We start from the raw sequence: 56,176 nt of genomic DNA on the forward strand, positions 1-56,176 counted from the left end.
CTCGGTTGTGGGCCTGATTTCAGGTGCGGACATGGCGGCAAGATTAGAGCCTTCCCGCTGGCGCTGGAAGGGGCAACGATGTTGCCACACCGTCATTGTGAGCGCAGCGAAGCAATCCAGAAATGCATCCGCGGAGGGACTCTGGATTGCTTCGCTGCGCCCGCAATGACGAGGAGGAAGAGGCGGCACTCGTGGCCTTGTAGCCCGGATGGAGGGAAGCGTAATCCGGGGCCGCCTTATCCGCGGAAAGGACTTTCCCGGATTGCGCTGCGCTCCATCCGGGCTACAAGCGCCACCGCACCCCCAAACAAAAACCCCGGCCTTTCGGCCGGGGTTCCTATCCGTTCTCTCGTCGTTGCGCTTAGTCACGTTGACCGAGGAGCTGCAGCAGCAGCGTGAACAGGTTGATGAAGTTCAGGTACAGCGACAGCGCGCCGGTGATGGCCGCACGCTCTGCGATGTCGCCGCCGGCCGAGGCGTAGCCGTAGATGTAGTCGTTCTTCAGCCGCTGGGTGTCCCAGGCGGTGAGGCCCGCGAACACCAGCACGCCGACCACCGACACGATGAACTGCAGCATCGAGCTCGCCAGGAACAGGTTCACCAGGCTCGCGATGATGATGCCGATCAGGCCCATGAACAGGAACGAGCCCATGCCGGTCAGGTCACGCTTGGTGGTGTAGCCGTAGAGGCTCAGCGCACCGAAGGTGGCCGCAGTGATGAAGAACACCCGCACGATCGAGGTGTGCGTGAACACCAGGAAGATCGACGACAGCGAGATGCCCATCAGCGCCGCGAACACCCAGAACAGGATCTGGGCGGTCGAGGGAGCGAGACGGTTGATGCCCGCCGAGATCACGAACACCATGGCGAGCGGCGCGAGCATGAACAGCCATTTCAGCGGGCTGACGAACATCGCGTAGCCGAACGGGGTCAGGAACAGCTTGCCGACGCGGACGGATTCCGCCGTCGGAACGTCGGTCACGGCAGCCATGTAGACACCGAGCGCGGCAAGGCCGGTGATGGCGAGGCCAATGCTCATGTAGTTGTAGATGCGCAGCATATAGGCGCGCAGGCCGGCATCGACCGTCGCGGCGTCAACACGCCCGGCGGCCCTGCCGAAAGGAGAAGCGTAGTTACGGTCTAGGTCCGACATGGTCGAATTCCCGTTGGTTGGTCCGGTCCGGCACGAGGGTCGCCATGCCGCCGGTTCGTCAAACTCTATCTCGGATACCGACGCCAACCGACTAAATTTTGGCTAACAATCGGGGCTCCGAACCCATTCGATATGTGGGAAACTAACACATTAGCTGCAACCTTCCACGCGCGGCTGAATGTCGCCCTTGGCGGCAATCCTGACGCGAACCTGACGGGCAGTCGTGGTTAATCGCAGAAATCGTGCGATTCTGCTCTCGTGCAGCCATCCGCTACATTTTGTCACAAATTCCGCAACACCGTGGCGGGCTTTTTGTTCAACGCCAGCAGCGTGCCCGCGAGCCCGAGTCCGACCGTGACGACGAGCGCGGCCGCGACCACGCCGGCCGCGCTGCCGGCCTGCCAGACGAAGCTCAGCGTCATCAGCCGCGTCACGATCATCCAGGCCGCGATGCTGCCGGAGATCACCCCGAACACCGCGGTCGCGAGCCCGATCAGGAGGTATTCCAGCGCATAGGCCCCGAGCAGCCGCAGCCGGGTCGCGCCCCGCGTCTTCAGGATCACCGCATCGTAGACCCGGTGGCGATGCCCGGCGGCGAGCGCGCCGCCGAGCACCAGGATCGCCGAGATCAGGGTCACGGCGCTGGCGCCGCGGATCGCCAGCGCCAGATTGGTCACGACAGAGCCGACCGTCTCCATCACCTCGCGCACGCGCACGCTCGTCACCATCGGATAGGCGTCGGCGACCTGCTTGATGATCTTGCCGTCGCCTGCCGCAGTTCCGCCCGTTTCCGTCAGCGTCGCGATGTGGGTGTGGGGGGCGCCCTTGAAGGCGTTCGGCGAGAACACGAGAACGAAGTTGATGCCCATCCCCTGCCAGTCGATGGTGCGCAGATTGCCGATTTTGGCCGGGATGTCGCGGCCGAGCACGTTGACCACGACTTGGTCGCCGAGCTTGAGGCCGAGCCCGTCGGCGATCTTCTTCTCCATCGAGACCAGCGGCGGGCCGGAATAATCGGCGCTCCACCATTCGCCCTCGACCACCTTGGAGCCTTTCGGCAGCTCGCCGGTATAGGTCAGGCCGCGGTCGCTCTGCAGCACCCATTCGGAATCGGTGGTCGGCTTGAGCTCCTCGGCGCGCACGCCGCGCGCGGCGACGATGCGCCCGCGCAGCATCGGCACGTCTTCGACCGTCGCGCCCGGCGCAATCCGGCGCAGATAACCGTCGAACTGCTCGGCCTGCGTGCTCGGGATGTCGATGAAGAAGAAGGACGGCGCGCGGTCGGGCAGGGCTGCCAGGAACTGCCGGCGCAGATTGCCGTCGATCTGGGTGATGGTGACGAGCACGGCGAGCCCGAGCCCCAGCGACAGCACCACCGAGGGCGTCAGCGCGCCCGGCCGGTGGATGTTGGCGATCGCCAGCCGCAGCATCGGCAGCCGCGTCCGCGGCAGCCGCCGCGCGATGGCCATCAGCAGGGCGGCGATGCCGCGCAGCAGGGCGAACACGACGACCGAGGAGGCCACGAACACCGCCGCGATGCGTTTGTCGAACGACAGCCCGATCACGACCGCGATCAGCAGCGCAATCACGACGCCCATGAACACGAGATAGCTCGCGCGCGGCCGATGCCATTCCGAGCTGATGGTGTCGCGGAACAGCGCGGCCACCGGCACGTCGTGGACGCGCCCGAGCGGCCACAGGCCGAAGGCGAGCGCGGTCAGGAGGCCATAAATGAAGGACAGCGCGAGCTCGTCGGCATGCACGGCCGGCACCACCGGCAGCGGCAGCAGCTTGCCGAACAGGCCGACGATCGCGAACGGCATGGCGGCACCGAGCGCAAGGCCGATGATCGAGCCGATGCCTGCGAGCAGGAGGACCTGCGCCAGATAGATGCCGAACACGTCGCGGCCGGTGGCGCCGACGGCCTTGAGGGCCGCGATCACTTCGAGCCGGCGGTCGATATGGCTCTTCACGGCATTGGCGACGCCGACCCCGCCGACCAGCAGCGCGGCAAGGCCGACCAGCGTCAGGAATTGTGTGAATCGGTTGATGTTGCGTTCGAGTTGCGGCGAGGCGTTGGAGCGGCTGCGGATCTCCCAGCCGGCCTGCGGCGCAGCGCTCCGCGCGTCCGCGATGAAGGCTTCGGTGGCGCGCTCGTTGTTCGCCGTATCGGGCAGCTTCACCCGGTAGACCCAGCGCACCAGGCTGCCGGGCTGGATCAGGCCGGTGGCGCGCAGGCCGGCCTCGCTGATCAGGAAGCGCGGTCCGAAGCCGATGCCGCCTGCGAGCTTGTCGGGCTCGGCTTCGACTGTCGAGCGGATCTGGAAGGTCGCAGCGCCAATGGTGACGCGGTCGCCGGTCTTGAGCGAGAGCCGCGCCAGCAGCGTCGGATCGGCGGCCGCGCCGAACGCGCCGTCGCGTTCCGCAAGGACGTCGGACATCGGCAGCTGTGGCGCCAGCGTCAGCTGGCCCAGCATCGGATAGGTGTCGTCGACCGCCTTCATCTCGACCAGTGCGAGCTGGCCATCGGCCGCGCGCGCCATGCCGCGCAAGGTCGCGGCGGTCGAGACCGTGCCGCGCGAGCGCAGGAAGGCGACCTCTTCAGGTTTGGCTTCGCGCTGGAACAGCACGAAGGAGACGTCGCCGCCGAGCAGCGTGCGGCCCTCGCGGGCCAAGCCGTCGGAGAGGCTCGCCGACACCGAGCCGACGCCGGCGATCGCCATCACGCCGAGCGCGATGCAGGCGATGAAGACATAGAAACCGCGCAGGCCGCCGCGCAATTCGCGCAGCGCGTAACGCAGGGACAGCGCGATGCCGTTTGGCTTCGCGAACGGCTCGGCCGAGGCGCTCATGCCGGCGCAGACTGCGTGTCGATGCGGCCCGAGCGCAGCCGGATCACGCGGTCGCAGCGATGCGCGAGCGAGGAATCGTGCGTGACCAGTACCAGGGTCATGCCGCGCTCGGCGTGCTTGCTGAACAGGAGATCGACGATCTGCTTTCCGGTGGCCTCGTCGAGATTGCCGGTCGGCTCGTCGGCGACCAGGATGGCGGGATCGGGCGCCAGCGCGCGGGCGAGTGCGACGCGCTGCTGCTCGCCGCCGGAGAGCTGGGTCGGATAATGATGCAGGCGATCGCCGAGCCCGACCGATTGCAGCTCCTGCGCCGCGCGCGTTGCGGCATCGGGATTGCCGGCGAGCTCCAGCGGCACCGCGACGTTCTCCAGCGCCGTCATGGTCGGGATCAGATGAAAGGACTGGAAGACGATGCCGACCTGGCGGCCGCGGAAGCGGGCCAGCGCGTCCTCGTCGAGGGCATTGAAAGGCGTGCCCGATACCACCACCTCTCCACTATCAGGACGCTCCAGCCCCGCCATCACCATCAGCAGCGTGGATTTGCCCGAACCTGACGGGCCGATCAGGCCGATCGTCTCGCCCGAGGCGACCCGCAGGCTGATATCCTTGAGGATGTGAACGCGTGCCGCGCCCGTGCCCAATGAGAGATTGACGTTGGAGATGGCGATGGTGTCCGCGGCAGCGGTGAGCGACGAGGGTTCGATGCGAGTGTCCATGGTCCGGTCATATGGCAACTCCGATGGCGCGGTCGAGAGGCGTTACGGATTGTTCATGCACATAGCCGTGTTGATGCTCGGTTTGATGACGATCGCGACAACGCCGTCGTTGCAGGCCCAGCCGGCGGCCAAACCGATCAAGCTCGTGGTCCTCGGCGATTCCTTGAGTGCGGGCCTCGGCCTCTCGGCCCAGGATTCGTTCCCGGCCAAACTCAAAAAATCCTTGCAGGACAAAGGTATAGAGGTCGACATGACCAACGCCGGCGTGTCCGGCGACACCTCTTCGGGCGGCCGTGACCGGCTCGACTGGTCGGTCCCCGACGGAACCGACGGCGTCATCGTCGAGCTCGGCGCCAACGATGCCCTGCGCGGCGTCGATCCCGATTTGACGCGCGCCGCGCTCACCGACATCGTCCAGCGGCTGAAGGCGCGCAAGATTGCGGTGATGCTGTGCGGCATGCTGGCGCCGCCGAATTACGGCGCCGACTATGCCGCGCGCTTCAATTCGATTTATCCGGATCTGGCGAAGAAATTCGACGTGCCGCTTTATCCGTTCTTTCTCGAGGGCGTTGCGGCCGACGCCAAGCTCAACCAGGCCGACGGCATTCATCCGACTGCGGCCGGCGTCGACATCATCGTCGGCAACATCATGCCCACCGTGGAGGCATTCCTTGGCACCATCGCTGAGCAACGGCGTTGAAAAGCGGGCAGCGCCAACCGTCATACCCAGGGTTTTACCGGGGTGAGGCGCGCGATGCTTCGCAGAGTCACACAACTGCGATAGGAATCAGGGTACCGGTGATTCGTCACCGGCTCTAAAATTTGGATATGGTCTGTCCCACGGATCATGCCCAAGCATCGGGAGTGCGAAACGATGCCGCGTTTGTTCACTGGTCTGGAAATCCCGGCCGAAGTCAGCCAGACGCTTTCCAATTTGCGGGGTGGCCTTCCCGGCGCCCGCTGGATCGATCCCGAAAATTATCACGTCACCCTGCGCTTCATCGGCGATATCGACGGCCTGTCCGCCAACGAGATCGCATCGATGCTGTTTCGCGTCGACCGCAAGCCCTTCGAGGTGAAGGTGCAGGGGCTGACGAGTTTTGGCGGCCGCAAGCCGAGAGCGGTCGTTGCGACGATCGCACCGAGCAGGCCGCTGATGGAATTGCAGGCCGAGCTCGAGCGCATGATGCAGCGGATCGGTCTCAACCCTGAAGGCCGCAAGTTCATCCCGCATGTCACGCTCGCCCGGCTGCACGATGCCTCCGATCGCGACGTCGCCGACTATCTCTCGCTGCGTGGCTACTTCCCGAGCAAGGCGTTCATGGCGGAGCGGTTTGTGCTGTTCTCGTCGCGCGCCTCCACTGGCGGCGGGCCGTATGTGGTCGAGGACGCCTACGAGCTGTGTGAGTAGGCTCCCAAACTCGGCGGCGTTACCGCAGCGGCGCAGCGCCTGCTCGACTGATATCGGTCTTTGCGAAGTCTTCGCCTTTGAACAGCAAAGGTTCGCCGCGAGTCATAGCCAGCGCGTAAGAGAAGCAATCACCGTAGTTGAGCGACGCGGCGTGACGCCCCTTGCCGTAGCGCCGCCAGACGCGCCGTGCGGCATCGACTTGCACGGCATCGACCGCAACGATCTCTGCACCGAGCTTGACGAGCCAGAGATCGAACTCACGCCCGCCTGCGTCGCCCAGCCGGGTTTCGATCACCATCGTTGCTTCAAGCACTGTGGCTGCAGAGATCAGGCGGATCGGATCATCCACAATCAGTCGCTCAATATCGGCTGCATCGTCTTCGTTGAGCGCGATTGCCACGATCGCCGATGTGTCCATCACCATCAGCGTGGCAATCCATGCTCGTCGTATCCGAGAATTTCCTCGGGCGTGCGGTCGTCCACGACGCGCATTTCGCTCCAGCGACGCCTGATCTCCGCCATGTCTTCCAGTAGCGCGTCTTTGCGCGTTTGACCCCCGAGCCGACGCAGCCGCTCCTCGATGGCGCGCTTGGTCGCGGTCGTGATGTTCTCGCCAGTCAGTTGCGCGAGACTCCGTGCCAACCGCTCGGTTTCGGGGTCCTTGATGCTCAGGGCCATATGAGGATCCTTAGTTCCTAAATAGGTATATTCTACCTAAACGGGGCGTAGTAGGCTAGGAGGGCGTCCACGGTCGGCGATCTCCTCTGAAAATCAAGCGCATAAGCCGTTGCGCCAATACGCGGTTGCAATTTCCGCCGGTCTCTGGCGGTAAAGGGCCATGCTCTCGACCCCCAGTTCCCCCTTCAGCGAAGCCTATCAGGCCCAGATCGCCTCCGGCGCGATCGAGCCCGATGCTGCGCAAGCCGAGGTCGCCGAAGCCTATGCCGCGCTCGACCTGCGGCTCGCGGACTACAAGCCGCAGCGCAAGCAGGGCCTGCTTGCCCGCCTGTTCAGCAGTGACAAGGACGAGGCGCCGCGCGGGCTCTACATCCATGGCGAGGTCGGCCGCGGCAAGACCATGCTGATGGATCTGTTCTTCCAGCACGCCTCGGTCGAGCACAAGCGGCGGGCGCATTTCCACGAATTCATGGCCGACGTGCATGAGCGCATCTACGATTATCGCCAGAGCATCGCGCGCGGCGAGATCGCCGATAGCGACGTCATCGCGCTGACCGCGAACGCGATCTTCGAGGAGAGCTGGCTGCTCTGCTTCGACGAATTCCACGTCACCGACATCGCGGATGCGATGATCCTCGGACGCCTGTTCGCCAAATTGTTCGAGCTCGGCACCGTCGTGGTCGCGACCTCCAACGTCGCGCCTGATGATCTCTACAAGGGCGGCTTGAACCGGTCGCTGTTCCTGCCCTTCATCAAGCAGATCACCGATCACATGGACGTCGCGCGGCTCGATGCGCGCACCGACTTCCGGTTGGAAAAACTTCAGGGCGTGCCGATGTGGCTGACGCCGGCGGACGCTGATGCGGACGCGGCGCTCGACCGCGCCTGGTCGCGGATGTCGGGCAGCGCCAAATGCAAGTCGCGCGATATTTCGATCAAGGGCCGCATCCTGCACGTGCCGTGTTCGGCCCATGGCGTGGCGCGGTTCTCGTTTGCCGATCTCTGCGAGAAGCCGCTGGGGGCATCGGACTACCTCAGGCTCGCGCACGACTATCACACCATCCTGGTCGACCATATTCCAGTGATGGACCAGTCCCAGCGCAACGCCGCCAAGCGCTTCATCACGCTGATCGACGCGCTCTATGACAATGCCGTGAAGCTGATGGCCTCGGCCGATGCCAACCCGATCTCGCTCTACCTGGCCCATGAGGGCGTTGAGGCCATGGAGTTTAAGCGGACGGCGTCGCGCCTGATCGAGATGAGCTCGGAATCCTATCTGGCGCTGGCTCACGGCCGCAAGGATTCCACCGCAAGCGGCTCCACCAAGGGGCTGGTGGAGACTTAAGTCCTATTTGCCAGCGCTGTCATTCCGGGCTCGCGCTTCGCGCGCCCCGGAATGACGGACCTGTATGGCTGCTATTGCGCCAAGCCCGACAATTGGGCATCCGGCGACTTGAACGGGGGAGGCGAAAGGGATAACCACCCTCTCAGTTTTCCCCACCTTACGTGTCTAAAGGACAGGCTCACATGGCGCGCGACAAGATTGCTTTGATTGGCTCCGGTCAGATCGGCGGAACGCTGGCTCATCTCATCGGCCTGAAAGAGCTGGGCGACGTGGTGATGTTCGACATCGCCGAAGGCGTGCCGCAGGGCAAGGCGCTCGACATCGCGCAGTCCTCGCCGGTCGACGGTTTTGACGCCCACTACACCGGCGCGAACTCCTACGAGGCGCTCGACAACGCCAAGGTCTGCATCGTCACCGCCGGCGTGCCGCGCAAGCCCGGCATGAGCCGCGACGATCTTCTCTCCATCAACCTCAAGGTCATGGAGCAGGTCGGCGCTGGCATCAAGAAGTACGCCCCCGACGCCTTCGTCATCTGCATCACCAACCCGCTCGACGCGATGGTCTGGGCGCTGCAGAAGGCCTCGGGCCTGCCGCACAAGAAGGTCGTCGGCATGGCCGGCGTGCTGGATTCGGCCCGCTTCCGCTACTTCCTGGCCGACGAGTTCAACGTCTCGGTCGAGGACGTCACCGCCTTCGTGCTCGGTGGCCATGGCGACACCATGGTGCCGCTGGTGAAGTACTCCACCGTCGCCGGCATTCCGCTGCCCGACCTCGTCAAGATGGGCTGGACCTCGCAGGCGCGTCTTGACGAGATCGTCGACCGCACCCGCAACGGCGGCGCCGAGATCGTCAACCTGCTCAAGACCGGCTCGGCCTTCTATGCGCCTGCCGCGTCCGCGATCGCGATGGCCGAGAGCTATCTGCGTGACAAGAAGCGCGTGCTGCCCTCGGCTGCGTACCTGAACGGCGAATACGGCGTGAAGGACATGTATGTCGGCGTGCCCGTCGTGATCGGCTCCAAGGGCGTCGAGCGCGTCGTCGAGATCGAGCTCGCCGGCAAGGACCGCGAGGCCTTCGACAAGTCGGTCGGCGCGGTGCAGGGCCTGGTCGATGCCTGCAAGAAGATCGCCCCCGATCTTCTCGGCCGCTAAGAGCCAACACTTCCCGCCGAAGCCCGAAAACCGGTCTTCGGCGGTTTCATTTCCGGGGCCCGGCTGTCGGGACAGGTTCCGGGTCAGCAGTCCAAGAGATCGATGTCAAAGAATCCGGGTTGCAGTTCCTGTGGTATATGGTATGCCAGCCACAAGACTGAGGTGGGCCCTAGAGGTCACCGCCCGCGGGTTCAGGGAGCGACCATATGAATATCCATGAATATCAGGCCAAAGCGCTGCTGGGTGAGTTCGGCGTGCCGATCTCCAAGGGCGTGCCGGTGCTCAAGGCCACTGACGCGGAAGCCGCCGCCAAGGCGCTGCCCGGTCCGGTCTATGTGGTGAAGAGCCAGATCCACGCCGGTGGCCGCGGCAAGGGCAAGTTCAAGGAAGCCTCGGCCGGCGACAAGGGCGGCGTCCGCATCGCCAAGTCGGCCGCCGAGGTCACCGAGTTCGCCAAGCAGATGCTCGGCGCCACGCTGGTGACGATCCAGACCGGCCCCGCCGGCAAGCAGGTCAACCGCCTCTACATCGAGGACGGCTCCGACATCGACAAGGAATTCTACCTCTCGCTCCTGGTCGACCGCGAGACCTCGCGCGTCTCGTTCGTCGTCTCGACCGAGGGTGGCGTCAACATCGAGGACGTCGCGCACAACAATCCTGAGAAGATCGTGACCTTCTCGGTCGATCCCGCCACCGGCATCATGGGCCATCACGGCCGCACGGTTGCGAATGCGCTGAAGCTGTCCGGCGATCTCGCCAAGCAGGCCGAGAAGCTCACCGCACAGCTCTACGCGGCCTTCGTCGGCAAGGATATGGCCATGCTGGAGATCAACCCGCTGGTCGTGACCAAGCAGGGCCAGCTCCGCGTGCTCGACGCCAAGGTGTCGTTCGACGACAACGCGCTGTTCCGTCACCCCGAAGTGCTCGCGCTGCGCGACGAGACCGAGGAAGACGCCAAGGAAATCGAGGCGTCCAAGTACGACCTCAACTACGTCACCCTCGACGGCAACATCGGCTGCATGGTCAACGGCGCCGGTCTCGCCATGGCGACGATGGACATCATCAAGCTCTACGGCATGTCGCCGGCCAACTTCCTCGACGTCGGCGGCAGTGCCAGCAAGGAGAAGGTCGCGGCCGCCTTCAAGATCATCACCGCTGATCCCAATGTGAAGGGCATCCTGGTCAACATCTTCGGCGGCATCATGAAGTGCGACGTGATCGCCGAGGGCGTTACGGCTGCGGTTCGTGAAGTCGGCCTCAGCGTGCCGCTGGTGGTCCGCCTCGAAGGCACCAATGTCGAGCTCGGCAAGAAGATCATCCGAGAGTCCGGCCTGAACGTGGTGCCGGCCGACAATCTCGACGACGCCGCGCAGAAGATCGTGAAGGCCGTCAAGGGAGGCTAAGGCCATGGCCCAGGACCATCTCGCCGCATCATCTCCGCTTCCCGAGCACGCGCGTCTTGCCGCGTTCGCCGGCGAATGGAATGGCGAAGAGGTGGTCTTCCCGTCGCGCTGGACGGCGGGCGGCCCGGCAACTTCGCACGTCGTCGCGCGCATGGACCTCAATGGATTCTATCTGATCCAGGACGCGGTGCAGATGCGCGACGGCAAGCAGATCTTCGCCACCCACGGCATCTTCACCTACGACCGCGACGACCGGACCTACAAACTGTTCTGGTACGACTCGCTCGGCTACACGCCGCCTTCGCCCGCTTCCGGCGGGTGGGTCGGCAATACCCTGACGCTGGTGCGCGGCTCGCTCCGCGGCAATGCGCGCCACGTCTACGAAATTATCAACGAGGATTCCTACTCGTTGAAGATCCAGTTCTCGCCGGACGCGGAAGGCTGGGCCGACGTGCTCACTGGCGTCTACCGCCGCATCCACTGACCCTCTCACTCTGTTAGTTTCGCGAAAGCAGACCTCATGTCCATCCTGATCGACAAGAACACCAAGGTCATCTGCCAGGGCTTCACCGGCAAGAACGGCACCTTCCACTCGGAGGCCGCGATTGCCTACGGCACCAAGATGGTCGGCGGCACCTCGCCGGGCAAAGGCGGCGCGACGCATCTGGGCCTGCCGGTGTTCGACACCGTGCGCGATGCGCGTGAGAAGACCGGCGCCGATGCATCGGTGATCTACGTGCCGCCGCCGGGCGCGGCCGATGCGATCTGCGAAGCCATCGACGCCGAGATCCCGCTGATCGTCTGCATCACCGAGGGCATTCCGGTTGTCGACATGGTCCGCGTGAAGCGTTCGCTGGCCGGCTCCAAGTCGCGCCTGATCGGGCCGAACTGCCCGGGCGTCATGACCGCCGGCGAGTGCAAGATCGGCATCATGCCCGCCAACATCTTCAAGACCGGCTCGGTCGGCATCGTCTCCCGCTCGGGCACGCTGACCTATGAAGCCGTGTTCCAGACCTCCCAGGAAGGCCTCGGCCAGACCACCGCGGTCGGCATCGGCGGCGACCCGGTCAAGGGAACCGAGTTCATCGACGTCCTCGAAATGCTCCTGGCCGACCCCAAGACCGAGTCGATCATCATGATCGGCGAGATCGGCGGTTCCGCCGAGGAGGACGCTGCCCAGTTCCTCAAGGACGAGGCCAAGCGCGGCCGCAAGAAGCCGATGGTCGGCTTCATCGCCGGCGTCACCGCTCCTCCCGGCCGCCGCATGGGCCATGCCGGCGCGATCATCTCGGGCGGCAAGGGCGACGCCGGTTCCAAGACCGAAGCGATGAAATCGGCAGGAATTACAGTGTCCCCATCGCCCGCCCGCCTCGGCCATACGCTTGCCGAAAAGTTGAAGGGCTGATTCACTTCTTCGTGCTTTTCCGGGCGAAGTTTCGCAGCAAATAGGGTAAAGGGTGCCTGTCGCGCCGAGCCTCTGCCGGGGAGCTCGGTGCCAGCGCCGTTTATTATGCGCGAACCGAAATCGCCAGGAACTCCAGTATGTCTCGCCAGGACGCGAACGCAGCCTTTGCCCTGTCATCCTTTTTGCAGGGCACCAACGCCACCTACATCGACGAAATCTACGCCCGCTACGAGAAGGACCCGTCCTCGGTCGACGCCGAGTGGCAGGAGTTCTTCAAGAGCCTGAACGACCAGCCTTCCGACGTCCGGAAGAATGCCGAAGGGCCGTCCTGGGAGCGCGACCACTGGCCGCTGACCCCGCAGGATGACCTCACCTCCGCCCTCGACGGCAACTGGGCCGAGGTCGAGAAGGCGGTCGGTGCCAAGATCGCCGCCAAGGCGCAGGCCAAGGGGGGTGACAAGGGCGCCGGCCTCTCCTCCGCCGATCTGCTCCAGGCGACGCGCGACTCCGTCCGCGCCCTGATGCTGATCCGCTCCTACCGCATGCGCGGTCACTTCCATGCCAAGCTCGATCCGCTCGGCATCGAAGCCCAGCGCAACCGCGAAGAGCTCGATCCGCGTACCTACGGCTTCAGCGAAGCTGATTTCGACCGCAAGATCTTCCTCGATCACGTGCTCGGTCTCGAATACGGCAGCTTGCGCGAAATCACCGCGATCTGCGAGCGCACCTACTGCCAGACGCTCGGCGTCGAGTTCATGCATATCAGCAATGCCGCGCAGAAGGCCTGGATCCAGGAGCGCATCGAGGGTCCGGACAAGGAGATCTCGTTCACCCGCGAAGGTCGCCGCGCCATCCTGATGAAGCTGGTCGAGGCCGAGGGCTTCGAGAAATTCTGCGACACCAAGTTCACTGGCACCAAGCGCTTCGGTCTCGACGGCGCTGAATCGCTGATCCCGGCGCTCGAGCAGATCATCAAGCGCGGCGGCAATCTCGGCGTGAAGGAGATCGTGCTGGGCATGCCGCATCGCGGCCGCCTCAACGTGCTGACGCAGGTGATGGGCAAGGCGCACCGCGCCCTGTTCCACGAGTTCAAAGGCGGCTCGGCCAACCCCGACGCGGTCGAAGGCTCCGGCGACGTCAAATATCACCTCGGCGCGTCCTCGGACCGCGAGTTCGACGGCAACCGCATCCATCTGTCGCTGACCGCCAACCCCTCGCATCTCGAGATCGTCGATCCCGTCGTGCTCGGCAAGGTCCGCGCCAAGCAGGACCAGCACGGCGATCCGCCCGACATGCGCATCTCGGTGATGCCGCTCTTGATGCACGGCGACGCCGCGTTCGCCGGCCAGGGCGTGGTGGCCGAGTGCTTCGGCCTGTCCGACCTGAAGGGCTACCGCACCGGTGGCTCCGTGCACTTCATCGTCAACAACCAGATCGGCTTCACCACCTATCCGCGCTACTCGCGCTCCTCGCCCTATCCGTCGGATGTGGCGAAGATGATCGACGCGCCGATCTTCCACGTGAACGGCGACGATCCGGAAGCCGTGGTGTTCGCGGCCAAGGTCGCGATCGAATTCCGGCAGAAATTCCATAAGCCCGTCGTCATCGACATGTGGTGCTATCGCCGCTACGGCCACAATGAGGGTGACGAGCCGGCATTCACTCAGCCGGTGATGTACAAGCGGATCGCGGCCCATGCCTCGACCCTCACCCTCTACTCCAAGCGCCTGATTGCCGAAGGCGTGGTCACCGAGGGTGAAGTCGACAAGCTGAAAGCCGACTGGCGCGCGCGGCTCGACGCCGAGTTCGAGGCCGGCACCTCCTACAAGCCGAACAAGGCCGACTGGCTCGACGGCAAGTGGTCCGGCTTCAAGATCGCCGATCAGGAAGAGGATGCGCGGCGCGGCGTCACCGGCGTTGATCTGCCTGTTCTCAAGGACATCGGCCGCAAGATCACCAAGGTGCCGGATGGTTTCCGCGTCCACCGCGCCATCCAGCGCTTCCTGGAAAATCGCGCCAAGGCGATCGACGGCAACGCGGGCATCGACTGGGCGACCGGCGAGGCGCTGGCGTTCTGTACGCTGCTCCAGGAAAACCACCACGTCCGCCTGTCCGGACAGGATTCGGAGCGCGGCACCTTCTCGCAGCGCCACTCGGTCCTGATCGACCAGGAGGATGAGAGCCGCTACACGCCGTTCAACCATCTCGGCCACGAGCAGGGCCATTACGAGGTCATCAACTCGCTGCTGTCGGAAGAAGCCGTGCTCGGCTTCGAATACGGCTACTCGCTCGCCGAGCCGAACACGCTGACCCTCTGGGAAGCCCAGTTCGGCGACTTCGCCAACGGCGCGCAGGTCGTGTTCGACCAGTTCATCTCCTCGGGCGAGCGCAAATGGCTGCGCATGTCCGGCCTCGTCTGCCTGCTGCCGCACGGCTATGAGGGTCAGGGACCGGAGCACTCCTCGGCGCGCCTCGAGCGTTACCTGCAGATGTGCGCCGAAGACAACATGCAGGTGGTCTATCCGACCACGCCGGCGAACTACTTCCACGTGCTGCGTCGCCAGCTTCATCGCGAGATCCGCAAGCCGCTGATCGTGATGACGCCCAAGTCGCTGCTGCGTCACAAGCGGGCAGTGTCGCGCATCGAGGAACTGGCGAAGGACACGACCTTCCACCGCATCCTCTATGATGACGCCCAGATGCTGCCGAACGAAGCCGTCAAGCTCGTGCCGGACGAGAAGGTCCGCCGCATCGTGCTGTGCTCCGGCAAGGTCTATTACGACCTCTACGAGGAGCGCGAGAAGCGCGGCATCGACGACATCTATCTGATGCGCGTCGAGCAGCTCTATCCGGTGCCGCTGAAGGCGCTGGTGGCCGAGCTGTCGCGCTTCAAGAAGGCCGAAGTGGTGTGGTGCCAGGAAGAGCCCCGCAACATGGGTGCCTGGCACTTCATCGAGCCCTATCTGGAATGGGTGCTGAACCAGGTGAACGGCGCGAGCCGGCGTCCGCGTTATGTCGGCCGCGCCGCTTCCGCCGCGACCGCTACTGGTCTGATGTCCAAGCATCAGGCACAGCTGAAGGCGTTCCTGGACGAAGCACTGAGCTGAACTTTTTAAACTGCGTCATGCCCCGCCTCGTGCGCAACCAGCGCACCGGGGCGGGGCATCCGGTACGTCGCGATGTCCGTGCAGTGTACGAACGTCCGGCTTGCCGGATGGCTTGCTTTTCGCGGGCCATTGACGACCGACTTATGACCGCACCGGCGATCCCTTAAGGAAAAGACCATGACTGAAATTCGTGTGCCGACGCTCGGCGAATCCGTCACCGAGGCCACCATCGGCCGCTGGTTCAAGAAGGCCGGCGACCCCGTCGCCGTCGACGAGCCCTTGGTAGAGCTCGAGACCGACAAGGTCACCATCGAGGTCCCGGCGCCCTCCGCCGGCACGCTGAGCGAGATCATCGCGGCCGATGGCGCGACCGTCGCGGTCGGCGCGCTGCTCGGACAGATCACGGAAGGCGCCGCAGGCGCCGCCAAGCCCGCCGCCGCACCCGCCAAGCCCGCCGCTGCCGCTCCTGCCGGCGCCGCTGCTTCCGCGCCGGCGCCTAGCGCGCCGAAGGCGCCGCCGGCCGACGCGCCGCTCGCCCCCTCCGTGCGCAAGCTCTCGGCCGAGACCGGCGTCGATGCCTCTACCGTTCCGGGCTCCGGCAAGGACGGCCGCGTCACCAAGGGCGACATGCTCGCCGCGATCGAGCGTGCGGCCTCGGCGCCCACCCCGGTGAACCAGCCCGCCGCCGCCGTGCAGGTGCGTGCGCCGTCACCGGCAGACGATGCTGCCCGCGAAGAGCGCGTCAAGATGACCCGCCTGCGCCAGACCATCGCGCGCCGCCTCAAGGACGTGCAGAACACCGCGGCGATGCTGACGACCTTCAACGAGGTCGACATGACCAACGTGATGGCGCTGCGTGCCCACTACAAGGATGCGTTCGAGAAGAAGCACGGCTCCAAGCTCGGCTTCATGGGCTTCTTCACCAAGGCCGTCGTGCAGGCGCTGAAGGATATCCCGGCGGTCAACGCCGAGATCGACGGCACCGATTTGATCTACAAGAACTACTACCACATCGGCGTCGCCGTCGGCACCGACAAGGGTCTCGTCGTGCCCGTGGTGCGCGACTGCGACCACAAGTCGATCGCCGACATCGAGAAGGGCATCGCCGATTTCGGCCGCCGCGCCCGCGACGGCCAGCTCAAGATCGACGAGATGCAGGGCGGCACCTTCACCATCACCAATGGCGGCATCTACGGCTCGCTGATGTCGACCCCGATCCTGAACGCGCCGCAATCCGGCATCCTCGGAATGCACAAGATCCAGGAGCGGCCGATGGTCGTCGGCGGCAAGATCGAGGTCCGCCCGATGATGTATCTGGCGCTGTCCTATGATCACCGCGTCATCGACGGCAAGGAAGCCGTCACCTTCCTGGTTCGCGTCAAGGAGAGCCTGGAAGATCCGGCGCGCCTAGTGCTCGATCTCTGATCCCTGATGCTCTGCGAGCGCCGTCGCCATTGGCGGCGGCGCATGTCGAACCATGGAGGCGCGCATGACCGATAAAGTCGTTGTCATCACCGGCGGCAGCCGCGGCATCGGGCGGGCGACCGCGATCGCGGCGGCCGCGCGCGGCTTCCGCGTCGTGGTCGGCTATGCCAGCAACAAGAAGGCCGCCGACGAGGTGGTCGCGCAGATCGAGGCCAGCAACGGCAAGGCGATCGCGGTGAAATGCGATGTCGCCGAGGAAGGCGACATCCTCGAGCTGTTCAAGGCGGCCGACAAGTTCGGCACGTTAGGGGCGCTCGTCAACAATGGCGGCATCGTCGGCCAGAGCGGCGTGCGGGTCGACGAGATGTCGGCCGAGCGCATCCAGCGCGTGCTCGCGGTCAACGTCACCGGCTCCATTCTCTGCGCGCGCGAGGCCGTGAAGCGGATGTCCACCAAGCACGGCGGCAAGGGTGGCGTCATCGTCAACCTGTCTTCGGTCGCGGCGCGTCTCGGCGCGCCCAACACCTATGTCGACTATGCCGCGTCCAAGGGCGCGATCGATTCCTTCACCACCGGCCTCGGCTATGAGGTCGCGGGAGAAGGCATTCGTGTCGCGGGCATCCGGCCGGGCCTGATCGATACGGAAATTCACGCCGCCGGCGGCGAGCCCGACCGCGCCCATCGTCTGGCCCATATGGTGCCGATGAAGCGCGTCGGCACCGCCGATGAAATCGCCAATGCCATCGTCTGGCTGATGTCGGACGAGGCTTCCTACATCACCGCAGCAACTCTCGATGTGTCCGGCGGACGCTGACGCGCCGCGCGGACGCTGACACATCCCCATCACGCTAAACCTACGGGACTTTCTCTCATGGCTACCTACGATCTCGTCGTCATCGGCACCGGACCGGGCGGTTATGTCTGCGCGGTGCGCGCAGCCCAGCTCGGCATGAAAGTCGCCGTGGTCGAAAAGAACGCAACCCTCGGCGGCACCTGCCTCAATGTCGGCTGCATGCCGTCGAAGGCGCTGCTGCACGCGTCCGAGATGTTCGAGGAAGCCGGGCACTCCTTCGCCAAGATGGGCGTGTCGGTGTCCTCGCCGAAGCTCGATCTTCCCGCGATGATGAACTTCAAGCAGCAGGGCATCGACGGCAACGTCAAGGGCGTCGAGTTCCTGATGAAGAAGAACAAGATCGACGTGCTCAAGGGCACCGGCAAGATTTTGGGGACCGGCAAGGTCGCGGTCTCCGCCGACGGCAAGTCGCAGACGATCGAAACGAAGAACATCGTGATCGCGACCGGTTCGGACATCGCGCGCCTCAAGGGTATCGAGATCGACGAGAAGCGCATCGTGTCCTCGACCGGCGCGTTGTCGCTCGACAAGGTGCCCGGCAAGCTCTTGATCGTCGGCGCCGGCGTGATCGGCCTCGAGCTCGGCTCGGTCTGGCATCGTCTCGGTGCCGAAGTCGTCGTCGTCGAATTCCTCGATCGCATCCTGCCCGGCATGGACGGCGAGATCGCCAAGCAATTCCAGCGCATCCTGGAAAAGCAGGGCTTTGCGTTCAAGCTTGGCGCCAAGGTCACCGCCGTCGACAATTCAGGCAAGACGCTGAAGGCGACGATCGAGCCCGCCGCCGGCGGTGCCGCCGAGACGCTGGAAGCCGACGTCGTTCTGGTCTGCATCGGCCGCGTGCCCTACACCGACGCGCTTGGCCTGAAGGAGGCCGGCGTCGCGCTGGACAATCGCGGCCGCGTCCAGATCGATCCGCATTTCGCCACCAGCCTGAAGGGCGTCTATGCCATCGGCGACGTCGTCGCTGGGCCCATGCTCGCTCACAAGGCCGAGGACGAAGGCGTGGCGGTGGCCGAGATCATCGCCGGCCAGTCCGGCCACGTGAACTACGACGTGATCCCAGGCGTCGTGTATACCACCCCGGAAGTGTCCTGCGTCGGCAAGACCGAGGAGGAGCTGAAGCAGGCGGGCACAGCTTACACTGTCGGGAAGTTTCCCTTTACCGCCAACGGCCGCTCCAAGGTCAACCAGACCACTGACGGCTTTGTGAAGATTCTCGCAGATGCGAAGACCGATCGCGTGCTTGGCGTACACATTATCGGCCGCGAGGCCGGCGAAATGATCCATGAAGCGTGCGTTCTCATGGAATTCGGCGGCAGTGCGGAAGATCTCGCGCGCACCTGCCACGCGCATCCGACCCGCTCGGAGGCGATCAAGGAAGCCGCGCTTGCAGTCGGCAAGCGAGCCATCCATATGTAGCAACGCGCCCAGCGCCAAATCGGGCGGGGAACACATGCTGCGCCGCCTTCTTCAACCGGTCTGGGTCCTGCTTGCGATCATCTTCCTGATCGAAGCCTGGCTGTGGGACCATCTCGAACCGATCGTTGCAAAGGTCGTCGCGGCTGTCCCGCTCGCACGTTTCAAGCAATGGCTGACGGAGCGCGTCGATGCGCTGTCGCCGGCCATGACGCTGATCGTGTTCGCGGTCCCCATCGTCCCGCTGTTTCCGCTCAAGCTGGTCGGCCTGTGGCTGCTCACGCATGAATACTGGACCAGCGCGGTCTTCACGATCGTTTTCGCGAAGCTGCTCGGCGTCGGCGTCACCGCCTTCGTGTTCGACGTGACGCGCGACAAGCTTTTGGAGATGCACTGGTTCGAGCGGATCTACGATCTGGTGATGAAGGTCCGCGCCAAGGCGCACCTGCTGGTCGACCCGATCAAGCGCCGTATCCGCGAGCTGATCGCCGGCAACGGCGAGGGCTGGTCGTCACGTACGCTGCGTGTGATCCAGCGTTTCAGGAAGAGCGTGCACCAGGCGCGGTAGCTGCCCGCACATTCAGTCTCTCACCGTCACCCTGAGGTGGCCGCTTCTTCAGCGGCCCTCGAAGGGCGACGGCCCGTCTGCATCTCGGCCGTTCATCCTTCGAGGCTCCGGGCGCAGCGCTGATGCACTGCGCTCCTCGCACCTCAGGATGACGGAGTTGGTGCAACGCTGTTGCACCAATCAATGCAAATGCACCAGATGCGGCCACCACAGGCCGAGGCTGGTCATGAGCAGGCCGGCGAGCGTCAGGATGCCGGCGACATAGGCCAGCGCGAACATGCCGGTGATGATGGTGGCCGAGGCCAGCACGATGCCGATCTGGAAGGCGGCCGACGCCAGCTCGAAGTGATGGTATTTCGCGGTCGCCTCGTCGCGCTCGTGCTCGGCATGCTTGGCCTTCTCGGCGAGCTGCTCGGTGCCTTCGCCGGTCTCCGGCTCGGAGCGGTAGCGCTGCGCGGTCTTGGTCCAGTCGTCGACCTGCTTCTGCACCGCGGGCTTCTGCGCCTCGTCCGCGCCGGCGAGCGCGAGCTTGCCCTGCTCGGCGGCGGTGATCACCACGGTGCGGCGGATGCTCTTGGCCTGGAAGAACGCCCAGAGATTGGCGGCCTCGACGTTCTTGCTGATCGATTCGGTCTGGGCGCCCTTGCCGAGCGTCTCCGAGATCGCCAGGAACAGCGCCAGCACGGCAATCAGGAGCGCGATCTTCTTGTTCGAGCCGGACGCGTGCTCGGCGTGCTCGGCGTGCTCCATGCTTTCATGTGCGCTCATCAGTCTCTCCTGCCTCGGTTCCGCAACGATTGACCGAACCGCGCGGCCTGCGCAAGAGGCAAGGCAGTTATGACGTCAGTGTGTCAGCGCCAATTCGTCAGCGTCTTGGATGCGCGCTGGCATAGACTTCCAGCAGTCGCTCTGAATCGATGCCGGTATAGATCTGCGTGGTCGAGAGCGAGGAATGGCCGAGCAATTCCTGGATGGCGCGCAGGTCCCCGCCGCGTGACAGCAGATGCGTGGCAAAGGAATGGCGCAGCGCGTGCGGCGTGGCGCTGTCGGGCAGGCCGAGCGCGCCGCGCAGCCGCTCCATCGCGAGCTGGATGATGCGCGGGCTCAAGGGACCGCCGCGCGCGCCGACGAAGATCGGGCCCTCGGCGGGCAGCGGATACGGGCACATCGCGACATATTCCTGAACGAGCTCGAGCACGGTCTGCAGCACCGGCACCATGCGGGTCTTGTTGCCTTTGCCGGTCACGATCAGCACGTCGCCCTCGCCGGGACGCGGCACCTCGCGGCGCTTCAGGCCCAGCGCCTCGGAGATGCGCAGGCCGGAGCCGTACAAGAGCGCCATCACCGCGGCGTCGCGCGCCAGGATCCAGGTCTCGCGATCCTCGCCAGCCCGCTCGTCGGCATCGGCAAGGCGCTTGGCCGATGCCATCGGCAACGGCTTTGGCAAGGTCTTGGCCACCTTCGGCGCACGGATCGCCGAGAGTGCGCCGACCTTGCCCTTGCCTTCGCGCTCGAGGAAGCGGCCGAAGGAGCGCAGCCCGGCGAGCGCGCGCATCAGGCTGCGGCCGGCAATGTCGTCGGCGCGGCGCATCGCCATGAAGGCGCGGACGTCGGTGGCCTCCAACGCCGCGAAGCGCTTCAGCGTCACGCGTTCGCCCCAATGGCTGCAAAGGAAATCCAGGCACTGCCTCAAGTCGCGGCCATAGGCTTCCAGCGTCTTCGGCGACAACCGCCGCTCGGCGCCGAGATGCGACAGCCAGCGCGTCATCTCCTGCGCGATCGAGGGATCGGCGCTGGCGAGCTCGATTTGTGGGGCGACGGCTTTGCTCATGCGCACTGGACGTGGTGATTCCACCCAGTATATCGCATCACATCCGTTTATCGTTCGCTAAGGCCGCCGCAGGGCGCTAGCCTTGAGGCCCCGGTTCCGATTCTTCGTTCATGGATCACACCTCGCGCAGCACCACCGCCCCCACCAACGCGACCGGCATGGTCGACGTGCTGGTGCCGGTCGCGCTCGACCAGACCTATTCCTACAAGGTGCCGCGCGGCATGGAGCTGAAGGCGGGCGATCTCGTCGCCGTGCCGCTCGGGCCGCGTGAGGTGTTGGCCGTGGTCTGGGGGGAGAACGCCAATCCGGATCCGCGCCTGCACAACCGTCTCAAGGAGGTCAGCGAGAAGCTCGACATCCCGCCGCTCAAGCCCGAGCTGCGGCAGGTGGTCGACTGGGTCGCCAATTACACGCTGAGCCCGCGCGGCATGGTGCTGCGCATGTGCTTGCGGATGGGCGAGAATCTCGGCCCCGAGCGGGTGCGTCCCGGCGTGCGTCTGGTCGGCGACCCGCCGAAAAGGCTGACGCCGGCCCGGCAGCGCGTGATCGAGGTGTTGTCGGACCGGCTGCTGCACGGCAAGTCCGAAGCGGCCAAGGAAGCCGGCGTCTCCTCGGGCGTGATCGACGGGCTGGTCGACGAAGGCACGCTCACGGTCGAGCCGATGCCGCCGCCTGCGCCGCCGCCTGTGCCCGATCCGGATTTCGGCCGGCCGGATTTTACCCCGCTGCAGCGCGCCGCGGTCGACACGATGCGCGCGCTCGCCGCCAACGGCACCTTCCACGTCGCATTGCTCGACGGCGTCACCGGCTCCGGCAAGACCGAGGTCTATTTCGAGGCGATCGCGGAAGCCATCCGCCGCGGCAGGCAATCGCTGATCCTGATGCCGGAGATCGCGCTCACCGGCCAGTTCCTCGATCGATTCGCGCAGCGCTTCGGCGTGCGGCCGATCGAATGGCATTCCGAGCTGACGCCGCGCACCCGCGCGCGCAACTGGGCTGCGATCTCCGGAGGCAGCGCGCCGGTCGTGGTCGGCGCGCGCTCGGCTCTGTTTTTGCCCTACGCCAATCTCGGCCTGATCGTCGTCGATGAGGAGCACGATCAGGCCTACAAGCAGGACGAGGGCGTACATTATCATGCCCGCGACATGGCGGTGGTGCGCGCGCATATCGCCAAGATTCCGGTCGTGCTGGCGTCTGCGACACCGTCGGTCGAATCCGAGGTCAACGCGCGCAAGAACCGCTATCAGCGCATCGCGCTGCCCTCGCGCTTCGGCGGCCAGCACATGCCGCATATCGAGGCCATCGACATGCGCCGCGAGCCGCCGGCGCGCGGCCGCTTCATCTCGCCGCGGCTGGCCGGTGAAATCAGAGGCGCGATCGAAAAGCGCGAGCAGGCGCTGCTGTTCCTCAATCGCCGCGGCTATGCGCCGCTGACGCTGTGCCGCGGCTGCGGCCACCGCTTCGCCTGCACCATCTGCGATGCCTGGCTGGTCGATCACCGCTTCCGCCAGCGCCTGGTCTGCCATCATTGCGGCTTCTCGATGCCGCGGCCGCATCTCTGTCCGAACTGCTCGGCCGAGGAATCGCTGGTCGCGGTCGGCCCCGGCGTCGAACGCCTGCAGGAGGAGGCGGCCGCGCTGTTTCCGCAAGCCCGCACCATGGTGCTGTCGAGCGATCTCATCACCTCGATCGAGACGATGCGCTCCGAGCTTGCCGAGATCGCGGAGGGCCGCGTCGACATCATCATCGGCACGCAGCTCGTGGCCAAGGGTCACAATTTCCCGCGGCTCAATCTGGTCGGCGTGGTCGATGCGGATCTTGGCCTGTCCAACGGCGATCCGCGCGCGGCGGAACGGACCTGGCAATTGCTCAACCAGGTGATCGGCCGCGCCGGGCGCGAGCAGGGCCGCGGCGTCGGCTATCTCCAGACCCACCAGCCCGATCATCCCGTGATGAAGGCGCTGATCGCCTGCGACCGCGAGGCTTTTTACGACAGCGAGATCGATCTGCGCGAACGCACGCTGTATCCGCCGTTCGGCCGGCTCGCCAGCCTGATCATCTCCGCCGGCGACCGCCCGAGCGCGGAAGGTCTCGGCCGCCGCCTCGTCGCGCTCGCCCCGCGCGACGAGCGCGTGGTGGTGCTCGGCCCGGCGGAAGCGCCGCTCGCCGTGATCAAGGGCCGCTACCGCTTCCGCATCCTGGTGAAATCGGCGCGCGGTTTCGACCTCTCGGACTATTTGCGCAATTGGCTGGCGGTGTGTCCAAAGCCGACCGGCAATCAGAAGCTCGAAGTCGACGTCGATCCGCAGAGCTTTTTGTAGGAGCCACGCGCATTCGTAGGGTGGGCAAAAGCGCGCGTCTTCGTTCGAAGAACGAAGGCGTAAGCGTGCCCACCACTGACATTGGTGGGCACGCATCCGCCGCCGCTCTGCGAGCGCCGGAGAATGCTTTGCCCACCCTACGGCAGCTGCGCTCCGCCCGGGCTACGACGTGCCATAAAAAAAGCCCGCGGTCCCCCAAGACCGCGGGCTTGTTTCATGCGCGCATCAAACTGATGAAAACTGCGCGCGCTCGATGAGACGCTTTATCGCGCCTTAGGAGACGACTTCCGCGGTGACGCGGCCGACGCCGCGACCCGTGAGGCCGATGGCGCGGGCAGCGCCCGTGGAGAGGTCGAGAACCCGGCCGCGAATGAACGGGCCACGGTCATTGATGGTGACGACGACGCTCGAGCCGCCGTGGGTGACGCGCAGCTTGGTGCCGAACGGCAGCGAACGGTGCGCCGCGGTCATAGCATTCTGGTTGAAGCGCTGGCCCGAGGCCGTGCGGCTGCCGGACTCGTTGCCGTAAAAGGAGGCCATGCCGGAGAAGCTGTGGCCCGTGCCCGAGGTCGGCGTCATCGACGCATTGGCGTTGCGCCAATCGGAGGTCGCGTTGGTATCGGTCTGAGCGTGGTGGCGGTGATGATGATGCCGGTGATGCCGGGATTTGGCGGAAGCTTCGGTGGCAGTTCCACCGATGAGAAGAGTTGCGGCAATGAAAGCGATCGCCGTGCGCGGCCGGGTCACAAAGCCCAGCGTCTTCAAAGACAGCATTTAGTGGTCCCTAAGCTAGTATTGCCACACATGCGGCTAGTGGAGCCCCCATCAGTTTGTGAGCGGGTTGGCGTTTCGATTCCTAATGAGGCGTGAATTGGGCAGTAAATCCATTCTGTGTCGTCATGAAATATCTTGTTACCGGTACGAGATATTCAGCCGATGCCCCTTAATCTTCGCCTTTAACGATTTGTTAACCTATTGATTACTTGCAAATACTGTAAAAGCGAAGTGATGACCTTGAGCATTTAGAATTGGGTAAGTATTCGGCGAGTGGAGCCGGCAAGGCTGGAATCACGCCTCAGCGATCCGTGTTCATGGCCGCTATGCGCTGAGGGCAGGAACCAAAGACGGGGATCGCGGCGAAGCCCGCGACAACTCCGTCGCGCGGCAGGTCGTCACCCAAGGAGGTGATCAAGTCCTAGCTACGGTCCTCCGACCCGGCGGGATCGATGCATCCAGCGTGCGACGAACTGGCGACAGAACCTCGTGCCTTTAATTTGGCGTCATGTTGCACCTGCGCGCCTGCTATGTTAGCAAAGCCGCGATTTTAACGGATCCGGCACGTCCCGTGTCGGCCGGAAATCGAAGTCCCGCTTGAATTCCAAGGGCTTGGATCGCTTGGCGCCGCTTTGTGGCGACGGTTTTTCCCTTGCGAGTTTGACAGCAAAAAGAGCGCGTCTGTGGCTGCAGAAGATACGTCCGTTTCAGGTGTGTCCGGCCGTTATGCAACGGCCTTGTTTGAACTGGCCCGCGACCAGAAAGTGGTCGACGAGGTCAAAGCCGATCTCGAGAAATTCGAGGCCATGCTGAACGAGAGCGCCGATCTGAAGCGCCTCGTCCGCAGCCCGGTTTTCGCAGCCGATGCCCAGTCCAAGGCCCTTTCGGCCGTGCTGGCCAAGGCCGGCATCGCCGGCATCACCGCCAATTTCCTGAAGGTCCTGACCGCCAATCGCCGCCTGTTTGCGGTGGTCGACGTCATTCGCGCCTACCGGGCCCTGGTCGCCAGGTTCAAGGGCGAGGTGACGGCCGACGTCACCGTGGCGGAAACGCTTTCGGACAAGAATCTCGACGCCCTCAAGGTTGCCCTGAAGTCGGTGACCGGCAAGGACGTCGCGCTCAACGTGAATGTCGATCCCTCGATCATCGGTGGCCTCGTCGTCAAGCTTGGCAGCCGCATGATCGATAGTTCGCTTCGCACCAAACTCAATTCGATCAAGCACGCGATGAAAGAGGCAGGCTGATGGACATCCGCGCCGCGGAAATTTCCGCGATCCTCAAGGACCAGATCAAGAATTTCGGCCAGGAAGCTGAAGTCTCCGAAGTCGGACAGGTGCTGTCCGTCGGCGACGGTATCGCTCGCGTCTACGGTCTGGACAACGTCCAGGCCGGCGAAATGGTCGAGTTCGAGAACGGCACTCGCGGCATGGCGCTGAACCTCGAAACCGACAACGTCGGCGTCGTGATCTTCGGCGGCGACCGTGAGATCAAGGAAGGCCAGACCGTCAAGCGCACCCGCGCCATCGTGGACGCGCCGGTCGGCAAGGGCCTGCTCGGCCGCGTCGTCGACGCGCTCGGCAATCCGATCGACGGCAAGGGCCCGATCCAGGCCGACAAGCGCATGCGCGTCGACGTCAAGGCGCCCGGCATCATTCCGCGCAAGTCGGTGAGCGAGCCGATGGCGACCGGCCTCAAGGCGATCGACGCCCTGATCCCGATCGGCCGCGGCCAGCGCGAGCTGATCATCGGCGACCGTCAGACCGGCAAGACCGCGATCGCGCTCGACACCATCCTGAACCAGAAGCCGCTCAACGCGCAGCCCGACGAGAACATCAAGCTGTACTGCGTCTACGTCGCGGTCGGCCAGAAGCGCTCGACGGTTGCCCAGTTCGTGAAGGTGCTGGAAGAGCAGGGCGCGCTCGAATATTCGATCGTCGTCGCCGCCACCGCGTCGGATCCGGCGCCGATGCAGTACATCGCGCCGTTCACCGCCTGCACCATGGGCGAGTTCTTCCGCGACAACGGCATGCACGCGGTCATCATCTATGACGATCTGTCCAAGCAGGCCGTCGCCTACCGCCAGATGTCGCTGCTGCTGCGCCGCCCGCCGGGCCGCGAAGCCTATCCGGGCGACGTGTTCTACCTGCATTCCCGTCTGCTCGAGCGCGCGGCCAAGCTCAGCAAGGATCACGGCTCGGGCTCGCTGACCGCACTGCCGGTCATCGAAACCCAGGCCAACGACGTGTCGGCCTACATTCCGACCAACGTCATCTCGATCACCGACGGTCAGATCTTCCTGGAAACCGACCTGTTCTTCCAGGGCATCCGTCCCGCGGTGAACGTCGGTCTGTCGGTGTCGCGCGTCGGCTCCTCGGCGCAGACCAAGGCCACCAAGAAGGTCGCCGGCAAGATCAAGGGCGAGCTGGCGCAGTACCGCGAAATGGCGGCGTTCGCGCAGTTCGGCTCCGATCTCGACGCCTCGACCCAGCGCCTGCTGAACCGCGGCTCGCGCCTGACCGAGCTCCTGAAGCAGCCGCAGTTCGCGCCGCTGAAGATGGAAGAGCAGGTCTGCGTGATCTGGGCCGGCACCAACGGCTATCTCGATCCGCTCCCGGTCAACAAGGTGCGCGCGTTCGAGGACGGCCTGCTGTCGCTGCTGCGCGGCAAGAACGTCGACATCCTCAATTCGATCCGCGACACCCGCGACCTCTCCGACGACGTGGCTGCCAAGCTGAAGTCGGTGGTCGAAGGTTTTGCGAAGAGCTTCGCTTAAGCGTCGTCATGGCCGGGTCTTCCGGCCATGATCGCTTCGCGAGAGGCAAGACAATAAGAAGCGTGCCCGGCGCCCGGCCGGGCATTGCGATCGGGACAGGCTAGCGGTCCGACGTATCAGTCGAACCGCCGGGGTGAACGAGAATGGCGTCACTTAAAGACATGCGCGTGCGCATCGCCTCCACCAAGGCGACGCAAAAGATCACCAAGGCCATGCAGATGGTCGCGGCGTCCAGGTTGCGCCGCGCCCAGCAGGCGGCCGAAGCTGCGCGCCCCTATGCCGACAAGATGAGCGCGGTGATCTCCAACATCGCCAGCGCTGCTGCCGGTTCGCCCGGCGCGCCGGCGCTGCTTGCCGGCACCGGCAAGGACCAGGTCCACCTGCTGCTGGTCTGCACCGGCGAGCGCGGTCTGTCCGGTGCGTTCAACTCCTCGATCGTGCGTCTCGCGCGCGATCGTGCCCAGGCGCTGATGGCGCAGGGCAAGGAAGTCAAATTCTTCTGCGTCGGCCGCAAGGGCTATGAGCAGCTCCGCCGCCAGTTCGACAAGCAGATCGTCGAACATCTCGACCTGCGCAGCGTTCGTCAGCTCGGTTTCGTCAACGCCGAGGACATCGCCAGGAAGGTGCTGGCCCGTTTCGAGAACGGCGAGTTCGACGTCTGCACGCTGTTCTATGCGCAGTTCAAGTCCGTGATCGCCCAGATCCCGACCGCGCAGCAGATCATTCCGCTGGTCGTGGAAGAGAAGGCGGCGAACGCGCCGTCGACGTCCTACGAATATGAGCCGGAGGAGGACGAACTCCTTTCGGGCCTGCTGCCGCGCAACATCGCGGTGCAGATCTTCCGCGCGCTGCTGGAGAACACTGCTTCGTTCTACGGCGCGCAGATGAGCTCGATGGACAACGCCACCCGCAACGCCGGCGAAATGATCCGCAAGCAAACCCAGATCTACAACCGAACCCGTCAAGCCCAGATCACCAAGGAGCTGATCGAGATCATCTCCGGCGCCGAGGCGGTCTGACGCACGAACTCAACGACGGTCGTTCAAGTAAAGAATTTCGAAGGAGAGCTTCATGGCTACAGCAGCTAACCCGGTCGGTCGCGTCACCCAGGTCATGGGCGCCGTCGTCGACGTTCAGTTCGAGGGCCACCTCCCGGCCATTCTCAATTCGCTGGAAACCAAGAACGGTAACATCCGCCTCGTGCTGGAAGTTGCGCAGCATCTCGGTGAGTCCACCGTGCGCACGATCGCGATGGACGTGACCGAAGGTCTGGTGCGCGGCCAGGAAGTGACCGACACCGGCCAGCCGATCCGCGTTCCCGTCGGCGAAGGCACGCTCGGCCGCATCATCAACGTCATCGGCGAGCCGATCGACGAAGCCGGCCCGGTCAACGCCGAAGGCCTGCGCCCCATCCATCAGGACGCGCCGAGCTACACCGACCAGTCGACCGAAGCTGAAATTCTGGTCACCGGCATCAAGGTCGTCGATCTTCTGGCTCCCTATGCGAAGGGCGGCAAGATCGGCCTGTTCGGCGGCGCCGGCGTCGGCAAGACCGTGCTGATTCAGGAGCTGATCAACAACGTCGCGAAGGCGCACGGCGGTTACTCCGTGTTCGCCGGCGTCGGCGAGCGCACCCGCGAGGGCAACGACCTCTATCACGAGTTCATCGAATCCAAGGTCAACGCCGATCCGAAGAATCCGGATCCGAGCGTGAAGTCGAAGTGCGCGCTGGTGTTCGGCCAGATGAACGAGCCGCCCGGCGCCCGCGCCCGCGTCGCGCTCACGGGTCTGACCATCGCGGAAGACTTCCGCGACAAGGGCCAGGACGTGCTGTTCTTCGTCGACAACATCTTCCGCTTCACCCAGGCCGGCTCGGAAGTGTCGGCGCTGCTCGGCCGTATTCCTTCGGCGGTGGGTTATCAGCCGACGCTCGCCACCGACATGGGCGCGCTGCAGGAGCGCATCACCACCACCCAGAAGGGTTCGATCACCTCGGTGCAGGCCATCTACGTTCCGGCCGACGACTTGACCGACCCGGCGCCCGCGACCTCGTTCGCGCATCTTGACGCGACCACCACGCTGTCGCGTTCGATCGCCGAAAAGGGCATCTATCCGGCGGTGGATCCGCTCGACTCGACCTCGCGCATGCTCTCCCCGCTGGTCGTCGGCGAGGAGCACTATGCGGTTGCCCGTCAGGTCCAGCAGGTGCTGCAGCGCTACAAGGCGCTCCAGGACATCATCGCCATTCTCGGCATGGACGAGCTTTCGGAAGAGGACAAGCTGACGGTGGCACGCGCCCGCAAGGTCGAGCGCTTCATGTCGCAGCCGTTCCACGTCGCCGAAATCTTCACGGGATCGCCCGGCAAGTTCGTCGAGCTCGCCGACACCATCAAGGGCTTCAAGGGCCTGGTGGAAGGCAAGTACGACCACCTGCCCGAAGCTGCCTTCTACATGGTCGGCACGATCGAAGAAGCCGTCGAGAAGGGCAAGAAGCTGGCGGCGGAAGCGGCCTAAGGCGCGAATGGCGAATGGGGAGTAGCGAATAGACGCGCTGCTCTCTTCGCCACTCGCCATTCGCTACTCACCATTCGCAGGTACACCATGGCTACCTTCCACTTCGATCTCGTCTCTCCGGAAAAGCTCGCGTTCTCGGGCGAGGTTGATCAGGTCGACATCCCCGGCGTCGAGGGGGATTTCGGCGTGCTGGCAGGGCATGCGCCGGTCGTGGCTGCGATCCGTCCGGGCATCCTCACCATCACCACGGCTGGCCGCCATGAGAAGGTCATCGTGCTCGGCGGTCTCGCCGAAGTCTCCGAAAAGGGCCTGACCGTGCTCGCCGACGTCGCGACGTCGCTGGCCGAGCTCGACCGCGCCCAGTTCGCGGCGACCATCTCGGAGATGGAAGAGGGGCTGAAGGAGCACGAAGGCAGCGAGCTCGATCAGGCGATCGAGCGGCTCGACCACTTCAAGAGCATCCAGCAGCAGCTCAACTCGACGGCTATGCACTAAGCCCCGGGGCACCGCTCCGGGGCTCGAGCGAGAACCCTGCAAGACATTCCCTGACCAAGTGCAGCGCTCGTCACACCCGTGGCGGGCGCTGAAACTTTGTTGCACCGTGTTACCGATCGCGGCATTCTGCCCTGCGAATTTGTCCCCGGGGCGGGTCGCAGATGAAACGCAAGATCGCAGCGATTTTCGCAGCCGATATTGCCGGTTACTCGAGACTGGTTGCCGAAGACGAGGAGGAGACGCTGCGGCGTCTGGCCTCCTATCGCGAGGTCGTCGACGATTTCATCGCCAGGGCCGGCGGGCGCATCTTCAATACGGCGGGCGATGCCGTGCTCGCGGAATTCCCGAGCGCGGTCGATGCGGTGCGTTGCGCGATCGACATCCAGGAATCCTTGCGGACCCGTAACATGGCCTATCCGCCGAGCCGGCAGATGTCGTTCCGCATCGGCATCACCATCGGCGACGTGGTCGAGCGCGACGGCGATCTGCTGGGCGACGGCGTCAACATTGCGGCGCGGCTGGAGGGTCTCGCCGAGGTGGGCGGCATCTGCGTCTCGCGCGCGGTGCATGAGCAGGTCGCCAACAAGCTCTCGGTGCAGTTCGCCGATATCGGCGCGCAGGAGGTCAAGAACATCCCGACGCCGGTGCATGCCTACATGGTGGCGATGCGGCGCGAGGACGGCAGCTATAGCAAGCCGCAGCTGAAGAAGGCGGCTTCCAAGGTGGCCGCAGCACCGGTGTGGATGTGGCCGCTGGTGGTCGCCGTGGTCTCGGTCACCGGCATCGGCGTCACCGGCTTCCTCTACAACACCAAGCTCAAGCAGACGGCGAATGTCGCAGCGACGCCGGCCGCAGCACCAAGTGCGACTCCAAGCGCGGCGCCGACTCAAATGGTGAAGACGCCGATGATGCCGATGACCGCGCCGAATGCCGGCGCTGCGATGGCGCCGATGCCTGCGCCGTCACCATCGGCCGCGCCGATGGCCGGCAAGTTTGCGGCCGACAGCGTTCCCTTCATCAACGAGCGCGTCCGCAACTACCTTGCCGGCGACTATTCCGCGGCCGGCGACTACAAGGCTTTCGCGCTCAATGTCGGCGGCTTCACCGGCTCGGCCCTGAACCAGCCGAACGAGGAGGCCGCGCGCAACACCGCGATCGAGCAGTGCCAGAAGCGTGCCGAGGCCGCGCAATCGCCGCGGCGTTGCGAGCTCTATGCGGTCGGCAACAACGTCGTCTACGCGCACGGCAAGCCGCCGATGCCGCCGTCTCCCTATTTCCGGCACGACGCCATGACCGAACGGACCTTCGCATCGAAGGATTTTCCGATGGTGCGCGACCCGCAAAAGGTCCGGCTCGAGAACATGTTCGTGCCGGCGGCGAAATCCCGCTCGGTCGCGCTCGGCCCCGGCGGACAATATTTCATGGTGCTCGGCGCCGCGTCCGCCGAAGATGCCGCGCGCCGTTCGCTGGAGTCGTGCGGCGCGATCGCCGGCGTTGCCTGCCTCGTGGTCGCGATCGACGACAATTTCGTCGTGCCGATCCCGACCCTGTTCAGGATCACCGGCTTCTTCAACGCCGCCTCCAACGCCTCGATCGTGGCGGATGCGCGCGGCGAGGTCGTGCGCAAGCTCGGTGACGGCATGGGCTGGAATGCGGTCGCGGTCGGCACCGCGGGCCGACCGGGCCTCGGCCTCAAGGCCGCCGACGAGCAGGCCGCCGTCTCTTCCGCGCTATCCGACTGCGCCAAGCGCGACAGCGACTGCCACGTCATCGCACTCGGCCCGTTCACGGTGGGGCCGATTAATTAGGGTGATGCGATAAAGGCCCCACTGGCGCGCCGACACAGGTGCGTTCCCTCCCCCTTGTGGGGGAGGGGTAGGGAGAGGGGTAGCCCAGCAAAAAGGTGCGAGTTGTTGTCGATGCGCCGAGGCGATCCCGGGCGGATAGAATCCCCGTGTGGTACCCCTCTCCCCGACCCTCCCCCACAAGGGGGGAGGGAGCGAGATAGCGGGGCCCCTCACGCAAATGTCCGCCAAAATTTCTCCAAACATTTCAAACCCCATTCTACTGTGCATGGGGTTGTTTTCGCGGTTTTAGTTTGCGAAGGCCGCGAACTGCTGCGCGACGGCCTGATAAACCTCACGTCGGAACGGCACCACGACGTCGGCAACACGATCCAGACGCTCCCAGCGCCAGGCATCGAACTCCGCGGGCTGGCCGTTGCGCGGCGTCAGCGGGTCGATCTCGTCATCCTTGCCGGTGAAGCGCAGCGCGAACCATTTTTGCCGCTGGCCGCGAAACTTCGCGAGGCGATGCGCCTGCGGTCCGTCGTAGGGCGGGAATTCGTAGGTGAGCCAGTCGGTCTCGCCGAGATAGTCCGCGCTGACGACGCTGGTCTCCTCCCAGAGCTCGCGCATCGCGGCATCGCGCAAATTCTCGCCGTCGTCGACGCCGCCCTGCGGCATCTGCCAGTCGAGGCCGGGCAGGATGATCTCGGGTCCGTCGCCCTTGAAGCGATGGCCGATCAGCACGCGGCCTTCGGTGTTGAAGAGGGCGATCCCCACGTTGGGGCGGTAGGGTTTTTCATTCGTCACGCGTCAATCTCTCGTCGTCGTTCCGGCGATGCATTAGCACCGAAGCTGGGACGACAATTCGATTTATTGGTCCGCCAGCGCGGAAAATTCCTGCACCACGCGCTCATAGACCGGGCGCTTGAAGGGAATGATCAGCCCGGTCAGATTCTTCATCGGCTCCCAGCGCCAGCTCACGAATTCGGCCTTGTGGCCGCCGCCGCCGGGACTGGCGACATTGATCTCGCTGTCCTTGCCGGTGAAGCGCACCGCGTACCATTTCTGGCGCTGACCGCGATAGCGGCCCTTCCAGGCGCGCCCGGCGACCGTGCGCGGAATGTCGTAAGTGAGCCAGTCCGGGACCTCGCCGAGTCGCTCGACCGAGCGCACGCTGGTCTCCTCATAGAGCTCGCGCTTGGCGGCGTCCCAGGTGTCTTCGCCGGGATCGACGCCACCTTGCGGCATCTGCCAGACGTGGGTGTCGTCGACATGCTCGATGCCGCCGGCGCGGCGGCCGATGAATACCCGTCCCTCTGTGTTGATCAGCATCACACCGACGCAGGTCCGGTAGGGCAGATCCTCGTAACGCGCCATTCCGCCAGACCTCTCGCATGCTGTCGGTAAGGCTTGACCGGTCCCGCGGGACTCGTGCCGTACCAATCCGTTGATTTAGCTGGATTTTGATTTCAGCATCGCGGTTGTCAATGGCACCAAAAGGATACCCCGGTCGCCCAACGTCTTGGTCCAGGCGCCGATGCGCTCGATCGAGACGGGAAGGGCGGAGGCGGTGCCGACAGCCGCGCCGCGCTCGCGTGCCGCCGATTCCAGCTTGTTCAGGGCGCGGTCGATCTCGGTCGGGGTCGGCACCACGTCGATCGCGATGTCGCCCTTGCCGAACGGCATGGCCTGGTTCGCCGCGGCCTGGGCTGCGATGCTGCGGGGCGAGGAGCCGTCGTCGAAGAAGCCGAGGCCGCGCTTGGCCGCCTCGCGGATGATCGGCTGCATCGCCGGCTCCGTCGCGATGAAGCGGGCGCCCATGAAATTGGTGATGCCGGCATAGCCCTGCATCCGGCTGAAATGCCAGAACAGGCGGTCCATGTTCTGGTCGGCGCTGAGCGAGGTCAGCAGCGTCTGCGGTCCCGGATCATTGTCGGGGAAATCGTAGGGCTCCATCGGGATCTGGAGGAAGATCTCGTGGCGCTGCGCGCGGGCCCGTTCGGCGAGCTTGCCGGGATCGGTGCCGTAGGGCGTGAAGGCCAGCGTCACCGCCGCCGGCAGCCTCATGATCGCATCGGTGGTCTTGGCGGCGCCGACGCCGAGCCCGCCGATCACGATGGCCACCACCGGCATCTTGGCGGCCTTGGCGCGATCGGCGTCCGCCGCATAGACGTTGAACGGCTTCAGCCCGTCGGCGACCACCGGGATCATGCCGTAGCGTGACTTCTCCAGCAGTTTTGGATTGATCCCAGCCATGACGGGCGGTGGGGCCGAAGCGGCCCCGGCCTTGTCGCCTGCGTCCTCGCCGATCACCACGTCGTGGCGGGCGCCGGTGGAGCCGTCGATCATGGTGACGGTCTTCTGCTCGCCCGGTGCGGCCTGCTTCGGCGTCTCCTGGCTGTCGTGCTTGCTATCCTGCTTGCTGTCCTGCTTGCCGTCCTGGCCGTGGCCGGCGGCGGGCTTCTCGGCGGGAGCCTTGTCGGCGCCGTTCTCGCGGATGGCGATCCGCGTCATCGGCTCGCCGCCGAGCGGATCCTTGTTGAAGATGGCGAAGCCGGCAAAGGTGAGGAGGAACAGGCCGAGCAGCACGGCGAGCGCCTGCATGGCCGTGAACGGCAACCGCAGCCGGCGTTTTCGACGCGGCTTGTCCTGTCCGAGCGGGGCGCTCAGATCATCGGCCGTTTCAGTCATGCGCGATCCCGAATCACTGCCAATGACGATACCACGCCGGGGTCAAGCGGCGGCAGGCCGGGATAGGCCGGGGATGCCAGGAGTTTCCAGCAACCAGGAGTTCCAAGCAAAAAGGGCGGCTCCGAGGAGCCGCCCTTTCGTGGGATCGCGTGGATGCGCCGACTTTAGTTCGCCGCTTTGGGCTTGTCGGTCGTAGCCTTGTTGTCGCCGCCCGGGGTGGGCGCGGCGGAGGCGCTGTTCTTGATGCCGTGGAGCAGGTCGTCGGCGAGCTTGAGCGCCTTGTCGTCCTTGGCGTCCGGCGGGACGTAGGACTGCGAGCCGGTCTTCTCGTCGCCATCGTTCTTCAGATGACCGCGCAGCGAAGCCTCACCCTTGGTGTCGGTGCGCGACTTCAGCTCGTCCGGCACGTCCTGCAGCACTTCGATGTCGGGCACGATGCCCTTGGCCTGGATCGACTTGCCCGACGGCGTGTAGTAGCGCGCCGTGGTCAGGCGCAGCGCGCCGTTGCCGCTTCCGAGCGGAATGATGGTCTGCACCGAGCCCTTGCCGAACGAGCGCGTGCCGACGATGGTCGCGCGCTTGTGGTCCTGCAGCGCGCCGGCGACGATCTCCGATGCCGATGCCGAGCCGCCATTGACCAGCACGATGACAGGCTTGCCTTTGGTCAGATCGCCCGAATGCGCGGTGCGACGCTGGGTCTCCTCGGCGTTGCGGCCGCGGGTCGACACGATCTCGCCCTTCTCCAGGAACGAGTCGGACACGGTGACCGCTTCCTCGAGCAGGCCGCCCGGATTGTTGCGGAGGTCGATGATGTAGCCCTTCAGCTTGTCGCCGATCTGATTGGAGAGGTTGGCGACCTCGCGCTTCAGGCCTTCGGTGGTCTGCTCGTTGAAGGTGGTGATGCGGATATAGGCGATGTCGTCGGCCTCGACGCGCGCGCGCACCGAGCGGACGCGGATGTTGTCGCGCACCAGGGTGACGTCGATCGGATTGTCCTGGCCCTTGCGGATGATCTTGAGCTTGATCTTGGTGTTGACGGGGCCGCGCATCTTCTCGACCGCCTGGTTCAGGGTCAGGCCCTGCACCGCTTCATCGTCGAGATTGGTGATGATGTCGTTGGCCATGACGCCGGCGCGCGATGCCGGGGTGTCGTCGATCGGCGAGACCACCTTGATCAGGCCGTCTTCCATCGTGACCTCGATGCCGAGGCCGCCGAACTCACCGCGGGTCTGCACCTGCATGTCGCGGAAGCTCTTGGCGTCCATGTAGCTCGAATGCGGATCGAGGCCGGTGAGCATGCCGCTGATGGCGGATTCGATCAGCTTGGTGTCGTCGGGCTTCTCGACATAGTCGGAGCGCACGCGCTCGAAGACGTCACCGAACAGATTGAGCTGGCGATAGGTGTCTGCGGTCGCGGCTCGCGCGCTGGAGCCCATGAACACCGCGCGCGGCTGGGTCACGAACAGCATCAGCGCCGCACCGGTGGCCGCGCTGAGGAGGATTACTGAAGTCTTGCGCATCATCCGCGAACCTTCTCGCCTTCATTTGCGGCCCACCATGGGCCTGGATCGATTGGAGTGCCGTCCTTACGGAACTCGACATACAGCACAGGTTGACTCGCGTTCGTCGCGAGAATGGAGGCGACCTGAGAGGTCGATCCCATCGTCGCAACCGGCTCCCCCGTGAGCACAAACTGTCCGATGTTGACCGAAATGCGCTCCATCCCGGCGATCAGGACATGATACCCGCCCCCGGCGTTGAGGATCAAGAGTTGTCCATAGCTGCGGAACGGGCCTGAATAGACCACCCAGCCGTCACACGGCGTTGTGACCTGGGAGCCGGGCTTGGTCGCCAGCGAAATGCCCTTCTGGACCCCGCCGACCCCGTCGGAACCGCCAAAATCCCTGATCTTGTTACCGTTAACCGGAAGAGGCAGGAGACCCTTGGCGGAAGCAAAGACGATCGCGGGGGTGGTCCGGGACCGGTCCTTGAACACGCCCGGCCCGGACTTGGCGCTCGCGCTGGCGCTGGCCGCCGCCTTGGCCTCGGCCTGCCTTGCGGCCTCGGCTGCCTTCTCGGCGGCCTTGGCGGCGCTTTGCAGATCCTGCTCCATCTTGGTGATCAGGCCCTGGAGATCGCCGACCTGTCTCGAAAGCGCGATGGCGCGCGAATTCTCCGCGTCGAGGTCCTTTTCGCGCGCCGCCTGCTGGCGCTGCCGCTCGTCGACGAGGGCGGTGAGCCGGGTCTGGTCGCTCCTGACCTTGTCGCGATCGGAAGCGAGCTGGTCGCGCTCGGTGGCGATATTCTTGCGCAAGGCCACGAGCTCGCCGAGCTCGCTTGCGATCTTTTCGGCGCGGCCGCGCAACTCCGGCACCACGGCGCCGAGCAGCATCGCCGTGCGCAGCGATTGCAGCGCATCTTCGGGCCGCACCAGCAGCGCCGGCGGCGTGCGCCGTCCGGCCCGCTGCAGTGCCGCCAGCACCTCGACGATGTCGGCACGGCGCGAATCGAGCGAGGAGCGCATCGCCTGCTCGCGTCCGTTGAGCGCGCGCAGCCGGGCTTCGGTTTCGTCGATCTTGGTCTCCACGCTGCGCACATTGGCGGCGGTGTCGATCAGCTGCTGATTGAGCTGGGTACGGTCCTGGCCGAGTGAGGTGATCTCGGCCTTGAGCTTGGCCTGCGCCTCTTCCGCGCTCTTCTGCCGGGCGCGCGCGGCTTCGAGCTCCTGCTCGCGCTGCTTGATGGCGTCGGGCGAGACGGCGGCGGTCTGCGGCGCCGGCGCTGCGGTCTGGGCTTGCGCGAGGGTTATGTAAGCTTGCGCGAGGCTTGCGCCGGCAACGCTTGTGATCAGCAGCAGGTTGAGGAGCGGCGCTCGCATCGTGTCGGCAAAAGTGCCCGTTGTGGCGCGGATCACGCGCGGTGATAGGGGTGGCCGGCCAGAATGGTGGCGGCCCGATAAAGCTGTTCCAGAAGCATGACGCGGACCATTTGGTGCGGCCAGGTCGCAGAGCCGAACGCGATCGCGAGCTTGGCCTTACGGCGCAATTCGGGCGAAAGTCCGTCCGCCCCTCCGATCATGAAGATAGTATGTCCGGCCCCCTCGTCCCGCCAGCGCCCGAGATGCCGTGCGAATACGGTGGAGTCGAGATTTTGCCCGCGCTCGTCCAGTGCCACCAGGATCGATTTGTCCGGAATATGCGCGGAGATCGCGGCGGCCTCTTCGGTCATCCGCGTCGCGGTGTCGCGCGCGCGGCTCTCGGGGATTTCGTGGACCAGGAGTTCGCGGAATCCGAGCTTGCGGCCGGCCTCGTCGAACCGCTCGAAATAGCGGTCGGCAAGCTCTCGTTCGGGGCCCTGCTTCAGCCGGCCCACCGCAATGACAGCAACGCGCATGATATCTTCAGGGGTCTGATATCTTCAGGGTCGTGTTTTCAAGACCGCGCGCAAATGGCGCGCGCACGACGCTAGCATGCGCGTCAGCCGATTCGAAATCGGCTCGATCAGCCTAGATCGCCTTCGCCGCCCCTGGGCCCTGCGTGTACAATCGCTCGAGATTGTAGAACTCGCGGACCTCGGGTCTGAACACGTGCACGATCACGTCGCCGGAATCGATCAGCACCCAGTCGCAATTGGGCAAGCCCTCGACATGGATGTTCTTGATGCCGTTTTCCTTGAGGCCCTTGGCGACGTTTTCCGCGATCGCGCCAACGTGCCGGTTCACCCGGCCGGTGGTGACGATCATGTAGTCGGAGTACGCCGATTTGCCGCGAAGGTCGATGGTGACCGTCTCTTCCGCCTTCATGTCCTCGAGGCGGGAGAGGATCAGGCTCAGCGTCTTGTCGGCGTCGGGTTGCGCCTTCAAGGCCGCAGCTTTGGCTGATGTTTTACGCGCCGGCTTGGCAACCTTGGGTAAAACAGACTTCGTCGAAGCTGACTTGGACAATACAGATGTGGTCAGGGACCATTCCTTTCACTGTATCGCGAACGCCGAATCCGCGCTCACTGGTTACACTACATCATGTGGGGTTAAGGGTTTCAATATGCCAGAGAGGCGAAAGCCCACACCACATCCGCACCTTCGTCCTCACATTTTACCTTTCCAGCTCCCGTCCGGGTTCCGTAAGCCCGTTGAGGACAGATTCAGCTTCAATCCGGTCAGGAATACCCAGGCCGGCGCCGGCCGGTCCGCAAGCAGCGCTGCCTTGCTCTCGGGCAGGCGGTAGCGTGCCAGCGCCTGGGCTGCGGGGGAGGCGAGGGCGCGAAAACTCTGCGGCGGGCGATCGATGACTGCCATCGGCACCTGGCCGGCGATGCGCCGCCAGTCCTGCCAACGATGGAATTGAGCGAGGTTGTCGGCGCCCATGATCCAGACAAAGCGCAGGCCCGAGAAGCGGCGGCGCAAGGTGTTGATCGTGTCGATAGTGTAGCGCGTGCGGATGACGGATTCGAGACAGCTGACCTCGATCCTGGGATCATCGGCGACGTCGCGCGCGGCCTGCATGCGCTCGCCGAGCTGATGCAGATTGCCGTTCTCCTTCAGCGGATTGCCTGGGGTCACCAGCCACCAGACACGATCGAGTTGCAATCGCTGGAGCGCGAACCGGCTGATCGCGCGGTGGGCCTGATGCGGCGGATTGAACGAACCACCGAGCAGGCCGATGCGCATGCCCTCCGTGTGGGGCGGGACCGCTTGCGCCACGAAACGCGGCACGACGAAATTGTTGCTCAATGCCCGCCCCGAGACGTTGCTTACGGCCGCGTCTGTCCGCTGCCGTGAACGCGATATTTGAAGCTCGTCAGCTGCTCGGCGCCAACAGGGCCGCGGGCGTGGAAGCGGCCGGTCGCGATCCCGATCTCGGCGCCGAAGCCGAACTCGCCGCCGTCGGCGAATTGCGTCGAGGCGTTGTGCAGCACGATCGCGGAATCGACCTCGCTGAGGAATTTCTTCGCAGCCGCCTCATCCGCGCTCACGATCGCATCGGTGTGATGCGAGCCATGGTTCTGGATGTGCGCGATTGCGCCATCGACGCCGTCGACGACCTTCGCCGCGATGATCGCGTCGAGATATTCGGTGTCCCAATCGTCTTCGCTCGCAGGTTTAACGCGCGCATCCGTTCCTTGCACCGTTTCGTCGCCGCGCACTTCGCAGCCCGCTTCGATCAGCATCTCGACCAGCGGCTTCAGATTTTTGCCGGCCGCAGCACGATCGACCAGCAGCGTCTCGGCTGCGCCGCAGACGCCGGTGCGGCGCATTTTTGCGTTGAGCACGAGCGATTTCGCCATGGCGAGGTCGGCGCTGGCATCGACATAGACGTGGTTGACGCCTTCCAGATGCGCGAACACAGGCACGCGCGCTTCCTGCTCGACACGCGCGACGAGGCTTTTCCCCCCGCGGGGCACGATCACGTCGACCGCGCCGTTCAGGCCCGAGAGCATCATGCCGACTGCCGTGCGGTCGCGCGTCGGCACCAGCGTGATCGCAGCCTCGGGCAGGCCCGCCTCGCGCAGGCCCTGCACCAGGCATTCATGGATCGCGCGGCAGGACCGAAAACTGTCCGAGCCGCCGCGCAGGATCACGGCATTGCCGGACTTCAGGCACAGCACGCCGGCGTCGGCCGCAACGTTCGGCCGGCTCTCGAAGATCACGCCGACGACGCCGAGCGGCACGCGCACGCGCTCGATCCTCATGCCGTTTGGCCGCTGCCAGCTCTCGGTGACGATGCCGACGGGATCGGCGATGCCGCGCACGATGCCGATGCCCTCGGCCATGCCCTCGATGCGCGCCGGCGTCAGCGTCAGGCGGTCGATGAAGGAGGATGTGGCATTGCCGGCGGCGCGGGCTTCCGCGACGTCCTCGGCATTGGCGGCGAGGATCGCCGCAGAGCTCGCGCGGATCGCCCGCTCCATGGCTTCCAGCGCCCGGTTTTTCTGCTCCGGCGGCGCCAGCGCCAGCACGCGCGCGGCAGCGCGGGCGCGGGTTCCGAGATCGGACATCAGCGCCTGGAGATCGGCATTGCCGTCAACGGCTTTGAGGGGGGCGGCCATGGGAGGTTCAACCTTCTGCTAAGGCGGTGTCCTAGCACGGAAATCCCGCTTTTGCGAAGGGCAGGGAGGGTATGGCAGGGCTTCGACCGGTGGGGTGGGCTCGGCCACTGGCCCAGCCCCCGACGTCATGGCCGGGCTTGTCCCGGCCATCCACGACCTTCGCGCGGCACCAAGAACGTGGATGCCCGGGACAAGCCCGGGCATGACGGAAAAAGCCTCTACCCGCCCACCACCAGATCGTCGCGGTGGATCATCTCCGAGCGCCCGCTGATACCTAGGATGGTCATCACATCAGGGGAGGAGCGGCCCTTGATCCGCTCGGCGACCTCGGCGTCGTAGGCGATCAGGCCGCGGCCGACCTCGCTGGTGTCGGGGCCGCGCACGATCACGGCATCGCCGCGGGCGAACTGGCCCTCGACCTTGATCACGCCGGCCGGTAGCAGGCTGGCGCCGGCGCGCAGCGCCGTCACAGCGCCGGCATCGATCGTCAGCGTGCCCTTCGGCTCCAGCGTGCCCGCGATCCAGCGCTTGCGCGAGGTGATGGGATTGGCCGGCGTCAGGAACCAGGTGCAGCGGCCGCCATCGGCGATCGCCTGCAAGGGATGCTCGATCTTGCCGGAGGCGATCAGCATATGCGTGCCGCCGGTGGTCGCGATCTTGGCCGCTTCGACCTTGGTGCGCATGCCGCCGCGCGACAGCTCGGACTCGGCATCGCCAGCGACAGCCTCGATCTCCGAGGAGATGCTCTCGACCACCGGAATGAGTTTTGCGTTCGGATTGTTCTTCGGCGGGGCGTCGTAGAGCCCGTCGATGTCGGACAGCAGCACGAGCAGGTCGGCGCTCGCCATGGTGGCGACGCGGGCGGCGAGGCGGTCATTGTCGCCGTAGCGGATCTCGTTGGTCGCCACCGTGTCGTTCTCGTTGATCACGGGGATGGCGCGCCACTCCAGCAGCTTGCCGATGGTGGAACGTGCATTGAGATAGCGGCGGCGCTCCTCGGTGTCCTGCAGCGTCACCAGGATCTGGCCGGCGCCGATACCGTGCGCGCCGAGCACCTCGGACCAGATCCGCGCCAGCGCGATCTGGCCGACGGCGGCGGCGGCCTGGCTCTCTTCCAGCTTGAGCGGGCCGCGCGGCAGCTTGAGGCGGCTGCGGCCGAGCGCGATCGAGCCGGAGGAGACGACGAGGACGTCGCGTCCCTCCCTGTGCAATTTGGCCATGTCGTCGGCGAGCGCGGCGAGCCAGGACGCCCGCACCTCCCCCTTGTCGGAATCGACCAGCAGCGCGGAGCCGACCTTGACGACGATGCGGCGGAATTGACTGAGTTCGGGGCTGGCCATGGCGGTCGTCAAATTGCTCTGTCGTTGGTCCGGCGGAGCAAAAAGGGGCGGCGCCGATGCGGCTAGCTTTTGCAGCAGGACGGTGGCCGGCGCAAGGCAGAGGAGCCGGTAAATAGGCCTAACGGCACCCTTGTCGGCCGAGGCCCGGGCAGTCTATGCCTCGAATAATCAATAACGAGGGAGGATGACGTGGACCGACGCAGCTTCATTGCCGGAGGCCTCTCGCTGCCCTTGCTGGCGCAGGCCGGTGGCGCACATGCTCAATCCGGTCCGCTGACGCGCATCATCTTCCCGTTCGCGGCAGGCGGCAGCGGTGATGCCTTGTGTCGTCTCATCGCCGAGCAATTCGGCGCCCCGCTTGGGCGAACCATGATCGTCGAGAATCGTACCGGTGGTGACGGGTTGATCGGAATCAGGGCCGTGAAGGGCGCAAGCTCGGACGGCAATACAATCTTGGTGACGACCGGTCCGACCATGTACCTGCTGCCGATGGTGGAGAATCAACCGAGCTTCGACGCGGCCAAGGATTTCGTCCCCGTGTCGCAACTCGTTCGCTTCGAGTTTGCCGTCGTTGCAAGTCCCGCGATCGGGGTGGGTAGTTTTAGTGAACTCGTCACCTGGTTGAGGGCAAATGTCGCAAAGGCCGCCTATGGGACACCAGGCAGCGGCAACATCCCGCACTTCCTCGGATGGCGACTTGAACAGATCCTTGGTCTTTCAATGACCCGGGCGCCCTATCGCGGGAGCGCGCTTGTCATGAATGACCTCATCGCCGGCCATCTGCCATTCGGCATCACCACGGTATCCGATGCGATCGCGCAGCATCGTGCCAACGGCGTGAGGATCCTCGCGATTGCAAGCGCAGAGCGCTCGCCGTTCGTTCCCGATGTGCCGACGCTGAAGGAAAGCGGCATCGATCTCGTTGCCGACGGCTGGTACGGCATGTGGCTCCCCGCCGGCAGCCCGCCGGATTTTGCCGAAAAGCTCAGCGCAGCCGCGGTCGCGATGCTGGCCAAGCCGGAGGTGAAGGACAAGCTCACCGCGATCGGGTTGATTCCGGTCGGAAGCAGTGCGGACGGGCTTTCGAAGGAGCTCGCCGCGAACACGGCGTTCTGGCAGCCGATCGTCAAGGCGACGGGATACAAGATCGAGAATTGAACCGTAATCGTGAAGTGGATCTCTGCTAATGGAACAGCAGCTGCTTGGCGCCGCGCGGTTGTTTGCGAGTCACTATCAGATCGTCGTCTGCGACGATCCGCGCAGACCGCTTGGTGCTGATGAAAATTGGAATGACGAGAAAACCAAACGGGGCTTTGCAGGCGCGCCCACGTTCCGCATGATCAATACCGAAGCTGATCTTAATGACCATTGGGTCGAGCTGGTCGCCGCTAGCCGGCCGCCCTCCTTCGATGAATGGCAGCGGATCACCTGCGTCCACTTCCGATCCGAGAGCGGACGCGTTCACGTCATGTCGGTGATCGACAATGAGTCTGCATATTCCGCAGACGTGGAGCCGGGCGATTATTCGATCTATGCGGCCGCGCAAAATCTTGGAATCGATCAATTGAGCCTCGGCGAGAGCACGAAGCTCGCTGATGTCGAATTCGCCCAGCGAAAAGATGTCGAGTGGTATCGCCTCTTTCTGGTTCCGGGCAAACCGGAGTTCGAAGGACGACTCGTGGACCGCCCTTAAGACGTACCGAGCGATGATTTGGCTTACATCTTCGCGCGTTGCGCGATGCCGTCCTTGATCGCGTCGAGCTCTTTCTCATCCCAGATGCCGATCAGGAAGCCGCCTTTCACCTGGAGCTGGTTCTCGGCATAGGCTGCGATCTTTTCGGGGGGCGTGGTGATGTGACCGCTCGGATGCAGCGCCCAGTCGAACAGCTCGGCCTGCAACCGCGCGATGATGCCGGCGCACTCTGGGTCGTCGCCGCGATCGACATATTCCTGCGGATCGGTTTCGAGATCGTACAGCATCGGGCGGAAGCCGGAGGCGTGGATGTATTTCCAGCGGCCGTCGAACACCATGAACAGGCGGCAGCGCTCGATCGGCTGGTTCAGCTTCAGCCGCACGTCCTGCATGGCGTAGTCGTATTCGGAGAACGTCACCTTGCGCCAATCAGGCGGCGTCGATCCGCGCAGCAGCGGCAATAGTGAACGTCCCTCGAGGATGTGCCCCGGCACCTTGCCGCCGAAATAGTCGACGAAGGTCGGCGCGAGGTCGATTCCCTCCACCAGCGCGTCGCTGCGCGTGCCGCGCGTGGCGTCAGCCTCTTGCGAAGGGTCGATGATGATCAGCGGGATCTTCGCCGACTGCTCGTGGAACAAATCCTTCTCGCCCATCCAGTGATCGCCGAGATAATCGCCGTGATCGGAGGTGAACACGATCATGGTGGTTTCCAGCAGGCCGCGTTCCTCCAGAAATTTCATCAGCACGCCCATCTGGTCGTCGATCTGGGTGATCAGGCCCATATAGGTCGGGATCACCTTCTCGCGGGCATCGTGGCGCGCCATGTTGCGGGAGTAGCGCATGTCCATATAGGCGCCGAACACCGGATGCGGATTCTGCCGCTCGCGCATCGAACGGATCGGCGGGATCATGTCCAAGGTCGAGTACATGCTCGCGTAGGGCTCCGGCGCGATATAGGGCCAGTGCGGCTTGATGTAGGACAGATGCAGGCACCATGGCTTGCCGTCGGTCTCGGCCTCGCCGATGAAATCCATCGCGCGGCGCGTCATGTAGGGCGTTTCGGAATGCTCGTCCGGCACGCGCGCGGCCTTGTCGGCATGCACCAGCAGCCAGCCGTTCTGCAAGCTACCGTCTTCCGCCGCGCCCGAATTGGCCCAATGCTCCCAGGGATTGGCGGCGTCAAAGCCTTTCTGGCGCAGATACTCGTCGTATTTCGGTCGCGGGCGGCCGGTCGGATGCAGACCGTCGTCGCGCTCATACGGTTCAAAACCGCATTCGGCGACATGCACGCCGATCATCGATTCCGGGGGAATGCCGAGCGCCTTCATGCCTTCGAGATCGGGCGCCATGTGGGTCTTGCCGACCAGCACGTTGCGCACGCCGATCTTGTTGAGGTGATCGCCAAGCGTCGGCTCGCCGACGCGCAGCGGCCAGCCGTTCCAGTGCGAGCCGTGCGAGCGCATGTAGCGGCCGGTGTAGAACGACATCCGCGACGGACCGCAGATCGGCGATTGCACGTAGGCCTTGCTGAACAGCACGCCGCGCTTGGCCATCGCGTCGATGTTCGGCGTCTTCAGTGTGGGATGGCCGGTGCAGCCGAGATAATCATAGCGAAGCTGGTCGCACATGATCCAGAGAACATTCTTCGCCCGCGCCATGCGTCATCCCTGCATTTTCTTGATGTTGGATGCTGCGCTATTGGAGGGGCGAAGACAAGCCGGTGATGCGCGTACGCGTAGCCGCAATCTCCGCCGTCATCCCTGCGAAAGCAGGGACCCATAACCACAGGGCGTGGTTTGGCGAAGACTCGATGTTCGGTACTACGACCATCCGCATCGAGAGATCACGCGGTGTGGGTCCTGCGCCCCGTGCGCAATTGCGCACTAGGCAGGGATGACAATCACGCCGACCACGGCTCCGCTTCGGCCGCGCTCTTGGCCTTGGCCGACACCGGGGCCTCGCCGATCACCTCGACCAGCGCACGCAGCGCTTCCTTGACACCATCGCCGGTGACTCCGGAGAGTAGCAGCGGCGTCTTCTTGGCGGCGCGCTTCAGCCGGTCCTTCTGCTTCTTCAATTCGTCCGGCTCGACCGCGTCGATCTTGTTCAGCGCGACAATCTCGATCTTGTCGGTGAGCAGCCCGCCATAGGCGTCGAGCTCCCTGCGCACCGTCTTGTAGGCCTTGCCGGCGTGCTCGCAGGTCGCGTCGATCAGATGCAGCAGCACGCGGCAGCGCTCGACATGGCCGAGGAAGCGATCGCCGAGGCCGGTGCCTTCATGCGCGCCTTCGATCAGGCCGGGAATATCGGCGAGCACGAATTCGCGGCCGTCAGCATTCACGACGCCGAGCTGCGGATGCAGCGTGGTGAAGGGATAGTCGGCGATCTTGGGCCGCGCCGCGCTGACCTTGGAGAGGAAGGTCGACTTGCCGGCATTGGGCATGCCGACGAGGCCGGCATCGGCGATCAATTTCAGTCGCAGCCAGATCCAGCGCTCTTCGCCCACCTGGCCGGGATTGGCGTTGCGCGGCGCGCGGTTGGTCGACGTCTTGAAATGCGCGTTGCCGAAGCCGCCATTGCCGCCCTCGGCCAGCACGAACTTTTCGCCGACCTTGGTGAAGTCGTGGATCAGCGTCTCGCGGTCCTCGTCGAAGATCTGCGTGCCCATCGGCACCTTCAGCACGATGTTCTTGCCGTTGGCGCCGTGGCGGTCCGAACCTGAGCCGTTCTCGCCCTTCTGGGCCTTGAAGTGCTGCTGGTAGCGGTAGTCGATCAGCGTGTTGAGGCCGTCGGCGACCTCGATGATGACGTTGCCGCCGCGGCCGCCATTGCCGCCGGAGGGGCCGCCGAATTCGATGAACTTCTCGCGGCGGAACGCCACGCAGCCGTTCCCGCCGTCACCGGAGCGGATATAGACCTTTGCTTCGTCGAGGAATTTCATGGGCCATAGGTAGGCCAGCAGGTCTCCCGCGGCAACCCGGATAGACCCGCAAATCGGCCGAATTTCTCGCGATTTCGCCCCTTGCTTAACCAGTCGGCCGGCGCCGGATCAGGAATTTCTGCGTCCCCTCCAGCACCAGCTCCTTGCGCTGGTTGAACACGGTGCTGCGGAGCGTCACTGCGCCGGTGGTACGTCCCGGCACCAGCTCGGTGACTTCGAGCGCGGGGTAGATGGTGTCATCGGCAAACACGGGCTTGAGGAACCGGCTCGACTGCTCGAGGAAGCCCACCAGGGACTCCTCGACCATGAACGGAAACAGGCCGGCGCCCGGCGCGGTGTGGATCAGCGTCTGAAAACCGTGGGCGAGCAGATGCGGCATGCCGCGGCTGCGGCAATATTCCACGTCATAGTGCACGGGATGGGTGTCGCCACTCGCGGTCTGGAATGCGGCGAATATCGCCGAGGTCTGGGTCCGGCTCGGCAGCACGAAGCGTTCGCCGATGACGAAATCCTCAAACCAGCGTTGCGTGGGGATCATGCGATGCTGGGTCGGATCGAAATCGGTCATGTCCATGCTCACTTTATCGGCGGGGCGCTTATCGCTACCGCGATGCGAAGAGTGCGACAATCCGTTCAATTCGGCTTGCGCGGGGTTGCCGCGGCGGCTCACGTCATTAAAAACGACCGCAAGCGAACTCTAGCGCTGATTTTCTGCGCTCTCTCCGCCCGTCATTGCGAGGAGCGTAGCGACGAAGCAATCCAGACTGCCGCCATGGAGACGGTCTGGATTGCTTCGCTTCGCTCGCAATGACGACCTCTCACAGTCCGACTTATTCGATGCCCCTGTTCAAGAACCTCTCCGCCTATGACGATCGCTCCGCGCGCCTCGCCGGCATCGGGCTGATGGTGCTGTCGATCTTCATGTTCTCGTTCGGCGACGCCATGGGCAAGTTCCTGGTCGGGACTTATTCGGTGGGGCAGCTCTTGTTCCTGCGCGCCTGCGCGGCGCTGCTGCTGCTCGCGCCGCTGATCTGGCGGCAGCGTCATGATTTCGTCCGCCTCGAACGGCCGTGGCTGCAGCTGTTTCGCGTCGTGCTGTCGACGCTCGAGGTCGCCGCCTTCTTCCTCGCCACCGTCTATCTGCCGCTCGCCGACGTCATCACCTATTATCTTGCCGGTCCCATCTTCGTCACCGCGATGTCGGCGATCTTCTTAGGGGAGAAGGTCGGCTGGCGGCGCTGGACCGCGATCCTGATCGGCTTCTGCGGCGTCCTGATCGCGCTGCGGCCGTCGGCGCAGACCGTCAGCCTGCCGGCGCTGATCGCGCTCGGCGGCAGCCTGTCGTTTGCGACCTTGATGCTGATCACCCGCAGCCTGCGCAAGACGCCCGACATCGTGATGGCATCCTCGCAATTCGTCGGCACGTTTTCGCTGGGCGCGGTGCTGTCCGCCTTCCACTGGGTGCCGCCGACCCCTGGCAGCCTGGTGATCTTCGCGCTGGCCGGATGCGTCTCGGTCACCGCGCTGTTCTGCGTCAACCGCTCGCTCAAGCTGGCGCCGGCCAGCGTCGTGGTGCCCTACCAATATTCGATGATCGTCTGGGCCGTGATCTTCGGCTTCGTCGTGTTCGGCGACGTGCCGTCAATGGCCACGCTCATCGGCGCCGCGATCATCATCGGCGCGGGGTTCTACATCTACTTGCGCGAACGGGATTTGGGTCGCGAGAGCGTGGAAGTGAATCCGCCGGCGTAACCCCACTCACGCCGTCGTCCCTGCGAAAGCAGGGACCCATACCCACAGGGAGATGTTTTGCGAAGACTCGGAGTGGGCGCTTTTGCCTCACACTCCTCCCTGTGGTTATGGGCCCTCGCTTTCGCGGGGGCGACACTGGTGATTGAGGACGCAGTGCGCCACCTACCTCATCCTTCGCGCACTGCTCCAGCTCTTCAGCGAGGCCCACACGCCGCGCGAGAGGCGGAAGCAGTCGACCGGCGTCGACGATCCCAGCGCGAGGAAGCGGTGCAGCTGCACGCCGCTCCACTGGAAGCCGCACTTCTCCAGCACCTTGCGCGAGGCGGGATTGGTGACGCGCGCGCCGGCATAGAGATGCTCGTCCTCGAATTCCTCGAAGAAGAAGTCGATCGCGCCGCGCGCGGCCTCGGTGGCAAAGCCCTGGCCCCAGTGCTCGACGCCGAGCCAATAGCCGAGCTCGGCATTGCCAGGCGTGGAGCAGTCGATGCCGACCATGCCGACCGGCCCGGTATCGTGCTCGATCAGGAACACGGTCTCGCTGCCGAGCGCGGCGGTGGCGCGGACGAAGGCGACGGCGTCGTCCTGCGAATAGGGGTGCGGGAGGCGGCGGGTGTTTTCGGCGACGCGGCGGTCGTTGGCGAGCCGGGCGATGGTCCTGACGTCGGCGAGGGTCGGCCGCCGCAAGGTCAGCCGTTCGGTGGCGACGACACCAGGTCTCGCCTCAGCCAAGGTCGCGCTCGAGAAATCCTGCAACATGTCCGGCTCCGTGAAAGTCACTAAGTCAAAGTGAGCAAGTCAAAAGAAAAGGGGAGGCCGGTTTCCCGCCTCCCCCTTGGAGCCTTCGATCTCTTGCGATCTTAAGGACTCCGCCGGTTTGGTAGGACCGGCGGACTCCAATTTGATCCACCGTCTATTCAGCCGCCTCTGCGAGCGGGAGAACCGATACGAAAGTGCGGCCGTTGGCTTTGGCCTGGAACGTGACGCGACCCTCGATCTTGGCGAACAGAGTGTGGTCCGTGCCCATGCCGACATTAAGGCCCGGGTGCCAGGTGGTGCCGCGCTGACGCGCAATGATGTTGCCGGGAATCACAACTTCCCCGCCGAACGCCTTGATGCCGAGGCGCTTACCCTTGGAATCGCGACCGTTGCGCGATGAACCGCCTGCTTTTTTGTGAGCCATGGCTCGTCTCCGAAATCCTGCGTATTTCTAGATCAATTCCTTGACGGAATCATTTCAAAATTTCTCACGCATCAATTCGTGAATTGGCGTGATCGATTCTGCGTTACTCGGCGGCTTCCGCTGCCGGCTCCTTCGCCACCTTCTCCTTCTTCGGACGCGGGCCCTTGGTGGGCTTGGCGCCATCCGTCAGGATCTCGGAGATGCGGAGCACCGTGATCTCGTCGCGATAGCCGCGCTTGCGGCGCGAATTCTTGCGGCGGCGCTTTTTGAACGCGATGACCTTGGGGCCGCGCTTGTGGTCGAGCACCTCGACCGCAACGGACGCACCTGCGACCGTCGGAATGCCCAGCACCGGCGTGTCGCCGCCGACCACCAGAACTTCATTCAGCTGCACGATCGAGCCGACTTCGCCTTCGATCTTGCCTACTTCGAGAACATCATCCGGCACGACGCGGTATTGCTTGCCGCCGGTTTTGATGACTGCGAACATCGTTTTTTTCTCCGTGTTCAATCCCGGCCTCGCGACTGGTATCGTCGGGGTCGGCTTTTTGTCAGTCGCTATGGGTTTATCGAGTTTTGTGCGGGCGGGAGTTATCCCTTTGAAAACCCACGCAAAAACAAGCGGCGCGAGAAACGCCCCGCGCCGGGTGTGGGACTTATAGCCGCCGGCAGAGAAGAGTCAAGGAAAACCGCGGAAAAAGGCCCGGATTTGAAGGCCTTGGACCTCTTCCGGCGCCTCGTCGAATCTGCGGGATAGCATTGCAACCAACGGGTTCCCTTGCCGTTGTCCTCGCAAATCGACATGCGGGCAAGGGCTTACCATGGCAACGGACGAACTGGTCAAGGCGACGGGCATCGCCCATCACGGCGCGGAGCGGCTGCCGTCGGTGGAGATCGACAGTTTCAACATCGAGATGAAGGACGAGGACGGTTTTCTCGGCGATCGCGCCAGCAAGGGCGCGTTCCGCGACATCCTCGACCGCTGGCGCAAGCCGCTGCGCAAGACCGGGGAGGACCCGTTCGGCAAGGAGCCCTCGGAGGAGATCAGCAAGAAGACGCTGGATGCCATCCTGGTCGGCGACGACACCGAGGCCTCCGCGGTGGTGCACAGCGCGATCGAGGATTTCGCCCAGGAGCTTGCCTATGTCACCCGGCGTTTCCTCAAGACCAAGGCCTGGGCCAAGACCGAGCGCATTGTGGTCGGCGGCGGCTTTCGCGATTCCCGGCTCGGCGAGCTCGCGATCGCGCGCACCGAGATCATCCTCAAATCCGAGGACTTCAAGATCGACATGATGCCGATCCGCCATCATCCCGACGAGGCCGGCCTGGTCGGCGCGCTGCATCTGGCGCCGTCCTGGATCTTCGAGGCCTATGACAGCATTTTGGCCGTCGACATCGGCGGCACCAACATCCGCTGCGGCCTGGTCGAGACCAACTGGAGGAAGGCCAAGGACCTGTCGAAGGCTAAGGTCGTGAAATCCGAGCTGTGGCGTCATGCCGACGACGAGCCGACGCGCGAAGGTGCGGTCAAGCGCCTCACCAAGATGCTGAAGGGGCTGATCACGGAAGCCGAGAACGAAGGCTTCAAGCTCGCGCCTTTCATCGGCATCGCCTGTCCCGGCGTGATCAATGCCGACGGCTCGATCGAGAAGGGTGCGCAGAACCTGCCGGGCAATTGGGAGAGCAGCAAGTTCAACCTGCCGGCGAGCCTGATCGAGGGCATCCCCGAGATCGGCGAGCACGACACCGCGATCCTGATGCACAATGACGGCGTGGTTCAGGGCCTCTCCGAGGTGCCGTTCATGCAGGACGTCGAGCGCTGGGGCGTGCTCACCATCGGCACCGGCCTTGGCAATGCGCGCTTCACCAACCGCCGCAAGGAGAGCGCCAAGGACCGGGACAGTACGGAGAACGGAAAGAAAAAGGCCAAGGAAAACAACAAGGAAAACAACAAGGACAGCGCCAAGAGCGACTAGCTGCGCGTTTTCAAGCGAAGTGGACACCGGTTCGCGTCGAGAAAACGCGCAAAACAGGGAATCTGGAGCCCCGTTCCGATGTCATCGGAACGGAAGCGGCTCCAGAGTAACCTTGACTGGTTAGGTTAAGGACCGGATTGCGTTGCGGCGCCGAGGCCGCACGCTAGGGTCGAATTGTCGCCTCACCTGGCCGGCGAAGCCGCCCTTCCCAGCCAGTATTTCAATGAGCGGCAAGGGACCGCCAGTGTTTACCGCGTCTGGCGGTCCCACCCCGTTTTTTCGAACATGCAATGAGACGCCCGCTCCGAAGGCGGTGCGCCCCCTCCCCCGCGCGCGGGGGAGGGTTGGGGAGAGGGTGTCTCCGCATTGGGGTTGTCGAAGCGGACGCCTCGCGCGCGCGAAAACCGGGGCAAATCGCTAATCGGACCGCCTTTCCCCCCGTTCGCGCCGGGAAGGGGCGGGCAGAGGGCGAAACAGGCAGCGGATTTTCGCCCCGCGCGCCTTGTCTGGCCCGCCATCCTCGCCTATTAACGCCCCCAACCACAGGGGCCGCTGCTCCTACCATGGCGCCTTCAGGAGAGGTGGCAGAGTGGTTGAATGCACCGCACTCGAAATGCGGCATAGGTGCAAGCCTATCGGGGGTTCGAATCCCTCCCTCTCCGCCATAACGCTGCCAGCGGCCGGACGAATTTGCAGGCCATCTCCTTGCTTTATCCGATCGGATAGTTCTCCGCGGAGAAGTCGGTGCAAAGATGGGGCTTCAGTATCCTATCAAGCTAGTAGTTTCGGACGACCGCAGCTGCGGTCGTCGTGGTTCAAAAGCAGATTAGCTAACTACGAAACGGGATCAATTTGCCTTGCCACTTCCCGCCATCTTCGAAGAGAAACCGATAAAGTCCTTGCGCGCAAACTGCCGGTGTCTACTGGTGCCGTGATTCGTTCCTAAGCCCCCATCTTTTTCCACCCACACTCGCCAGACAACCTTGAGACCGTGGTTCTTGGCAAACTCGTCAATGAGGTCCTGCCGGATAGACTGGCACTATGCGACGGCGAACGTCGGGGCAAACAAAAATCCACACCAACGTTGACTGCGCAGCTCGCTCGCCTTCGAGAGGGTTGGCCAGAGCCTGGCCAATCGTCGAGCAGGATCGCTTCGAGATAAGGCGAGCGTGCGCATGATGGTGACGCGCTGGTGCACGGCGCCAGAGAGCGCCGCGGGCTTAGCGTGCCCAAAGCGAAGGGGCCTTAAGTCCGGATCAGCTCCAGCGCGATCTCGCGCGCACGCGCCTTGGGAGTCTTTCGGATCTCCAGCCCGAGCATGACGTAGTGTCGAGCACGCTACGTTACGGCCGCTCCTTCGCGTGCGCGCCACCCCCCGGCGATCCCCCCGCTACTGCGCGCCAATCCCCGCGCTCTCAATCACCCGCTTGTAGCGCGCCGTCTCATCGACGATGAACGGGACCATCTCGGCCTGCCCTTTGTCGGCAATCGACACCTGGCCGTTGGTGGTGAGGTCGGCGGCGATGCCGGGGTCGGCGAGAACGGCGGCCAGCGCCTCGGAGAGCTTGCCCACGATTTTCGGGTCGGTCCCGGCCGGGACCGAGACCCAGGTCGAGCCGGCGTTGACGGCGTCGGGGTAGCCGGCCTCGAGCACCGTCGGCGCATCGGGCAGCGCGGCCATCCGCGCCGCCCCGGTGGTGCCGAGCACCTTGACCTTGCCGGTGTCGATCAGCGGCCTCAGCACGGTGAGGTAGTCGAAGGAAACGTCGAGGACGCCCGACATCATATCCGTCATCTGGTTCGCGCCCGACTTGTAGGGCACATGGGTCAGCTTGATGCCGGCGGCCGCCTTGAACATCTCGCCGGCGAGATGCTGGGCGGTGCCGGGGCCGGGGGAGCCGAAATTGACCTTGCCCGGATTGGCCTTCGCGTAGGCGACGAATTCAGCCAGCGTGTTGTAGGGCGCCGCCGCGGTCGCGACGAGGATCTGGTTCGACGAGCTCACGCCGCGAATGTGGACGTAGCTCTTAAGCGGGTCGTAGCTGAGCTTCGTCAGTCCGAGGTTCGGCTGGATCGTCATCGGCCCGCCGGAGGCGTAGAGCACGGTGTAGCCGTCCGCTTGCGCCCGCGCCACGAACTCCGTCCCGATGGTGCCGCCGGCGCCGGGCCGGTTCTCCACCACCACGGGCTGCCCGAGCCGCGTCCGCAGCAGCTCGGCGATCTTGCGCGAGACGAGGTCGGTGACGCCCCCGGCTCCGAACGGCACCACCCAGGTGATTGCGCGGCTCGGCCAGGACTCCGCGGCCGTCTGCGCCCGCGCGGCGCTCGCATGAAGTGCCAGTGCCATCGCGACGACGAGACAGAGAAACGATCTTGCGAGCGCTCTCGTCATCGCCCTTCCGGGACGCCTGCTCAGGCCGCTGCCCGCGCCAGATCTCGCGGCGGCGCCTTTCGGAGCGCTCGCACCATCCGCTCCCTCCAGGAGTTGCGCAGGTGCAAACGCCATGGATGCAGTTCTCCCCGGTACAGTGTGGCCGTTGATGGCCATCTTGACCGAAGGCTACAGTCTCGAGTCTCGTCCAACCATTGGCGCAGTCCGAGCATCACTTTTGCAAAATATGAAAAGATCGATGGATCGCCGTCAGGCCACAAGCTGCGATCCCTTGGCTCGCTTGCTCTTGAAAAATTGCCCGACGCGTAATCCGTTTCTGCCCGCGTAAGTCCTTGATCTTCCAGCCCCCGCCTACTGTGCATGGGGTTGTTTTCGCGTTTATTGTTGTCCGGGGCATAAGACCGCCGCCCACCGCGCCGCCAGTTTGAACCCACCACCCCCACGATCCGACCTAGCAATGCCCCGCTCTCCGGCGGGCCCAAGGTAACCTCACCACAATGTTCGAAAAGACCTACCGCGACCGCCTCGACGCTGATCTTGCGCAATGGGAAGCCGATGGCGTGATTGCGCCGGCGGCGGCTGCCGCGATCCGCAATGCGCTGCCGCAGCTAGCGCCGGGCATCAACATCGCCGTGGTCGTCGGCATTGTCGGCGGTCTGTTGATCGCGGCTGCGTTCCTCGCCTTCGTCGCGGCGCACTGGACCGAGATCGCGCGGCTGTTGCGGTTCGCGATCCTGCTCGCCGGCATGGTCGTCACCGGCGCCCTCGGGGCATGGTTCGCTGCTCGAGGCCGCGACGTTCTCGCCGATCTCTGCGCCAGCGTCGGTGCGATCATCTTCGGTGCGGGCATCGCGCTGGTCGGTCAGATGTATCATCTCGGCGACGACTTTGCCGGCGGCATGCTGCTGTGGTCGATCGGCGCGTTCGCCGCGGCGCTGCTGACCGGCTCGCGCGGTGCGCTCGCGGTCGGCCTCGTCGCCGCCGGCATCTGGACCTGCATGCGGACTTATGATGCGCCGGACGTCCTGCATCTTCCGTTCGTGGCGGTCTGGCTGATCGCAGCAGTTCTCGCCTTCGCCTGGAATTCGCGCGCCGCCGCTCATCTCGTCGCGCTCGCGCTGTTGCCGTGGTGGATCGCGACGTCGCTGCGCTTCGAGTTCGACGGCGCCCAGCCGTCCTTCGTGCTCGCCAACGGCGCCGCGCTGCTGTTCGGCGCCGGGCTCGCGCTCGCAGCCTGGCCTTCGCCGAGGGCGCTCCGGCTCGGGACCGTCCTGTCGATTTACGGGGCGTTTTCGCTGGCCGGCGTCGCCGTCCTGGAGGTGGCGACCGTCGACGACATCATTCGCTTCCGGACCAGCACGGTATCCGCCCAGCCGATTTGGGCGATCCTGTGCGGGGCCGCGGGGGTGATCCTCGCCCTCGTCTCCGCCATGCTCACGAAGCGCGCAGGTGAAATCCTCGCATCATGCGCGATCGGGCTCGTGCTGCTCGCCGCGCCGATTTGGCCGGTCTCCACGGCCGGCGAGCCCTGGTTCGCTTACGCCGCGCTGCTTTGCGCCATGCTGTGCCTCGTCGTCTCCGGTGTGCTCGATGACGTGCGCCCGCGGATCGCCGCCGGCTGGCTCGGAATTGCCGGCGTCATCGCCGGCATCACCTGGGCGGTGCACGGCTCGTTGCTGCGCCGCTCGGCCTTTCTTGCGGGGGCCGGAATCATCGCCGTGGTCTTTGCCACCGCGCTCAATCGCATGCTGCCGAGGGCCGAGCGATGATCGGTACCATCACTGGACGCTGGCAGCGCATCCCGAAGGCCGTGCTGTTCGGCGTCGCTGTGCTGCTGCAATGCGCGCTGCTGGTCCTGATGGTCGCCGACCGCATGCAAATCCTGCGCGAAGGCGTTGAGGTGACCTTGCAGACGCAGCCGGTCGATCCCCGCGATCTCCTGCGCGGCGACTATGTCGTGCTCCGCTACGACATCTCGCAAGTGCCGGCCGGCGCGCTCGCCGGAAAGCCGGCTGACGCGCGCCATCCTGTCGTGTTCGTCAAGCTCGCGCCCAATGCCAACGGCCTCTACCAGGCGGTCTCGGTGCATGCCGAGCCGGTGCCGGTCGCGGCGCCCGAGGTGCTGATCCGCGGCCGCGTCGCCAATTACGGCGGGGCTTGCGGCTCGGGCCGTCACACCTTCTGCGAT

Annotated in this window: 52 protein-coding genes and 1 tRNA gene (2 of these 53 only partly in view); 27 read left to right on the top strand and 26 right to left on the bottom strand. The window is 64.8% G+C overall.

The features are described from left to right. The 4 genes from GGD61_RS20885 to GGD61_RS20900 all read right to left on the bottom strand — a co-directional run. Positions 1–33 carry the 5' end (the start) of a GNAT family N-acetyltransferase gene (locus GGD61_RS20885; RefSeq protein ID WP_018318881.1) on the bottom strand. 498 nt of this gene lie to the left of the window's left edge, so the window shows 33 of its 531 coding nt (coding positions 1–33); the start codon lies at positions 31–33; the stop codon falls past the left edge of the window. 328 nt (positions 34–361) lie between these two features. After that, the gene (locus GGD61_RS20890; protein WP_018318880.1) at positions 362–1,153 is read right to left on the bottom strand and encodes a Bax inhibitor-1/YccA family protein; all 792 of its coding nucleotides are present in this window, start codon (positions 1,151–1,153) and stop codon (positions 362–364) included. Between the two features lie 281 nt (positions 1,154–1,434). Next, entirely contained in the window at positions 1,435–4,005 is a 2,571-nt protein-coding gene (locus GGD61_RS20895; RefSeq protein WP_183231067.1) for an ABC transporter permease, read from the bottom strand. Further along, positions 4,002–4,721: an ABC transporter ATP-binding protein gene (locus GGD61_RS20900; RefSeq protein ID WP_018318878.1), complete on the bottom strand. Its 720-nt coding sequence runs from the start codon at positions 4,719–4,721 to the stop codon at positions 4,002–4,004. The genes GGD61_RS20895 and GGD61_RS20900 overlap by 4 nt, the downstream gene beginning before the upstream one ends. Positions 4,722–4,776: 55 nt before the next feature. Between GGD61_RS20900 and GGD61_RS20905 the strand changes: the two genes are divergently transcribed. Together GGD61_RS20905 and thpR are read left to right on the top strand one after the other, a co-directional pair. Next, complete coding sequence (locus GGD61_RS20905; protein ID WP_026202087.1) at positions 4,777–5,421, top strand: arylesterase; 645 nt, start codon at positions 4,777–4,779, stop codon at positions 5,419–5,421. 174 nt (positions 5,422–5,595) lie between these two features. After that, positions 5,596–6,132 (top strand): RNA 2',3'-cyclic phosphodiesterase, encoded by a 537-nt coding sequence (thpR, locus tag GGD61_RS20910; RefSeq protein ID WP_026202086.1) that lies wholly within the window; start codon positions 5,596–5,598, stop codon positions 6,130–6,132. A 19-nt stretch (positions 6,133–6,151) separates the two neighbouring features. Here thpR and GGD61_RS20915 read toward each other — a convergent pair whose 3' ends face one another. Beyond that, entirely contained in the window at positions 6,152–6,556 is a 405-nt protein-coding gene (locus GGD61_RS20915) for a type II toxin-antitoxin system VapC family toxin (protein WP_092261432.1), read from the bottom strand. Beyond that, positions 6,556–6,810, bottom strand: coding sequence for a type II toxin-antitoxin system VapB family antitoxin (locus tag GGD61_RS20920; protein WP_018318874.1), 255 nt, complete (start codon positions 6,808–6,810; stop codon positions 6,556–6,558). The genes GGD61_RS20915 and GGD61_RS20920 overlap by 1 nt, the downstream gene beginning before the upstream one ends. 160 nt (positions 6,811–6,970) lie before the next feature. Here GGD61_RS20920 and zapE point away from each other — a divergent pair, with 160 nt between their 5' ends. From zapE to GGD61_RS20970, 10 genes are all read left to right on the top strand, one after another. Then, the gene (gene zapE / locus GGD61_RS20925) at positions 6,971–8,155 is read left to right on the top strand and encodes a cell division protein ZapE (RefSeq protein WP_018318873.1); all 1,185 of its coding nucleotides are present in this window, start codon (positions 6,971–6,973) and stop codon (positions 8,153–8,155) included. Between the two features lie 182 nt (positions 8,156–8,337). Next, a complete protein-coding gene (gene mdh, locus GGD61_RS20930; protein ID WP_008145224.1) occupies positions 8,338–9,306 on the top strand; it encodes a malate dehydrogenase in 969 nt (322 codons plus the stop codon). 206 nt (positions 9,307–9,512) lie between these two features. Beyond that, positions 9,513–10,709 carry an ADP-forming succinate--CoA ligase subunit beta gene (gene sucC, locus GGD61_RS20935; protein WP_092261431.1) on the top strand — a complete coding sequence of 399 codons (1,197 nt, stop codon included), beginning with the start codon at positions 9,513–9,515 and terminating at the stop codon, positions 10,707–10,709. 4 nt (positions 10,710–10,713) lie between these two features. Beyond that, positions 10,714–11,193, top strand: coding sequence for a DUF1579 family protein (locus tag GGD61_RS20940; protein ID WP_018318871.1), 480 nt, complete (start codon positions 10,714–10,716; stop codon positions 11,191–11,193). A gap of 36 nt (positions 11,194–11,229) precedes the next feature. Then, positions 11,230–12,114 carry a succinate--CoA ligase subunit alpha gene (sucD, locus tag GGD61_RS20945; protein WP_018318870.1) on the top strand — a complete coding sequence of 295 codons (885 nt, stop codon included), beginning with the start codon at positions 11,230–11,232 and terminating at the stop codon, positions 12,112–12,114. A 137-nt stretch (positions 12,115–12,251) separates the two neighbouring features. Beyond that, positions 12,252–15,221, top strand: coding sequence for a 2-oxoglutarate dehydrogenase E1 component (locus GGD61_RS20950; protein ID WP_183231068.1), 2,970 nt, complete (start codon positions 12,252–12,254; stop codon positions 15,219–15,221). 177 nt (positions 15,222–15,398) lie between these two features. Then, positions 15,399–16,646, top strand: a complete 1,248-nt coding sequence (odhB, locus tag GGD61_RS20955) for a 2-oxoglutarate dehydrogenase complex dihydrolipoyllysine-residue succinyltransferase (RefSeq protein ID WP_092261429.1) — start codon at positions 15,399–15,401, stop codon at positions 16,644–16,646. 64 nt (positions 16,647–16,710) lie between these two features. Next, entirely contained in the window at positions 16,711–17,460 is a 750-nt protein-coding gene (locus GGD61_RS20960) for an SDR family oxidoreductase (protein ID WP_183231069.1), read from the top strand. A 57-nt stretch (positions 17,461–17,517) separates the two neighbouring features. Beyond that, on the top strand, positions 17,518–18,918 hold the full coding sequence (gene lpdA, locus GGD61_RS20965; protein WP_092261427.1) for a dihydrolipoyl dehydrogenase: 1,401 nt from the start codon (positions 17,518–17,520) through the stop codon (positions 18,916–18,918). A 34-nt stretch (positions 18,919–18,952) separates the two neighbouring features. Continuing rightward, entirely contained in the window at positions 18,953–19,483 is a 531-nt protein-coding gene (locus tag GGD61_RS20970) for a hypothetical protein (protein ID WP_092261426.1), read from the top strand. Between the two features lie 180 nt (positions 19,484–19,663). Here the strand turns inward: GGD61_RS20970 and GGD61_RS20975 are convergent, their stop codons facing one another. Beyond that, the gene (locus GGD61_RS20975; protein ID WP_018318863.1) at positions 19,664–20,251 is read right to left on the bottom strand and encodes a DUF4337 domain-containing protein; all 588 of its coding nucleotides are present in this window, start codon (positions 20,249–20,251) and stop codon (positions 19,664–19,666) included. 97 nt (positions 20,252–20,348) lie between these two features. Continuing rightward, entirely contained in the window at positions 20,349–21,314 is a 966-nt protein-coding gene (locus tag GGD61_RS20980) for a tyrosine recombinase XerC (RefSeq protein WP_092261425.1), read from the bottom strand. A 110-nt stretch (positions 21,315–21,424) separates the two neighbouring features. Here GGD61_RS20980 and GGD61_RS20985 point away from each other — a divergent pair, with 110 nt between their 5' ends. After that, positions 21,425–23,635, top strand: a complete 2,211-nt coding sequence (locus tag GGD61_RS20985) for a primosomal protein N' (protein ID WP_092261424.1) — start codon at positions 21,425–21,427, stop codon at positions 23,633–23,635. 273 nt (positions 23,636–23,908) lie between these two features. On the opposite strand, the gene GGD61_RS20990 is transcribed toward GGD61_RS20985, so the two are convergent. After that, positions 23,909–24,409, bottom strand: coding sequence for a septal ring lytic transglycosylase RlpA family protein (locus GGD61_RS20990; protein ID WP_018318860.1), 501 nt, complete (start codon positions 24,407–24,409; stop codon positions 23,909–23,911). 683 nt (positions 24,410–25,092) lie between these two features. Between GGD61_RS20990 and GGD61_RS20995 the strand changes: the two genes are divergently transcribed. The 6 genes from GGD61_RS20995 to GGD61_RS21020 all read left to right on the top strand — a co-directional run bounded on the left by GGD61_RS20995 (position 25,093) and on the right by GGD61_RS21020 (position 31,999). Next, complete coding sequence (locus GGD61_RS20995; RefSeq protein ID WP_092261423.1) at positions 25,093–25,653, top strand: F0F1 ATP synthase subunit delta; 561 nt, start codon at positions 25,093–25,095, stop codon at positions 25,651–25,653. Beyond that, positions 25,653–27,182, top strand: a complete 1,530-nt coding sequence (gene atpA, locus GGD61_RS21000) for a F0F1 ATP synthase subunit alpha (RefSeq protein ID WP_018318858.1) — start codon at positions 25,653–25,655, stop codon at positions 27,180–27,182. The genes GGD61_RS20995 and atpA overlap by 1 nt, the downstream gene beginning before the upstream one ends. 143 nt (positions 27,183–27,325) lie before the next feature. Beyond that, entirely contained in the window at positions 27,326–28,201 is an 876-nt protein-coding gene (locus GGD61_RS21005) for a F0F1 ATP synthase subunit gamma (protein WP_018318857.1), read from the top strand. Positions 28,202–28,253: 52 nt separating this feature from the next. Beyond that, positions 28,254–29,696: a F0F1 ATP synthase subunit beta gene (gene atpD / locus GGD61_RS21010; protein ID WP_018318856.1), complete on the top strand. Its 1,443-nt coding sequence runs from the start codon at positions 28,254–28,256 to the stop codon at positions 29,694–29,696. Between the two features lie 87 nt (positions 29,697–29,783). Continuing rightward, a complete protein-coding gene (locus GGD61_RS21015) occupies positions 29,784–30,191 on the top strand; it encodes a F0F1 ATP synthase subunit epsilon (protein ID WP_018318855.1) in 408 nt (135 codons plus the stop codon). A gap of 161 nt (positions 30,192–30,352) precedes the next feature. Then, positions 30,353–31,999 carry an adenylate/guanylate cyclase domain-containing protein gene (locus tag GGD61_RS21020; protein WP_092261422.1) on the top strand — a complete coding sequence of 549 codons (1,647 nt, stop codon included), beginning with the start codon at positions 30,353–30,355 and terminating at the stop codon, positions 31,997–31,999. Between the two features lie 285 nt (positions 32,000–32,284). Here the strand turns inward: GGD61_RS21020 and GGD61_RS21025 are convergent, their stop codons facing one another. The 10 genes from GGD61_RS21025 to proB form a co-directional block, all read right to left on the bottom strand. Further along, entirely contained in the window at positions 32,285–32,785 is a 501-nt protein-coding gene (locus tag GGD61_RS21025) for an RNA pyrophosphohydrolase (RefSeq protein ID WP_092261421.1), read from the bottom strand. Positions 32,786–32,848: 63 nt separating this feature from the next. Then, complete coding sequence (locus tag GGD61_RS21030; protein WP_018318852.1) at positions 32,849–33,355, bottom strand: RNA pyrophosphohydrolase; 507 nt, start codon at positions 33,353–33,355, stop codon at positions 32,849–32,851. A 75-nt stretch (positions 33,356–33,430) separates the two neighbouring features. Further along, positions 33,431–34,669, bottom strand: a complete 1,239-nt coding sequence (locus tag GGD61_RS21035) for a divergent polysaccharide deacetylase family protein (protein WP_092261420.1) — start codon at positions 34,667–34,669, stop codon at positions 33,431–33,433. Positions 34,670–34,833: 164 nt separating this feature from the next. Beyond that, complete coding sequence (locus GGD61_RS21040) at positions 34,834–36,192, bottom strand: S41 family peptidase (protein ID WP_018318850.1); 1,359 nt, start codon at positions 36,190–36,192, stop codon at positions 34,834–34,836. Continuing rightward, the gene (locus tag GGD61_RS21045) at positions 36,189–37,547 is read right to left on the bottom strand and encodes a murein hydrolase activator EnvC (protein ID WP_092261511.1); all 1,359 of its coding nucleotides are present in this window, start codon (positions 37,545–37,547) and stop codon (positions 36,189–36,191) included. The genes GGD61_RS21040 and GGD61_RS21045 overlap by 4 nt, the downstream gene beginning before the upstream one ends. 32 nt (positions 37,548–37,579) lie before the next feature. Beyond that, on the bottom strand, positions 37,580–38,062 hold the full coding sequence (gene rlmH, locus GGD61_RS21050; RefSeq protein ID WP_018318848.1) for a 23S rRNA (pseudouridine(1915)-N(3))-methyltransferase RlmH: 483 nt from the start codon (positions 38,060–38,062) through the stop codon (positions 37,580–37,582). A gap of 112 nt (positions 38,063–38,174) precedes the next feature. After that, a complete protein-coding gene (rsfS, locus tag GGD61_RS21055; protein ID WP_018318847.1) occupies positions 38,175–38,531 on the bottom strand; it encodes a ribosome silencing factor in 357 nt (118 codons plus the stop codon). A 222-nt stretch (positions 38,532–38,753) separates the two neighbouring features. Beyond that, positions 38,754–39,398 (bottom strand): nicotinate-nucleotide adenylyltransferase, encoded by a 645-nt coding sequence (locus tag GGD61_RS21060; protein ID WP_177237390.1) that lies wholly within the window; start codon positions 39,396–39,398, stop codon positions 38,754–38,756. Between the two features lie 20 nt (positions 39,399–39,418). Next, the gene (locus GGD61_RS21065) at positions 39,419–40,714 is read right to left on the bottom strand and encodes a glutamate-5-semialdehyde dehydrogenase (protein ID WP_183231070.1); all 1,296 of its coding nucleotides are present in this window, start codon (positions 40,712–40,714) and stop codon (positions 39,419–39,421) included. Positions 40,715–40,932: 218 nt separating this feature from the next. After that, the gene (gene proB / locus GGD61_RS21070; protein ID WP_092261418.1) at positions 40,933–42,054 is read right to left on the bottom strand and encodes a glutamate 5-kinase; all 1,122 of its coding nucleotides are present in this window, start codon (positions 42,052–42,054) and stop codon (positions 40,933–40,935) included. A gap of 189 nt (positions 42,055–42,243) precedes the next feature. Here proB and GGD61_RS21075 point away from each other — a divergent pair, with 189 nt between their 5' ends. Further along, positions 42,244–43,212, top strand: coding sequence for a Bug family tripartite tricarboxylate transporter substrate binding protein (locus GGD61_RS21075; protein ID WP_092261417.1), 969 nt, complete (start codon positions 42,244–42,246; stop codon positions 43,210–43,212). 28 nt (positions 43,213–43,240) lie between these two features. Beyond that, positions 43,241–43,747 carry a competence protein ComJ gene (comJ, locus tag GGD61_RS21080; protein WP_092261416.1) on the top strand — a complete coding sequence of 169 codons (507 nt, stop codon included), beginning with the start codon at positions 43,241–43,243 and terminating at the stop codon, positions 43,745–43,747. A gap of 23 nt (positions 43,748–43,770) precedes the next feature. Here the strand turns inward: comJ and GGD61_RS21085 are convergent, their stop codons facing one another. The 3 genes from GGD61_RS21085 to GGD61_RS21095 all read right to left on the bottom strand — a co-directional run bounded on the left by GGD61_RS21085 (position 43,771) and on the right by GGD61_RS21095 (position 47,256). Beyond that, complete coding sequence (locus tag GGD61_RS21085; RefSeq protein ID WP_183231071.1) at positions 43,771–45,405, bottom strand: alkaline phosphatase family protein; 1,635 nt, start codon at positions 45,403–45,405, stop codon at positions 43,771–43,773. Positions 45,406–45,647: 242 nt separating this feature from the next. After that, the gene (gene obgE / locus GGD61_RS21090; RefSeq protein ID WP_092261415.1) at positions 45,648–46,688 is read right to left on the bottom strand and encodes a GTPase ObgE; all 1,041 of its coding nucleotides are present in this window, start codon (positions 46,686–46,688) and stop codon (positions 45,648–45,650) included. Between the two features lie 85 nt (positions 46,689–46,773). Continuing rightward, positions 46,774–47,256: a MaoC family dehydratase gene (locus tag GGD61_RS21095; RefSeq protein WP_177237389.1), complete on the bottom strand. Its 483-nt coding sequence runs from the start codon at positions 47,254–47,256 to the stop codon at positions 46,774–46,776. On the opposite strand from GGD61_RS21095, the gene GGD61_RS21100 reads away from it, so the two are divergent. After that, entirely contained in the window at positions 47,230–47,499 is a 270-nt protein-coding gene (locus tag GGD61_RS21100) for a hypothetical protein (protein WP_183231072.1), read from the top strand. The genes GGD61_RS21095 and GGD61_RS21100 overlap by 27 nt on opposite strands. Before the next feature lie 26 nt (positions 47,500–47,525). Then, positions 47,526–48,440 carry a DMT family transporter gene (locus GGD61_RS21105; RefSeq protein ID WP_092261509.1) on the top strand — a complete coding sequence of 305 codons (915 nt, stop codon included), beginning with the start codon at positions 47,526–47,528 and terminating at the stop codon, positions 48,438–48,440. A gap of 162 nt (positions 48,441–48,602) precedes the next feature. Here GGD61_RS21105 and GGD61_RS21110 read toward each other — a convergent pair whose 3' ends face one another. From GGD61_RS21110 to rplU, 3 genes are all read right to left on the bottom strand, one after another. Then, positions 48,603–49,196 carry a GNAT family N-acetyltransferase gene (locus GGD61_RS21110; RefSeq protein WP_026202082.1) on the bottom strand — a complete coding sequence of 198 codons (594 nt, stop codon included), beginning with the start codon at positions 49,194–49,196 and terminating at the stop codon, positions 48,603–48,605. 154 nt (positions 49,197–49,350) lie between these two features. Then, a complete protein-coding gene (rpmA, locus tag GGD61_RS21115) occupies positions 49,351–49,620 on the bottom strand; it encodes a 50S ribosomal protein L27 (RefSeq protein ID WP_008137923.1) in 270 nt (89 codons plus the stop codon). Between the two features lie 103 nt (positions 49,621–49,723). Then, complete coding sequence (gene rplU, locus GGD61_RS21120; RefSeq protein WP_008538808.1) at positions 49,724–50,110, bottom strand: 50S ribosomal protein L21; 387 nt, start codon at positions 50,108–50,110, stop codon at positions 49,724–49,726. A 331-nt stretch (positions 50,111–50,441) separates the two neighbouring features. Here rplU and GGD61_RS21125 point away from each other — a divergent pair, with 331 nt between their 5' ends. Both GGD61_RS21125 and GGD61_RS21130 read left to right on the top strand, forming a co-directional pair. Continuing rightward, complete coding sequence (locus tag GGD61_RS21125; RefSeq protein ID WP_092261413.1) at positions 50,442–51,596, top strand: ROK family protein; 1,155 nt, start codon at positions 50,442–50,444, stop codon at positions 51,594–51,596. Positions 51,597–52,171: 575 nt separating this feature from the next. Then, positions 52,172–52,261 (top strand) — tRNA-Ser (locus GGD61_RS21130). Between the two features lie 725 nt (positions 52,262–52,986). On the opposite strand, the gene GGD61_RS21135 is transcribed toward GGD61_RS21130, so the two are convergent. After that, complete coding sequence (locus GGD61_RS21135) at positions 52,987–53,988, bottom strand: tripartite tricarboxylate transporter substrate binding protein (RefSeq protein WP_092261411.1); 1,002 nt, start codon at positions 53,986–53,988, stop codon at positions 52,987–52,989. A 497-nt stretch (positions 53,989–54,485) separates the two neighbouring features. Here GGD61_RS21135 and GGD61_RS21140 point away from each other — a divergent pair, with 497 nt between their 5' ends. Both GGD61_RS21140 and GGD61_RS21145 read left to right on the top strand, forming a co-directional pair. Next, positions 54,486–55,757: a DUF2157 domain-containing protein gene (locus tag GGD61_RS21140; protein WP_092261410.1), complete on the top strand. Its 1,272-nt coding sequence runs from the start codon at positions 54,486–54,488 to the stop codon at positions 55,755–55,757. Continuing rightward, positions 55,754–56,176, top strand: partial view of a GDYXXLXY domain-containing protein gene (locus GGD61_RS21145; RefSeq protein ID WP_092261409.1) — the 5' portion only. It continues 183 nt past the right edge of the window; 423 of the gene's 606 nt are visible here — the first part of the coding sequence; the start codon lies at positions 55,754–55,756; its stop codon lies beyond the right edge, outside the window. The genes GGD61_RS21140 and GGD61_RS21145 overlap by 4 nt, the downstream gene beginning before the upstream one ends.

The organism is Bradyrhizobium sp. SBR1B (genome assembly GCF_014198205.1).
GTDB lineage: Bacteria > Pseudomonadota > Alphaproteobacteria > Rhizobiales > Xanthobacteraceae > Bradyrhizobium.

Bases quoted from the DNA above. Each gene is read 5' to 3' on its own strand.
- GGD61_RS21030 (WP_018318852.1), bottom strand. From the start codon at position 33,355: ATGGCGCGTTACGAGGATCTGCCCTACCGGACCTGCGTCGGTGTGATG.
- GGD61_RS21105 (WP_092261509.1), top strand. From the start codon at position 47,526: ATGCCCCTGTTCAAGAACCTCTCCGCCTATGACGATCGCTCCGCGCGC.
- atpA (WP_018318858.1), top strand. From the start codon at position 25,653: ATGGACATCCGCGCCGCGGAAATTTCCGCGATCCTCAAGGACCAGATC.
- GGD61_RS21005 (WP_018318857.1), top strand. From the start codon at position 27,326: ATGGCGTCACTTAAAGACATGCGCGTGCGCATCGCCTCCACCAAGGCG.
- GGD61_RS20950 (WP_183231068.1), top strand. From the start codon at position 12,252: ATGTCTCGCCAGGACGCGAACGCAGCCTTTGCCCTGTCATCCTTTTTG.
- GGD61_RS21040 (WP_018318850.1), bottom strand. From the start codon at position 36,192: ATGATGCGCAAGACTTCAGTAATCCTCCTCAGCGCGGCCACCGGTGCG.
- comJ (WP_092261416.1), top strand. From the start codon at position 43,241: ATGGAACAGCAGCTGCTTGGCGCCGCGCGGTTGTTTGCGAGTCACTAT.
- obgE (WP_092261415.1), bottom strand. From the start codon at position 46,688: ATGAAATTCCTCGACGAAGCAAAGGTCTATATCCGCTCCGGTGACGGC.
- GGD61_RS21035 (WP_092261420.1), bottom strand. From the start codon at position 34,669: ATGACTGAAACGGCCGATGATCTGAGCGCCCCGCTCGGACAGGACAAG.
- thpR (WP_026202086.1), top strand. From the start codon at position 5,596: ATGCCGCGTTTGTTCACTGGTCTGGAAATCCCGGCCGAAGTCAGCCAG.
- sucD (WP_018318870.1), top strand. From the start codon at position 11,230: ATGTCCATCCTGATCGACAAGAACACCAAGGTCATCTGCCAGGGCTTC.
- GGD61_RS21020 (WP_092261422.1), top strand. From the start codon at position 30,353: ATGAAACGCAAGATCGCAGCGATTTTCGCAGCCGATATTGCCGGTTAC.
- GGD61_RS20905 (WP_026202087.1), top strand. From the start codon at position 4,777: ATGCACATAGCCGTGTTGATGCTCGGTTTGATGACGATCGCGACAACG.
- GGD61_RS20990 (WP_018318860.1), bottom strand. From the start codon at position 24,409: ATGCTGTCTTTGAAGACGCTGGGCTTTGTGACCCGGCCGCGCACGGCG.
- GGD61_RS20980 (WP_092261425.1), bottom strand. From the start codon at position 21,314: ATGAGCAAAGCCGTCGCCCCACAAATCGAGCTCGCCAGCGCCGATCCC.
- GGD61_RS20890 (WP_018318880.1), bottom strand. From the start codon at position 1,153: ATGTCGGACCTAGACCGTAACTACGCTTCTCCTTTCGGCAGGGCCGCC.
- GGD61_RS20895 (WP_183231067.1), bottom strand. From the start codon at position 4,005: ATGAGCGCCTCGGCCGAGCCGTTCGCGAAGCCAAACGGCATCGCGCTG.
- rpmA (WP_008137923.1), bottom strand. From the start codon at position 49,620: ATGGCTCACAAAAAAGCAGGCGGTTCATCGCGCAACGGTCGCGATTCC.
- lpdA (WP_092261427.1), top strand. From the start codon at position 17,518: ATGGCTACCTACGATCTCGTCGTCATCGGCACCGGACCGGGCGGTTAT.
- mdh (WP_008145224.1), top strand. From the start codon at position 8,338: ATGGCGCGCGACAAGATTGCTTTGATTGGCTCCGGTCAGATCGGCGGA.
- GGD61_RS20940 (WP_018318871.1), top strand. From the start codon at position 10,714: ATGGCCCAGGACCATCTCGCCGCATCATCTCCGCTTCCCGAGCACGCG.
- GGD61_RS21110 (WP_026202082.1), bottom strand. From the start codon at position 49,196: ATGTTGCAGGATTTCTCGAGCGCGACCTTGGCTGAGGCGAGACCTGGT.
- GGD61_RS20985 (WP_092261424.1), top strand. From the start codon at position 21,425: ATGGATCACACCTCGCGCAGCACCACCGCCCCCACCAACGCGACCGGC.
- proB (WP_092261418.1), bottom strand. From the start codon at position 42,054: ATGGCCAGCCCCGAACTCAGTCAATTCCGCCGCATCGTCGTCAAGGTC.
- GGD61_RS21085 (WP_183231071.1), bottom strand. From the start codon at position 45,405: ATGGCGCGGGCGAAGAATGTTCTCTGGATCATGTGCGACCAGCTTCGC.
- sucC (WP_092261431.1), top strand. From the start codon at position 9,513: ATGAATATCCATGAATATCAGGCCAAAGCGCTGCTGGGTGAGTTCGGC.
- GGD61_RS21045 (WP_092261511.1), bottom strand. From the start codon at position 37,547: ATGCGAGCGCCGCTCCTCAACCTGCTGCTGATCACAAGCGTTGCCGGC.
- GGD61_RS21065 (WP_183231070.1), bottom strand. From the start codon at position 40,714: ATGGCCGCCCCCCTCAAAGCCGTTGACGGCAATGCCGATCTCCAGGCG.
- GGD61_RS21100 (WP_183231072.1), top strand. From the start codon at position 47,230: ATGCTGGGTCGGATCGAAATCGGTCATGTCCATGCTCACTTTATCGGC.
- GGD61_RS21125 (WP_092261413.1), top strand. From the start codon at position 50,442: ATGGCAACGGACGAACTGGTCAAGGCGACGGGCATCGCCCATCACGGC.
- GGD61_RS20960 (WP_183231069.1), top strand. From the start codon at position 16,711: ATGACCGATAAAGTCGTTGTCATCACCGGCGGCAGCCGCGGCATCGGG.
- GGD61_RS20900 (WP_018318878.1), bottom strand. From the start codon at position 4,721: ATGGACACTCGCATCGAACCCTCGTCGCTCACCGCTGCCGCGGACACC.
- rlmH (WP_018318848.1), bottom strand. From the start codon at position 38,062: ATGCGCGTTGCTGTCATTGCGGTGGGCCGGCTGAAGCAGGGCCCCGAA.
- GGD61_RS20920 (WP_018318874.1), bottom strand. From the start codon at position 6,810: ATGGCCCTGAGCATCAAGGACCCCGAAACCGAGCGGTTGGCACGGAGT.
- GGD61_RS20970 (WP_092261426.1), top strand. From the start codon at position 18,953: ATGCTGCGCCGCCTTCTTCAACCGGTCTGGGTCCTGCTTGCGATCATC.
- atpD (WP_018318856.1), top strand. From the start codon at position 28,254: ATGGCTACAGCAGCTAACCCGGTCGGTCGCGTCACCCAGGTCATGGGC.
- GGD61_RS21135 (WP_092261411.1), bottom strand. From the start codon at position 53,988: ATGACGAGAGCGCTCGCAAGATCGTTTCTCTGTCTCGTCGTCGCGATG.
- rplU (WP_008538808.1), bottom strand. From the start codon at position 50,110: ATGTTCGCAGTCATCAAAACCGGCGGCAAGCAATACCGCGTCGTGCCG.
- GGD61_RS21015 (WP_018318855.1), top strand. From the start codon at position 29,784: ATGGCTACCTTCCACTTCGATCTCGTCTCTCCGGAAAAGCTCGCGTTC.
- GGD61_RS20915 (WP_092261432.1), bottom strand. From the start codon at position 6,556: ATGGTGATGGACACATCGGCGATCGTGGCAATCGCGCTCAACGAAGAC.
- odhB (WP_092261429.1), top strand. From the start codon at position 15,399: ATGACTGAAATTCGTGTGCCGACGCTCGGCGAATCCGTCACCGAGGCC.
- GGD61_RS20975 (WP_018318863.1), bottom strand. From the start codon at position 20,251: ATGAGCGCACATGAAAGCATGGAGCACGCCGAGCACGCCGAGCACGCG.
- GGD61_RS21095 (WP_177237389.1), bottom strand. From the start codon at position 47,256: ATGACCGATTTCGATCCGACCCAGCATCGCATGATCCCCACGCAACGC.
- GGD61_RS21140 (WP_092261410.1), top strand. From the start codon at position 54,486: ATGTTCGAAAAGACCTACCGCGACCGCCTCGACGCTGATCTTGCGCAA.
- zapE (WP_018318873.1), top strand. From the start codon at position 6,971: ATGCTCTCGACCCCCAGTTCCCCCTTCAGCGAAGCCTATCAGGCCCAG.